Origin of the sequence: Rhodopseudomonas sp. BR0M22 (assembly GCF_010907035.1) — a bacterium.
In the GTDB taxonomy this organism is placed as follows: Bacteria; Pseudomonadota; Alphaproteobacteria; order Rhizobiales; family Xanthobacteraceae; genus Rhodopseudomonas.
The window spans coordinates 1-48,681 of the sequence record NZ_QUMK01000043.1 but is presented as its reverse complement, the minus strand read 5'-3'; the positions used below and the strand labels follow the sequence as shown (position 1 = coordinate 48,681).

The 48,681-nt window shown below is 65.9% G+C and carries 41 protein-coding genes and 1 pseudogene; 14 read left to right on the top strand and 28 right to left on the bottom strand.

The window, feature by feature from the left end; all coding sequences use genetic code 11:
* The 4 genes and pseudogenes from DY468_RS25020 to DY468_RS15015 form a co-directional block, all read left to right on the top strand.
* Positions 1–111, top strand: a pseudogene (locus DY468_RS25020) (IS110 family transposase); the annotation flags it as partial.
* A gap of 499 nt (positions 112–610) precedes the next feature.
* Positions 611–1,087 carry a Cys-tRNA(Pro) deacylase gene (ybaK, locus tag DY468_RS15025; RefSeq protein WP_164605608.1) on the top strand — a complete coding sequence of 159 codons (477 nt, stop codon included), beginning with the start codon at positions 611–613 and terminating at the stop codon, positions 1,085–1,087.
* Positions 1,088–1,212: 125 nt separating this feature from the next.
* Positions 1,213–1,704 carry a GNAT family N-acetyltransferase gene (locus tag DY468_RS15020; RefSeq protein ID WP_164605607.1) on the top strand — a complete coding sequence of 164 codons (492 nt, stop codon included), beginning with the start codon at positions 1,213–1,215 and terminating at the stop codon, positions 1,702–1,704.
* A 222-nt stretch (positions 1,705–1,926) separates the two neighbouring features.
* Positions 1,927–3,213 carry an NAD(P)/FAD-dependent oxidoreductase gene (locus DY468_RS15015; protein WP_164605606.1) on the top strand — a complete coding sequence of 429 codons (1,287 nt, stop codon included), beginning with the start codon at positions 1,927–1,929 and terminating at the stop codon, positions 3,211–3,213.
* Positions 3,214–3,290: 77 nt separating this feature from the next.
* On the opposite strand, the gene soxR is transcribed toward DY468_RS15015, so the two are convergent.
* The 3 genes from soxR to DY468_RS15000 form a co-directional block, all read right to left on the bottom strand.
* Entirely contained in the window at positions 3,291–3,746 is a 456-nt protein-coding gene (gene soxR, locus DY468_RS15010; protein ID WP_164605605.1) for a redox-sensitive transcriptional activator SoxR, read from the bottom strand.
* 143 nt (positions 3,747–3,889) lie between these two features.
* Positions 3,890–6,967 (bottom strand): efflux RND transporter permease subunit, encoded by a 3,078-nt coding sequence (locus DY468_RS15005; RefSeq protein ID WP_164605604.1) that lies wholly within the window; start codon positions 6,965–6,967, stop codon positions 3,890–3,892.
* A 17-nt stretch (positions 6,968–6,984) separates the two neighbouring features.
* Positions 6,985–8,091, bottom strand: coding sequence for an efflux RND transporter periplasmic adaptor subunit (locus DY468_RS15000; RefSeq protein ID WP_164605603.1), 1,107 nt, complete (start codon positions 8,089–8,091; stop codon positions 6,985–6,987).
* Between the two features lie 416 nt (positions 8,092–8,507).
* Between DY468_RS15000 and DY468_RS14995 the strand changes: the two genes are divergently transcribed.
* The 3 genes from DY468_RS14995 (at position 8,508) to DY468_RS14985 (ending at position 10,283) form a co-directional block, all read left to right on the top strand.
* A complete protein-coding gene (locus DY468_RS14995) occupies positions 8,508–9,440 on the top strand; it encodes a DMT family transporter (RefSeq protein WP_164605602.1) in 933 nt (310 codons plus the stop codon).
* Between the two features lie 107 nt (positions 9,441–9,547).
* Complete coding sequence (locus tag DY468_RS14990; RefSeq protein WP_164605601.1) at positions 9,548–9,793, top strand: hypothetical protein; 246 nt, start codon at positions 9,548–9,550, stop codon at positions 9,791–9,793.
* Positions 9,783–10,283, top strand: a complete 501-nt coding sequence (locus DY468_RS14985) for a hypothetical protein (RefSeq protein WP_164605600.1) — start codon at positions 9,783–9,785, stop codon at positions 10,281–10,283. The genes DY468_RS14990 and DY468_RS14985 overlap by 11 nt, the downstream gene beginning before the upstream one ends.
* Positions 10,284–10,649: 366 nt before the next feature.
* On the opposite strand, the gene DY468_RS14980 is transcribed toward DY468_RS14985, so the two are convergent.
* Positions 10,650–11,063, bottom strand: coding sequence for a DUF1330 domain-containing protein (locus tag DY468_RS14980; protein WP_164605599.1), 414 nt, complete (start codon positions 11,061–11,063; stop codon positions 10,650–10,652).
* A 229-nt stretch (positions 11,064–11,292) separates the two neighbouring features.
* Between DY468_RS14980 and DY468_RS14975 the strand changes: the two genes are divergently transcribed.
* The gene (locus DY468_RS14975; protein WP_164605598.1) at positions 11,293–12,198 is read left to right on the top strand and encodes a DMT family transporter; all 906 of its coding nucleotides are present in this window, start codon (positions 11,293–11,295) and stop codon (positions 12,196–12,198) included.
* 15 nt (positions 12,199–12,213) lie between these two features.
* Here the strand turns inward: DY468_RS14975 and DY468_RS14970 are convergent, their stop codons facing one another.
* The 16 genes from DY468_RS14970 to DY468_RS24630 form a co-directional block, all read right to left on the bottom strand.
* Positions 12,214–14,310: a methyl-accepting chemotaxis protein gene (locus DY468_RS14970; RefSeq protein WP_164605597.1), complete on the bottom strand. Its 2,097-nt coding sequence runs from the start codon at positions 14,308–14,310 to the stop codon at positions 12,214–12,216.
* A gap of 309 nt (positions 14,311–14,619) precedes the next feature.
* On the bottom strand, positions 14,620–16,812 hold the full coding sequence (locus DY468_RS14965) for a methyl-accepting chemotaxis protein (RefSeq protein WP_164605596.1): 2,193 nt from the start codon (positions 16,810–16,812) through the stop codon (positions 14,620–14,622).
* Between the two features lie 130 nt (positions 16,813–16,942).
* Positions 16,943–17,914 (bottom strand): iron exporter MbfA, encoded by a 972-nt coding sequence (mbfA, locus tag DY468_RS14960; RefSeq protein WP_164605595.1) that lies wholly within the window; start codon positions 17,912–17,914, stop codon positions 16,943–16,945.
* Positions 17,915–18,344: 430 nt separating this feature from the next.
* On the bottom strand, positions 18,345–18,680 hold the full coding sequence (locus tag DY468_RS14955; RefSeq protein ID WP_164605594.1) for a hypothetical protein: 336 nt from the start codon (positions 18,678–18,680) through the stop codon (positions 18,345–18,347).
* 78 nt (positions 18,681–18,758) lie between these two features.
* Positions 18,759–20,444, bottom strand: a complete 1,686-nt coding sequence (locus tag DY468_RS14950) for a methyl-accepting chemotaxis protein (protein WP_164605593.1) — start codon at positions 20,442–20,444, stop codon at positions 18,759–18,761.
* 200 nt (positions 20,445–20,644) lie between these two features.
* Positions 20,645–22,330, bottom strand: coding sequence for a methyl-accepting chemotaxis protein (locus DY468_RS14945; protein WP_164605592.1), 1,686 nt, complete (start codon positions 22,328–22,330; stop codon positions 20,645–20,647).
* A gap of 233 nt (positions 22,331–22,563) precedes the next feature.
* The gene (serA, locus tag DY468_RS14940) at positions 22,564–24,153 is read right to left on the bottom strand and encodes a phosphoglycerate dehydrogenase (RefSeq protein WP_164605591.1); all 1,590 of its coding nucleotides are present in this window, start codon (positions 24,151–24,153) and stop codon (positions 22,564–22,566) included.
* A 126-nt stretch (positions 24,154–24,279) separates the two neighbouring features.
* The gene (locus DY468_RS14935; protein WP_164605590.1) at positions 24,280–25,452 is read right to left on the bottom strand and encodes a phosphoserine transaminase; all 1,173 of its coding nucleotides are present in this window, start codon (positions 25,450–25,452) and stop codon (positions 24,280–24,282) included.
* 248 nt (positions 25,453–25,700) lie between these two features.
* Entirely contained in the window at positions 25,701–27,005 is a 1,305-nt protein-coding gene (locus DY468_RS14930) for a methyl-accepting chemotaxis protein (RefSeq protein ID WP_164605589.1), read from the bottom strand.
* Complete coding sequence (locus DY468_RS14925; RefSeq protein ID WP_164605588.1) at positions 26,980–27,504, bottom strand: PAS domain-containing protein; 525 nt, start codon at positions 27,502–27,504, stop codon at positions 26,980–26,982. The genes DY468_RS14930 and DY468_RS14925 overlap by 26 nt, the downstream gene beginning before the upstream one ends.
* A gap of 333 nt (positions 27,505–27,837) precedes the next feature.
* A complete protein-coding gene (locus DY468_RS14920; protein WP_164605587.1) occupies positions 27,838–28,449 on the bottom strand; it encodes a glutathione S-transferase family protein in 612 nt (203 codons plus the stop codon).
* Between the two features lie 89 nt (positions 28,450–28,538).
* Positions 28,539–29,327 (bottom strand): outer membrane protein, encoded by a 789-nt coding sequence (locus DY468_RS14915; protein WP_164605586.1) that lies wholly within the window; start codon positions 29,325–29,327, stop codon positions 28,539–28,541.
* A gap of 144 nt (positions 29,328–29,471) precedes the next feature.
* Positions 29,472–30,317: an outer membrane protein gene (locus DY468_RS14910; protein WP_205512369.1), complete on the bottom strand. Its 846-nt coding sequence runs from the start codon at positions 30,315–30,317 to the stop codon at positions 29,472–29,474.
* A 312-nt stretch (positions 30,318–30,629) separates the two neighbouring features.
* Positions 30,630–31,895 (bottom strand): MFS transporter, encoded by a 1,266-nt coding sequence (locus DY468_RS14905; RefSeq protein ID WP_164605585.1) that lies wholly within the window; start codon positions 31,893–31,895, stop codon positions 30,630–30,632.
* Between the two features lie 170 nt (positions 31,896–32,065).
* Positions 32,066–33,418, bottom strand: coding sequence for a phosphoglucosamine mutase (gene glmM, locus DY468_RS14900; protein WP_164605584.1), 1,353 nt, complete (start codon positions 33,416–33,418; stop codon positions 32,066–32,068).
* A 200-nt stretch (positions 33,419–33,618) separates the two neighbouring features.
* Positions 33,619–33,780 (bottom strand): hypothetical protein, encoded by a 162-nt coding sequence (locus DY468_RS24630; RefSeq protein WP_205512367.1) that lies wholly within the window; start codon positions 33,778–33,780, stop codon positions 33,619–33,621.
* 161 nt (positions 33,781–33,941) lie between these two features.
* Between DY468_RS24630 and DY468_RS14895 the strand changes: the two genes are divergently transcribed.
* The 3 genes from DY468_RS14895 (at position 33,942) to DY468_RS14885 (ending at position 36,695) form a co-directional block, all read left to right on the top strand.
* Positions 33,942–35,081, top strand: coding sequence for an alpha-hydroxy acid oxidase (locus DY468_RS14895; protein WP_164605583.1), 1,140 nt, complete (start codon positions 33,942–33,944; stop codon positions 35,079–35,081).
* A 141-nt stretch (positions 35,082–35,222) separates the two neighbouring features.
* Positions 35,223–36,038 (top strand): enoyl-CoA hydratase/isomerase family protein, encoded by an 816-nt coding sequence (locus tag DY468_RS14890; protein WP_164605582.1) that lies wholly within the window; start codon positions 35,223–35,225, stop codon positions 36,036–36,038.
* A 27-nt stretch (positions 36,039–36,065) separates the two neighbouring features.
* Positions 36,066–36,695 (top strand): trimeric intracellular cation channel family protein, encoded by a 630-nt coding sequence (locus tag DY468_RS14885; RefSeq protein WP_164605581.1) that lies wholly within the window; start codon positions 36,066–36,068, stop codon positions 36,693–36,695.
* Between the two features lie 37 nt (positions 36,696–36,732).
* On the opposite strand, the gene DY468_RS14880 is transcribed toward DY468_RS14885, so the two are convergent.
* The 7 genes from DY468_RS14880 to DY468_RS14850 form a co-directional block, all read right to left on the bottom strand.
* Complete coding sequence (locus DY468_RS14880; RefSeq protein WP_164605580.1) at positions 36,733–37,572, bottom strand: shikimate dehydrogenase; 840 nt, start codon at positions 37,570–37,572, stop codon at positions 36,733–36,735.
* Positions 37,573–37,682: 110 nt separating this feature from the next.
* Positions 37,683–39,434, bottom strand: coding sequence for a SulP family inorganic anion transporter (locus DY468_RS14875; protein ID WP_164605579.1), 1,752 nt, complete (start codon positions 39,432–39,434; stop codon positions 37,683–37,685).
* 40 nt (positions 39,435–39,474) lie between these two features.
* Positions 39,475–39,744: a helix-turn-helix domain-containing protein gene (locus DY468_RS14870; protein WP_164605578.1), complete on the bottom strand. Its 270-nt coding sequence runs from the start codon at positions 39,742–39,744 to the stop codon at positions 39,475–39,477.
* A gap of 168 nt (positions 39,745–39,912) precedes the next feature.
* The gene (locus tag DY468_RS14865; RefSeq protein ID WP_164605577.1) at positions 39,913–41,964 is read right to left on the bottom strand and encodes an elongation factor G; all 2,052 of its coding nucleotides are present in this window, start codon (positions 41,962–41,964) and stop codon (positions 39,913–39,915) included.
* 210 nt (positions 41,965–42,174) lie between these two features.
* Positions 42,175–42,648: a DUF992 domain-containing protein gene (locus tag DY468_RS14860; RefSeq protein WP_164605576.1), complete on the bottom strand. Its 474-nt coding sequence runs from the start codon at positions 42,646–42,648 to the stop codon at positions 42,175–42,177.
* A 250-nt stretch (positions 42,649–42,898) separates the two neighbouring features.
* On the bottom strand, positions 42,899–43,420 hold the full coding sequence (locus tag DY468_RS14855) for a DUF992 domain-containing protein (RefSeq protein WP_164605575.1): 522 nt from the start codon (positions 43,418–43,420) through the stop codon (positions 42,899–42,901).
* A gap of 126 nt (positions 43,421–43,546) precedes the next feature.
* Complete coding sequence (locus DY468_RS14850; protein ID WP_164605609.1) at positions 43,547–44,749, bottom strand: pyridoxal phosphate-dependent aminotransferase; 1,203 nt, start codon at positions 44,747–44,749, stop codon at positions 43,547–43,549.
* 398 nt (positions 44,750–45,147) lie between these two features.
* Here DY468_RS14850 and DY468_RS14845 point away from each other — a divergent pair, with 398 nt between their 5' ends.
* The 3 genes from DY468_RS14845 to DY468_RS14835 all read left to right on the top strand — a co-directional run bounded on the left by DY468_RS14845 (position 45,148) and on the right by DY468_RS14835 (position 47,365).
* Positions 45,148–45,801 (top strand): glutathione S-transferase family protein, encoded by a 654-nt coding sequence (locus DY468_RS14845; RefSeq protein WP_164605574.1) that lies wholly within the window; start codon positions 45,148–45,150, stop codon positions 45,799–45,801.
* Between the two features lie 137 nt (positions 45,802–45,938).
* The gene (locus tag DY468_RS14840; protein ID WP_230764053.1) at positions 45,939–46,091 is read left to right on the top strand and encodes a hypothetical protein; all 153 of its coding nucleotides are present in this window, start codon (positions 45,939–45,941) and stop codon (positions 46,089–46,091) included.
* 110 nt (positions 46,092–46,201) lie between these two features.
* Positions 46,202–47,365: a PQQ-dependent sugar dehydrogenase gene (locus DY468_RS14835; RefSeq protein WP_164605573.1), complete on the top strand. Its 1,164-nt coding sequence runs from the start codon at positions 46,202–46,204 to the stop codon at positions 47,363–47,365.
* Positions 47,366–47,457: 92 nt separating this feature from the next.
* Here the strand turns inward: DY468_RS14835 and DY468_RS14830 are convergent.
* Positions 47,458–48,681, bottom strand: a 1,224-nt coding sequence (locus DY468_RS14830) for an FAD-dependent oxidoreductase (protein ID WP_164605572.1), incomplete at its 5' end; no start/stop codon positions are given.

Here is a 48,681-nt window from a genome sequence, read left to right as displayed (position 1 = left end):
GGAAAACCCGGAAAGGTCGCGCTCATCGCAATCGCCCGAAAACTGCTCGTCACAGCCAACGCACTCGTCAAAGCCGACACGCCATATCAAGGTAAGACCCTTGACACATGAGACAGTCGCCGGGTTCACGCGCTGGCGCGCGTGCCCCGGAATGACGGCAGGGCCGGCACGAAGTAACCGCAGCCGCGCGCGTCTTCACCACCCATCCGTCATTCCGGGGCGCGCGTCAGCGCGAACCCGGAATCCGGAGGTGCAGGCCGACCCGTGGTGCTCCACAACCGCGAGATTCCGGGCTCACGCGCTGGCGCGCGTGCCCCGGAATGACGGCGAGTTGGCGGCACGAAGTAACGGCCGCCGCGCGCGTCTTCACCACACCCTCGTCATTCCGGGGCGCGCGCGAGCGCGAACCCGGAAACCGGAGGTGCAGGCCGCCCTGCCGTGCCCCATGGCCGCGCGATTCCGGGTTCGCTCGCTGGCGCGAGCGCCCCGGAATGACGGTGTGTGGGGGCATGATCGCGTTGCATTGCGTCGGCTTGCGTGCAGTGACAATGTGCACCGCGGCGCGCGAGGCCTCTCCGCGCTGTCCTGCTAACTCCCCCGAGTCCCCGCCATGTCCAAATCCACCCGCGCCACCCAGATGCTCGACAAGCTCGGCGTCGCGTTCAAGCTGCACAGCTACGACTACGATCCGAATGCCGAAGCGATCGGGTTGGCGGCCGCGGCGGCGGTCGGGGTCGAGCCGAAGCGGATGCTGAAGACGCTGATGGCCGAGCTCGACGGCAAGCCGGTGTGTGCGGTGATCGCCTCCGACAAGGAGGTCAGCATGAAGAAGCTCGCCGCCGCGCTCGGCGGCAAGAGCGCCAAGATGATGAAGCCGGCCGATGCCGAACGGCTGACGGGCTATCATGTCGGCGGCATCTCGCCGTTCGGCCAGAAGAAGCGCGTGCCGGTGGCGATCGACGAGGCCGCGCTCGCCGAGACCACGGTGTATCTCAACGGCGGCCAGCGCGGCCTGCAGATCGAGCTCGACCCCGAGGCCGCCGTTACCGCACTCGGCGCCGTGGCCCGGCCAATCGCGGCGGACTGACGCAGCCGACGCACGCGCGCATTTGGTAGTTTGATACTTCAACTGCCGACCGGATTTGCGCGGTTCGGTTTGTGTCGCGACGGCGGAGGACTATGCTGCGGCACGACTCGCCGGAGGGCCGTCCGATGACCGCAACGAGTGAACGACGTGGAGAGGTCAGGCCGCTCGGCCCGGCCGACGCCGATCGTTACTGCAATCACTTGATGCGGCTCGATGCCGACGCGCGCCGGATGCGGTTCTTCGAGGACGTCTCCGAATTCCACGTCCTGTTCCACGCCGGCGCGGCGCTGTCGGACGGCCGCCCGGTGCTGAGCTATCTCGAAGACGGCGAGATCCGCGGCGCCTGCGAATTGCTCGAGATCGACCGCGTCAATCACCTCGCCGAAGCCGCCTTCAGCGTCGAAGCCGAGTGGCGCTGCCAGGGCATCGGCGGACTGCTGATGGCGGCGATGATCGCCGAGGCGCGCCGGCTCGGGGTGCGGCGGATCGAGATGTCGTGCCTGCGCTCCAATCTGCCGATGCAGGCGCTCGCGGCCCGCTTCACCTCGGACCTGCGCCAGATCGGCGAGACCGCACTGGCGGTGCTCGACAACAGCCCGGAACCCAGCGCCGCCTGAGCCGCGCCTCGCGGCCAGCACCGACTCGTCCGCCACCCTGACCAATTGGGGGTTGCAGGCGCGACGATATCTGCCATAATTCGAATATTCGAATGTACGAAAGTATTGGCCGACAGGCCCGCGCAGACAACAACAAGCAACGGCGAACTGCCGCCGGCCCAACGAGGAAACCGTAACCGCCGCGGCACGCCGTGCGCCGGCGGCAACAAGGAGTTGGCGACGATGGCACACATCCTGATCATGGGCGCCGGTCTCGGCGGCGTCGTGATGGCCTACGAGATGAAGGACCTGCTCGGGCGTGACGACGAGATCACCGTCGTCACCAAGGACCCGATCTATCACTTCGTTCCGTCGAACCCGTGGGTCGCGGTGAAATGGCGGACCCGCGAGGCGGTCGAGGTCAATCTGGCGCCGACCTTCGCCAAGCGCGGCATCACCTACAAGCCGGTGCCGGTGACCAAGCTGGAGCCCGACGAGAACCGCGTCACCCTCGCCGACGGCAGCGTGATCGGCTACGATTTCCTGGTCATCGCCACCGGGCCGGAGCTCGCCTTCGACGAAATTCCGGGGCTCGGCCCCGAGGGCTACACCACCTCGATCTGCCACGTCGATCACGCCACCGCGGCGGCCGAGGCGTTCGAGCAGTTCTGCAGGAATCCGGGCCCGATCGTCACCGGCGCGGTGCAGGGCGCGTCCTGCTTCGGGCCGGCCTACGAGTTCACCTTCATCCTCGAGACCGAGCTGCGCCGCCGCAAGATCCGCGATCAGGTGCCGATGACCTTCGTCACCGCCGAGCCCTATATCGGCCATCTCGGCCTCGACGGCGTCGGCGACACCAAGGGGCTGCTCGAAGCCGAGATGCGGCAGCACCACATCAAGTTCATGACCAGCACGAGGATCGCCAAGGTCGAGCCGGGCAAGATCACGGCGGAAGAAATCGCCGACGACGGCTCGGTGAAGAAGACGGTCGAGCTGCCGTTCGGGTTCTCGATGATGCTGCCGTCGTTCCGCGGCATCGCGCCGCTGCGCGGCATCGAGGGGCTGGTCAATCCGCGCGGCTTCGTGCTGATCGACAAGCACCAGCGCAATCCGAAATATCGCAACGTGTTCTCGGTCGGCGTCTGCGTCGCGATCCCGCCGATGGGGCCGACGCCGGTGCCGTGCGGCGTGCCGAAGACCGGCTTCATGATCGAGTCGATGGTGACCGCGACCGCGCACAACATCCGGCAACTGCTCGACGGCCAGGAGCCGACCCATCAGGCGACCTGGAACGCGGTGTGCCTGGCCGATTTCGGCGATTCCGGCGTCGCCTTCGTGGCGCAGCCGCAGCTTCCGCCGCGCAACGTCAACTGGTCGTCGTCCGGCGTGTGGGTGCACAACGCCAAGATCGCGTTCGAAAAGTACTTCATGCGCAAGATGAGCCGCGGCGAGAGCGAGCCGTTCTACGAAAAGGCGATGCTCGACATTCTCGGCATCGGCAAGCTGAAAAAGACGACCGAGTCGGCGTGAGAGCCGCGCCCGCGCGCCGCGACCGGTGCGGCGCGCACGGCCGACAACGACAGCTCCAGCCCGACGCTTCCGACGTCTCAGGGTTTCGCGCCGAGCCGCCTGGGTCCGGGTCCGTTGCGCCCGAGTTCGTCGCCGGGGTTTCGCAGCGGGCATTCCTCCAGCGACAGGCAACCGCAGCCGATGCAGCTCGTGATCTGGTCGCGCAATTGCGTCAGGCCGACGATGCGGGCTTCCAGCATCTCCTGCCACGCCTTGGCGAAACGCGCCCAGTCGGATTTGGAGGGGACGCGATCGTGCGGCAGATCGATCAGCGCGTCGTGGATAGTCGTCAGCGGAATACCGGCCAGCAGAGCGACGCGGATGATGGCAATCCGGCGAAGCACCGAGCGATGATAGCGCCGCTGGTTGCCCTCGGTGCGCCAGCTCTGGATCAGCCCCTTGGCCTCATAGAAATGCAGGGTCGAAACCGCCACGCCGCTCCGCTTGGCGGCTTCGCCGACGGTCAGTGCGATCTTGGTGGTGGCGTCGGTCATCTCAGAGACTCTGCGGGGGCGACTGAATCCAGCGACTCTCTACAACCTGCTTGGTCCAACGCATACCGAATGCGTGCCGGCGGCACGACCCGGCGCGGTGACGCACGGCTTCGAACGCAGCCGTGCTGCGAGCGCACACCGGATTACACGGAGACGGCATCGGACTCGGCCGACGTCCGGCGTTGCCCGCCAGCCGCGCCGGCGTGCCGGTCGGCGGCGATCAGCGTGTAGAAGGTCGGCAGCACGAACAGCGTGAACAGCGTCCCGACCAGCATGCCCATCACCACCACGATGCCGATGGCGAAGCGGCTCGCAGCCCCCGCCCCCTCGGCGAACAGCAGCGGCACCAGGCCGGCGACCATCGCGGCCGTGGTCATCAGCACCGGCCGCATCCGCACTTTCGCCGACTGCAGGATGGCGTCGCGGCGGCCGAGCCCCTGCTCGCGCTGAATCTGGTTGGCGAACGCCACCATCAGAATGCCGTGCTTGGAGATCAGCCCGATCAGCGTGACCAGCCCGATCTGGGTGTAGATGTTGAGGGTGGTGTAGCCGAGATACAGCGGCAGCAGCGCGCCGCAGATCGCCAGCGGCACCGTCACCAAGATCACCAGCGGATCGCGGAAGCTCTCGTACTGCGCGGCCAGCACCAGGAAGATCACGATCAGCGCGAACCCGAAGGTGACGGTCAGGCGATTGCCCTCCTGAACGTATTGCCGGCTGTCGCCGAGCCAGTCGATGGTGACGCCGGGCGAGCGCGGCTGCACCTCCATGAACGCCACCGCCTGCCCCATCGTCACGCCGGGCCGCAGCACCGCCGACAGCGTCGCCGCGTTCATCTGGTTGAACTGCGGCAGCCGGTTGGCGCTCGGCGTCACCGACACCGAGGCGACGGTCGAGAGCGGGATCATCTCGCCGGAGCGGGTGCGGACCTGATAGCGTCCGATCGTCTCAGGCGTCAGCCGGTCGCTGCGGCGAACCTGCGGGATGACGTCGTAGGAACGGCCGTAGTAATTGAAGCGGTTGACGTAGTTCTCGCCGACCAGCACCGCGAGGGTGTCGGCGATCGCCTGCATGGTGACGCCGACTTCGCCGGCCTTGGCGCTGTCGATGCGGATCCGCGCGGTCGGGCTGTCGAAGGCGAGATCGCTGTCGACGAAGACGAACAGGCCGCTGCGCCACGCCGCCGTCTTCAGCGCCTCCATCTCGCGGTAGATGGTGTCGAATCCGGCGGGCGAACGCAGCACCATCTGGAACGGCAGACCGCCGGTCGAGGCCGGCAGCGCCGCCGGTTGGAACGGCGTGACGGACGCACCGTGGACGCTGCCGACGGCGCGGTACAGCGCCGCCTGGATGTCGGTGGCCGAACGCTGGCGTTCGCTCCAGTCCTTGAGGATGATGCCGCCGAACGCGTTGTTGAGGCCATCGGTGCCGACGACGAAGAAGTTGGCGGCGTATTCCGGCATCGACCGGAAGATCTGCTGGACCTGCCCGGCCGCCGCCGCCGTGTAGTCGAGATTGGCGTATTGCGGCGCCCGCACCGCGGTGAAGACGTAGCCCTGGTCTTCCTGCGGCGCGAGTTCGCGCTTGGCACCGAAGAACAGCGCCACGATCGCCAGCAGCATGGTGCCGGCAACCAGCAGCACCGCAGGCCGGATCGCCAGCGTCGCGGCCAGCAGCCGGCCGTAGCCGTTCGCGAGCGCCGCGAAACGATGCTCGATCATATTGGCGAACCGACTCTGGACCTGCTTGCCGCCGAGCAGCCGCGAACTCATCATCGGCGACAACGTCAGCGCGATCAGGCCGGAGACCACCACCGAGCCCGCCAGCGTGAAGGCGAACTCGCGGAACATGCTTCCGGTCAGGCCGCCCATCAGGCCGATCGGCGCGTAGACGGCGGCGAGCGTGATCGTCATCGCGATCACCGGGCCGACGATCTCGCGGGCGCCGACCAGCGCCGCATCGATCGGCGACAGCCCCTCCTCGATGTGGCGATGGATGTTCTCGACCACCACGATGGCGTCGTCGACGACGAGGCCGATCGCCAGCACCATCGCCAGCAGCGTCAGCAGATTGAGCGAGAAGCCGAACGCCAGCATCAGCGCCGCGGTCCCGACCAGCGACAGCGGGATGGTCATCACCGGAATGATCACCGCGCGCAGCGAGCCGAGAAACAGGAAGATCACCACCACGACGATCAGGCCGGCCTCGATCAGCGTGTGTTGCACCTCGTCGATCGCGGCGTGGACGAAATGGGCGACGTCGAACTGGTTCTCGACCGTAAGGCCCGGCGGCGCCACGCTTTGCATCGCCGGGATCAGCGCCTTGGTGGCGGCGACGATCTCCAGCGGATTGCCGTCAGGGGTCGGGGCGATCTTGAGATAGACCGCGCGGCGGGCACTCGCCCAACCGAGGGTGTTGCGGTTCTGGCTGCCGATCTCGACGTCGGCGACATCGCGCAGCCGCACCAGGCCGTCGGCCCCGGTCTTGATCACCATGTCGCGGAAGTCGTCGGCCGTGGTGACGTCGGTCGCGGCGGTGATGTTGGTGACGGTGCGGCCGCTCTCGAGCCGGCCGGGCGCGGCCTGCACGTTGTTGGCGCGCAGCGCCGCGGAAACGTCGCCCGCCGTCAGGTTGCGGGCCGCGAGCTTGACCGGATCGAGCCACACCCGCATCGACAACGCCTGCGCGGCGGCGAGATCGGCGGAAGCCACGCCCTTGACCGACGTGATCAGCGGCTGTCCGACCCGCGTGACGAAATCGGTGATCTGCGGAATCGTCAGCGTGTCGCTGACAAAGGCGACGTACTGCACCGCCGAAGCACCGTCGGTGATCTTCGTCACCACCGGATCGTAAGCGCCGGCCGGCAGCCGGTACTTGACCTGCTGAACCTTGGCCAGCACGTCGGTCATCGCCCGATCGGAATTGGCGTTGAGCACCAGCTTGGCCTTGACCTGGCTCTGTCCCATGGTCGAGGTCGAGGTGAGATATTCGATGCCGTCGGCGGAGGCGATCGCCTGCGCGATCGGGGTGGTGACGAAGCCCTGCATCACCTCCTGGGTCGCGCCGGGAAACATCGTATCGACCGTGATGGTCGCGCTTTCGAGGTTGGGATATTGCCGCACCGGCAGCGACAAGAACGCGCTCGCCCCCGCCATCAGGATCAGCAGGCTGACCACCACGGACAGGATCGGCCGGCGGATGAAAAGATCGGTGAACCGCATGACGCCGCCCTCCACGGTCACGGGCGCGACGCGGCCGCCGAAGCGGCTACGCTGACCGGCGCTCCCGGCTGGACGCGGAGCTGGCCGCTGGTGATCACCACGTCGCCGCCGCCGAGGCCGGTTTCGACCACGATGCGGTCACCGACCCGTTGGCCGGTGGTGACCGGCACGGGCGCGGCCTTGCCGTCTCGAACGACGAGGACGCTGTCGCCCGACGCACTGGTCTGGATCGCGGTCGCCGGCACCAGGATCGCCGATGGCCGCAGCGGCTGCGCGATGCGGACGGTGACGTAAAGGCCGGGCCGCAGCTTGCGATCCGGATTGCCGAGCGTCGCCTGAACCCGCACGTTGCGGGTGTCCTGCTGCACCAACGGCTCGATCGCGTTGATCCGCGCCGCAAAGTCCTGGCCGGGATAGGCGTCGGTGCGCACCGTGACCTCGCCGCCGAGATCGAGCTTCGACAGCTCCTGCTGCGGCAAGGTGAAATTGGCGTAGAGCCGGTCGAGCGCGGTCAGCGTCGCCAGGACATCGCCGGGATTGACGTATTGACCGAGATTGACCCGGCGGATGCCGAGCACCCCGGCGAACGGCGCGCGGATCGTCTTCTGCGCGATCAGCGCCTCGATCCGCTGAACCGCGGCGTCGGCCTGCTCCAGTTCGGTCACACGCTGGTCGAGGAGCTGCTGCGTCGCGCTGTTGGTCGCGACCAGCCGGCGCGCGCGGTCGAGCTGCAGTCGCGCGAATTGCGCGCGCGAGATCGCATCGGCCCGCTGCGCACGCTCCGGCGCATCGTAGAGTTCGACCAGCGGCGTGCCGGCCTCGACCGTCATACCCGCCTCGAACCGGATCGCGACGACACGGCCGGCGACCTCGGGCGCGAGCATCAGCTCGTTCACCGCCTGCAGCGAGCCGGTCGCTTCGAGCGATTGCGGCAGCGGCTCCGGCTCGATCGTCAAGGCGGAGACCTCGACCGGCGGGCGGACATGCTCGGCAGAGGCGGGCGCGAGCCGCGCCACACGCCACAGATAGATCCCGATGAAAATCGACGCCAGGATCGGAATCACGATCAGGACCGGCGCGAGGTGGCGCCGGGTATCGGGCAGGGGTCGCAAGGTGTCGGTCATCGCCGGCTCCAAACCGCATCCAAACGCGCGTTCGGCACCGGCAACTGCCACAGTGGAGCGGCGTGCAGTGTGGCGGGCCAGGACGAACGAGCCAGCCACCTCGATACAACCTCAACAATAGTTGAGGTCCACTGCACAAAAAGTCGCGGGCTTGGTGCGCGTCCAACTCCGCTCAGGACCAACCGGTCGCCGCCCGCGGGGCGCGGATGCTCCTCTGCATCGGCAAGCTGAAGAAGACTGCGGAATCGGCGTGAAATATTCAGCCCGAATCCAGCCGTCCGCATGCGCGCAATGCGTGCAGCCGACTTGTGGTCGGTGCGAAAAGCCGTATTGCTGGGGCAAACTCAAAGGGAGGCGACGTTCGGCTCGTGCGGCCAAGGCGTAGCGTGCGCCGCCTTCCGACTTGCGGGCCGCCCATGACCACGACGACACCATCTGCCGAAACCTCGCATCGCTTCGGCTGGATCACCGATCAGCCTTACCTGCTGCTCAGCCTCACCTCGCTGTTCTGGGCCGGCAACGCCATCGTCGGCCGCGCCGTAGCCGGTCACTTCCCGCCGGTGACGCTGTCGTTCCTGCGCTGGGCATGCGCGTTCCTGATCGTCGCGCCGTTCGCCTTCCGCCATCTGATCGCCGACTGGAAGGTGATCCGCCGCCATCTCGTCCTGATGGTGACGGTGTCGGTGATCGGCATCTCCACCTTCAACACGCTGCAATACACCGCGCTGCAGTACACCACCGCGCTGAACGTGCTGCTGCTGCAATCGACCGGACCGCTGTTCGTGGCGCTGTGGGCGCTGATCGTGCTGCGGGTGCGGCTCACCTTGATGCAGACACTCGGCATCGCCACCTCGATGGTCGGCGTCGTGGTGATCATCCTGCACGGCAATATCGCCGAACTCGCCGCGATCGAACTCAACATCGGCGACCTGATGTTCGTCGGGGCGCTGGCGATGTTCGGGCTCTACACCGCGCTGACGCAGAAGCGGCCGCAGATGCACGCGCTGTCGTTCCTCGCCTTTACCTTCGGCTGCGGCGCGCTGTTTCTGATCCCGCTGGAGATCTGGGAGCTCACCACCAAGCCGCTGCCGGCGTTCGACTGGGCCAATGTCGGCGCACTGTTCTACGTCGCGGTGTTCCCGTCGATCATGGCGTATCTGTGCTACAACCGCGGCGTCCGGCTGGTCGGCGCCAATCGCTCGGCGCCGTTCTTCCATCTGATCCCGGTGTTCGGCTCGGCGATGGCGATCGTGTTTCTCGGCGAGCAGCCGCATCTGTATCACGCGGTCGGCTACGCCCTGGTGCTGACCGGCGTCATCGTCGCCGCGCGCAAGCCGAAGGCGGGTTGAACGGCGTTTCGACGGACCGCAATAGAGCCCGGGAGAGACGATCCTACCTACGGTGGAACTTTGTTCCGTGCTATAGGCCGAGCCTTTGAGGAGAAGGGCGAGGATCGATGGCGACGAACAGCCCTACCGAGGGTCTCAAGCTTCTCGCGACTTTCTTCAACAACATCGCGGTGGCCTGGGTCGCGACGGGAGTCATCGGCCCAATCGTCGGCTTGATCTACGATTACGATAAGTTTGCCAAGAGCATGACAATGCTCTGGAGCCTCCCGGTCATTTGCGTTTGCATGGCCGTGATCCTACATTTAGCGGGGCAGTACGTTCTCCTCGAGCTGGAGAAATTCGATGAGTCCTGAAGCCGTCGTTCTTAGCTCCGCTGTCGCGGTGCCTTTGACAATTGTCGCCCTCGGAATTATCGGCGCCAAATTGCTCGTCAGGCGCGGTCTGGCAAGGAAGGCCGTTGCTGGGGCAGGAAATGAAGCTGATTTCAACGCCACGCTCCGCCGGGTGCCGTCACGCGTGCGAGCTGACTTCGGAGTTGAAACGACCGGGCTCGCCAGCCCCAGTCCCGCTTCAGCGGTCTCACCACTCACGGCCGACGCTCTCGCGAGCATTTCCAAGGCGTTGTCTGAAACGACAGACAGCGATGTCCTAAAGGCGGAGGTAGCCTTGCAAGCGGCTCTTCTGTCGGCTCAAGCCGCTGACGAACTGCAGCTGCGAGACTTGGAACGTCGTCTGAGCAAGTACGAGAGCATCATTGCGGCGAGCGAGGCTTCGGCAGCCCGGGCAGAGTCCGAAGACCAGTCGGCGGAGGAAGGCGCGTCAAGAACGCAGGCACGGCCATGACACCACTGCCTTGCTGGAGTGATTCTGTTTTTGATGGAATTAAAACCGCACTGTCTAACGGGTCGCAACTGACAGAACCTCATGGTGAGGAGGCGCGAAGCGCCGTCTCGAACCATGCGCCGCAAGCCCTGCAGCTCCTCATCCTTCGAGACGTCCGGCTTTGCCGGGCTCCTCAGGATGAGGACTTGAGTGCGCTTGGAAAGGCTAAGTCCGCTTTGATCAATCGATGAAGCACTCTGGGCTGGCCGGACGAAAACTGGTGCCAGGATCTCTGCCGCTTTCGCCATCGCAGCAAGCCCGTCGACGTAACGCTTTCGATATGCGCGTCGTGGAGATTGAACCGAGCAGGGATCGTTGGCGCCGCGGTCACTTGGTGGGGATGTGGAACTTGCTGAAGGCTTCGCGGGTGCAGAGGATCAGGTGCTCGGCGCAGGCGTTGCGCCGGTGCGGCTCGCACTGCGAGAGATATTCCGGCGACTGCATCATTCCCAGGAATGCTTCGACCGACGGGTAGTAGACCAGCGAGACGTAGTCCCAGCGTCCGTGATCGGCGTTGCCGAACGCCACCGCCTTGGCATTGCCGCTCCACAACAGGAGCCCGCCGCAGCTCTTCACCAGCGCCACCTTCTGCGAACTGTAGCGCAAGTAAGCGTCCCAACCGGTGCCGTCGCCGTCGCCGGCCTGTTCGCTGAACCTGATCAGATTCACCATCACCACCGGCCCCGGATCGTCGCGCTCCAGTTCGGTCAGGCCTTTGATGTTCAACTCGTCGATGCTCATGTGCGCCCCATTCGACGTTCCGGCACAAGATGCGCGGATCGCCCGCGCCGTGGTAGCCGATTCTTTTGCGGCCGTGGACCGCGCCGCACCGTCTCGGCGCGGCGCCGCATGATGGAACCCGCGCGGCGGCCGAGCCGGCCGCGCATGCCAGCAATCCGCCGCGCGCCTCTTTTGCGGCGGGATGAATTCGGGCACCAAGATCGTCTTGCTCTCTTGCTTCGGCCCCCGTTTGATCGCCCGGTTCCGCTCCATGTTCGGCTGGCTCGCCAACCAGCCCTATCTGCTGCTCAGCCTGACCTCGCTGTTCTGGGCCGGCAACATCGTGCTCGGCCGCGCCGTCGCCGGCCATGTGCCGCCGGTGACGCTGTCCTGCGCGCGCTGGATCGGCGCGATGCTGTTACTGCTGCCGTTCGCCTGGCCGCATCTGCGGCACGACTGGCGCAAGCTGTTCGTACACTGGAAACTGATGATCGCGCTGTCGGCCACCGGCTTCGCGATCAACAATGCGCTGTCGTACTGGGGGCTGCAATATACCCAGGCGCTCAACGCGCTGCTGATGCAATCGTCCGGGCCGCTGTTCGTCGCGCTGTGGTCGCTGCTGCTGTTCGGTGTCCGGCTGTCCTGGATGCAGACGATCGGCATCGCGCTGTCGCTGCTCGGCGTCTTGACCATCATCCTGCGCGGCGATTTCGCCGCATTGGCGGCAATCGAGCTCAACCGCGGTGACCTGATGCTGGCCAGCGCGCTGTGCGCGTTCGGGCTGTATTCGGCGCTGATGCCGAAGCGGCCGGCGACGCATCCGCTGTCGCTGATCGTGGTCACCACCGGCGGCGGAGCGCTGTTGCTGCTGCCGTTCGCGATTATGGAGTACGCCGGCGGCGTGCGGCCGACCGCCGACTGGATCACCGCCGGCACGCTCGTTTACGTGGTGATCTTCCCGTCGATGCTGGCGTATCTGTGCTTCAACCGCGGCGTCGCGCTGATCGGGCCGAACCGCTCGGCGCCGTTCCTGCACCTGATGCCGGTGTTCGGCTCTGTGATGGCGATCGTGTTGCTCGGCGAGAAGCCCGAGCTGTTCCACCTCGCCGGCTACGCCATGGTGGTGGCCGGCGTGTTCATCGCGGCGCGGCGCTGAGGCGGCGCGCGGCTGTTACGCCGCGCGTACCGTGTGCAGGAACTTGCCGACCTCCGCCTTGAGCCGGTTGCTCTCTCCGGCGAGCGATTGCGCGGCTTGCAGCACCTCGCCGGCGGCGGAGCCGGTGCCGCTGGCGCCGTGCTCGACCTCGACGATGTTGGACGACACGTCGCGCGTACCTTCGGCCGCCTGCTGGATGTTGCGCGAGATCTCGCGCGTCGCCGCGCCCTGCTCTTCCACCGCCGAGGCGATGGTCGAGGCGATCTCCGACATCTTCTCGATGGTGCCGCTGATCGCCTTGATGGCATCGACCGACTCACGGGTCGCCGCCTGGATGCTGGAGATCTGCTGACCGATCTCGCCGGTCGCCTTCGAGGTCTGTTCGGCGAGCTGCTTGACCTCGGCGGCCACCACGGCGAAGCCGCGACCGGCTTCGCCGGCGCGCGCCGCCTCGATGGTGGCATTGAGGGCGAGCAGATTGGTCTGGCCGGCGATGGCGTTGATCAACTCGATCACGTCGCCGATCTTGGTCGCCGCCTGAGACAACTCCTCGACCCGATGATTGGTCTGCGCCGCCTGTTCGACCGCCTCGTGGGCGATTTGCGCGGAGCTCTGCACCTGCCGGCTGATCTCCTCGACCGACGCGGTCATCTCCTCGGCCGCGGACGCCACCGACTGCACGTTGGTGGAGGCTTCTTCCGAGGCGCTGGCGACCCTGACGGTGAGGTTCTGCGACATCGAGGCATGGCGGCTCAACGTGCTGGCCGAGGCTTCGAGTTCGGTCGATGCCGACGACACCGTCTCGATGATCTCGCCGACCGCACCTTCGAAATCGTCGGCGAGCTTGTGCATGTCGGCACGGCGCTGCTCGGCGAGAATCTCGTCCTGGCGCCTCCGTGCCTCGGCCTCCTCCCGCGCCTTGTCGGCGGCGTGGACCTTGAGGGCGCCGATCGCCTGAGCCATCTCGCCGATCTCGTCCTTACGATCGAGCCCCGGCAACGCCACGTCGAGCTGCCCCTGCGCGAGCTTGCGCAGCGCTCCGCCGAGTTGAGCCAGCGGCCGCAACACGCGCAGGAAGGTGACCAGCAGACTCACCACCACCAGGACTCCGGCGACGCAGAGTGCGGCCAGGCACACGATCAGATGCGAGGTGCTGCTGGCGACGTCGGCGGCTGCTTCGGCGTCGGCCGTTTGCCCGATCACGCGGGCGAGCTTGAGAATGCTCTCGACGCCGTCGGTGGCGCGGGCGAAGTAATCGGGGCCGGTGATCGGATAGGCGCCGCTGTCGCCGGCGGCGAGAACATCGTTACGAATCTTGCCGTAGGTGCCGAAGTAACCGGACTCGACACCGTCGATCGCGGCGTTGACCGCGGCCACCGTGTCGGGACGCAGCTTCATCGCCGTGACGACCGGCCAGGCCAGATCGATCTGGCCGCGAAAACCGGCGAGGTCACGAATGTTGTCGGGTGACAGTTTGGCCTTGGCGCCGACCAGCCCGCCGAGATAGCCGCGTTCGCGGCCGGCGTTTTCCGCCATCACCGCCACCAGATGGCGGATCGGAACCATCTTCCCCAGCGTCATCGATGGCGCGTTGGTCAGTGTTTCCAAGGTCTCGCGCAGCGAGGTCGCGGCGACATCGATCGTACCGGTGAGCGTGGCGAACGAGGTGCGGACCAGTTCCGGATCGCGACCGGCCGCGGGCTTGGCGATCTCCTCGTCGATCCGGGCACGCAGCGCCTTGTAGGCCGTCACCGCGCGCTGCGCAGCGTCGATCGCCCCGCCGCCGGCGCTCATCTCCGGCACGCCACGCATCAGCGTCAACGCTTCGTCGAACGCCGCGTCGCCGGCGGCACGCGCCTTCACGATCGCCTCGCGCCGCTTGTCATCCACTGGCCCCGGCGCGTGCAGCGCCCCATTGGCAAGCCCGCGCTCGACCGCCCAACGACCGGCACTCGTCAGCAACAATTCGGAGATCTGGTTGACGGCGAGAAACGCTTCCGACTGCTGGCGACGGACAAATGCGTCGCGCGCCTCGATGCCGGCAAACGTCACGGCCGTCGCCGCCAGGATCGAAACCACGACCGGCAGCACGACACGGATCTTCAAATTCATTTCAAGCCCCCCGGAGCTTCACGATATCAGCGGCGAAATTCACGTTCGGACTGCGCGCAACGCAACCGGACAAGTTCCCTTCGAAAAGGCTCGTGCCTCTCGGGTTCCGATCCCGCGCAACAGTCGCAGCGACTCAACACTACCTACGCGGGTATCAACTTCCTTTAATCGCGGACTACGTAAGAGTCCTCAGTGACAAGGGACGAGGACGCCAGGCGCGGGGGTACTTGCTCGCCTTGAAGTACCAAGGCGCCGCCGTCGTGCGAAACGGCGGCGCCCTGATCGTCACCGTTACGGACGACAGCGACGTCAGGCAGCACGGATCGTATCGAGGAATCGGGCGACTTCGCGTCGAAGCAGATTGCTGTCGCCGGCGAGAGACTGCGCCGCCGCCAGAACTTGCGACGAGGCTGTGCCGGTCTCGCCAGCGCCGCGCTTGACGTCGGCGATGTTGGTCGTGACTTGGCTCGTGCCGCGCGACGCCTGCTGCACATTGCGCGAAATCTCGCGGGTGGCAGCGCCCTGCTGCTCGACCGCGGAGGCGATCGAGGCGGCGATCTCGGAGATATGGCCGATGGTGTCGGTGATCTCCTTGATGGCCGACACCGAGTCTCCGGTGGCCGACTGGATGCCGCTGATCTGCGCACTGATCTCGCCGGTGGCTTTCGCGGTCTGTTCGGCGAGCTGCTTGACCTCGGCGGCCACCACGGCGAAGCCGCGGCCGGCTTGGCCGGCGCGCGCGGCTTCGATCGTCGCGTTGAGCGCCAGCAGGTTGGTCTGGCCGGCGATGGTGTTGATCAGTTCGACCACGTCGCCGATCCGCGTCGCGGCCTTGGCGAGTTCTCCGACCCGGTCGTTGGTTCGCTGCGCCTGCCCCACCGCCTCGTTGGCGATCCGCGAGGAATCCTGCACCTGACGACTGATCTCATTGACCGAGGCCGACATCTCTTCGGTCGCGGTGGCGACCGACTGGACGTTGGACGAGGCCTCTTCCGACGCCGTGGCGACCATCGAGGTCAGTTGCTGCGACCGCTCCGCCGTCGTCGTCAACCTGGTGGCCGAGAGCTCCAGCTCGCTGGAGGCGGACGACACCGTCTCGACGATCTTGCCGACGGCCAATTCGAACTTGTCCGCCATGTCGTTCATGTCGCGGCGCCGTGCCTGATCGGCACTGGCCTGATCCTCGGCACGCTGCGCGATGCTGCGCTTGAGTTCGCCCTGCATCGTGCGCAGCGAGTTGGCGAGCACGCCGACCTCGTCGACCTGTTCGATCGCCAGCTTCTGATCGAGGTCGCCCTTGGCGATGCCGTCGGCGAAACTCGCGCAATCGCCGATCGGCCGGGCGATGCTGCGGGCCGCGAAGGCGATCACCGCGATGGCGATCACCACCACCAGGATTCCGGTGCCGAGCTGCCAGAACATCGCCGAATTGGCGCGATCGTTCAGCGCGGAGTCGAGCTCGTGGGCGGACGCCAGCACGACGTTGCGCGGCACCGAGATCAGCACCGACCACGGCGTGCCGGTGCGACCGACCGAGATCGGCGCGTAGATCTCGACGTTGTCCCATTTGGGATCGTCGAGCACCTTGCCTTTGCCTTCGTTGACGATCGCCTGACTTTCGGCCCAGCGCGGATCGGCGCTGACCGCGCTCTTTCCGATCGATTCCGGATTGGCGCTGTTGGCGACGATCAGGCCGGTGTCGTTGAGGATCACGACTTTGCCCTTGCCGCCGAACAGCGAGCCGTTGCTCTGCTGCGCCAGCTTCTGAACGAAGTCGAGATTGTAGTCGGCGCCGGCGACACCGACGAACTTGCCGTCGATCTTGATCGGCACCGACATCGTCGCCAGGAACACCGCCTTGCCCTGCACGATGTAGGGCAGCGGGCCGAGGATGTTCTCCTTGCCGGTCGCCTTCGGGTTGATGAACCAGGCGCCTTTCACCAGACCGTTCGGGTGCCGCTCCTGGCTGTCGTATTCGACCAGCGGCTGCAGCGCGATCGAGCCGCTGGCGCTGCGGGTCCAGTAGGGAAGGAAGCGGCCGGTGCTGTCCGAGCCCATCGTCTGCCGGCCCTTGAAGGCGACGTCGTTGCCGTCGAGCGCATTCGGCTCCCAGGCCGAGTAGGTGCCGTTGAAGGCCGGGTTCTTTTCCAGCGTATTGCGCAGCACGGCGTTGAGTTGAAGGCGGCGGTTGCCGTCGGTGGTGCCGGCGTTGTTCGGATCGGCCAGCACTTCGAAGGCGTGCGCCATGTTGCGCGCGGAATCGAGCCCAAGGTCGAGCTCGGCCTTGATCACGGAGGCTTCGGAGGTGGCGCGGTTGAGCAGGCTTTCCTTGGTCTGCTGATCGACCAGCTTCATCACCTCGGCGGCGACGTAGTGATGCGTGCTTTGCGCGGACAGGACGCTGTAGCCGATCAGGATCAGGCTGGCGCCGGTCAGGCAGAGGCCGGCGACCAGCGCGATCTTGACCTGAATTTTGCGGATGGATTTGAACGAGAAGGACATAGGCACTCCTGGGAGAGCCCCATGCTGATCGTCGGCTGTTTGGAATTGCTTAAGCAAACGCCTCGTGCGACTACGAGGAAAGCTGGTTTCAGACTAAGACTTAGGTCGAAGACCGCAGGTAGCAACTCGACTACGCGCCGCCGATCAGAATGCCCACGGCCAGCACGATGACGCCGCCGAGCACGATCTGGAACACGGCATGCAGGAACGGCGTGTCCATGTATTTGGCGCGGACATAGGCGATCGCCCACAATTCGACGAACACCACCAGGGCGGCGATGCCGGTCGCGATCCAGAACGCGTTGGCCCAGCTGTCGGGGACGAGATACGGCAAAGTGTGACCGAGACCACCGAGCGTGGTCATCAGTCCGCAGATGCCGCCGCGCAGCCACGGCGAGCCGCGGCCGGTCATCGAGCCGTCGTCGGACAGCGCTTCGGCAAAGCCCATCGAAATGCCGGCGCCGATCGAGGCGGCGAGCCCCACCAGGAAGGTCGGCCAGTTCTGATGGGTGGCGAAAGCGGCGGCAAACAGCGGTGCCAGCGTCGACACCGAGCCGTCCATCAGGCCGGCCAAACCCGGCTGGACGTATTGCAACACGAACATCCGCCGCGCCGCATGATCTTCGACGCTGCGGGCGTCGGGGGTGAGGATCTTGTCGGTGAGCTGCACCGCGCGCTGCTCGTGGCGCTTTTCGAACTCGGCGAGGTCGGTGAGCAGCTTGCGGATATGGACGTCGGTGGCGCGTTCGGCGGCGCGCTCGTAGAAACGCTGCGCCTCGAACTCCATCGTCTCCGCCTCTTTGCGGATACGGTCGAGCGGCAGATTGCGGGTCAGCCAGATCGGGCGGCGGCGGATGAAGCCTTTGACGTCCTCGCGGCGGATCGGCGGCAGGTTGGGGCCGAACCGGTCCTCGTACATCCGCAGCAGCATGTGGCGGTGGCCCTTCTCCTGCTGCGCCATTTCGGTGAAGACGCGCGCGGAGTCCGGATAGCGCTCGGCGAGGTCTTCGGCGAAGGCGAGATAGATCCGGCTGTCCTCTTCCTCGCTGGCGATCGCCAGCGCCAGAATTTCGCGCTCGGTCAGGTCGGAAAACGCCTTCATCGCACCGCTCATCAATTTAGAACGCTTCTAAATAGAGTTGCCGCCCGCCGCTGTCAAAGCCGACTCGGCTCGCGACGTTGCGCGGCCACAACACCGGCTTGCCTTCACAGGGATGCGGTTCCAGGGGAAAATTACTGCTCGGGTCGGCCGCGGTCTTTGCGCTGGCGACGAACCCACGCTGGCGCAATCCGAAGGTGAGTTCCCGCCCCGCCCCCGGTCATGCGGTGCCGCGCGCGGCAGCCGCGATCCGACCAAGGCCGACGACAAGGAGTTTATGCCGTTCGAAGGCGCCGAAATCCTGAGAGCGAAGTCAGCGCGAAAGGCGAAGAAAGGCACCGTGTCGTTTCGGGGTCGCGCCTCTCGGCGTGCCCCCGAATGACGTTGCGACAGGCGGCTCCGCGTTCGGCGCTCCGAGCCCCGCCCGCCGTGTTCACGCCGGCGGCGACATCCAGCGGGTCAGGCGTGCGAACACGCCTTTGGCCGGCAGCGGCGCCGCGATGTCCGTCTGCTCGATGTGATGCAGGAATTTCTCGAGGAACCGGTCGTCGCCGGTTTCGATTACCAGGAACGCATCGTCTGCGGTCGAGACGTTGTAGGCGTAGCACAGACCGGTGGAACGCGGAGCTGGCGCTACACCGGCCGTCGTCTTGGCGATCGTCACACCGTCAGGGTCGATATCTCGCGCGATCAAAGCGCGGGTCAACCACGCAAGATTGCCGACGAATTCCGGCTCGAATGCGATGTTGCCTTGCAGCATCACGGGCATGCGCTACCTCCCGACATTCACGCATCCCCCCAGCTATCTATTGTCATCACCATCGCCGAAAAAGTTCAAGCATTACGATCAGGCCGCGCGGATCTTGCGCAGGAAGTCGTCGACCGACGATTGCAGCGCAACAGACTGGCCGCCGAGCGCTTCGGCATGCGACAGCACGTCGGCGGCGGCATCGCCGGTCGCTGCCGCCGCCGAACTCACACCGCCGATGTGATCGCTGATCTCGTTGGCGCCGGCCGCCACCGACTGGATGTTGAGAGCAATCTCGCGCGTAGCAGCGCCCTGCTGCTCCACCGCGGTCGAGATCGCCATGGTGATCTTGTTGATTTCACCGATGGTCGCCGTGATGCTGCCGATCGACTGCACGGCGCTCGATGTCGACGCCTGCATGGCCGCGACCTGGGCCGAAATATCCTCAGTGGCCTTGGCGGTCTGGCTGGCCAGCGCTTTCACTTCACTGGCGACGACCGCAAAGCCACGGCCGGATTCGCCGGCGCGCGCCGCCTCGATGGTGGCGTTGAGCGCCAACAAATTGGTCTGCGACGCGATCGAATGGATGAGTTGCACCACCTCACCGATCTTCTCGGCTCCGACCGATAGCTGCATTACGGTTTCGTTGGTCAGCTCAGCGTCGCTGACAGCGCGTCCGGCGATCGCGCGCGACTGCTCGACCTGACGCGAGATCTCCTGCACCGAAGCCGACAGTTCCTCCGACGCCGACGCCACGGTGCCGACCATGCTGGACGAGGAGTCCGAGGCGGAGCCGACCGCCGCGGCGCGGCTCGAGGCATCCGCCGCGGTCGACGTCATCGACTGCGCGGTGGATTGCATCTGCCGGGTGGCATCGGCGACGCTCGTGACCACGCCGTTGACACTGGACTCGAACTCGTCGGCGATGCCGCGCATCAAGGCGGCGCGCTCGGCGGCGGTGCGGCGCTGCGCCTCCTGCTCCTGCTGCTCGAGGCCGCGGATACGCAGCGCGTTGTCCTTGAACACCTGCACGGTCGCGGCCATCTCGCCGACCTCGTCGCGACGCTCCACGCCGGGGATCGCCGCATCGAGCTGCCCTTCGGCGAGGGCCTTCATCCGGGCGCCGAGAGCGCCGAGCGGCTTGGTGATGCTGCGGCTGATCGCCCAGGCGACCACCGAACAGACCGCACCGATCCCGAGGATCGCGAGCCCGAGCCACAGCATCATCGGCCGCATCTTGGCGTCGATGTCCTGCAAATAGACGCCGGTGCCGACGAGCATGTCCCAGCCGGGGATCGCGACCGCGTAGGAGACCTTGCGCAGCAATTCGGTGCTGCCCGGCTTCATGAATTCGTAGATCAGCGTCACGTCGCCTTTGGCGGCGACGCCGTCGCGCAACTCGCGGACGATCTTGCGCCCGGCGGTCTCGACGTCGAGCCGGTTGGTGCCGATCATCTTCGGGTCGGCCATCAGCACGGTGGTGCCGTCCATCCTGTAGGCGAAGAAGTAACCGTTGGAGCCGTCGTAGGTCATGGTCCCGGCGCGCTGCTGAAACTCGGCGATCGCCTGGTCCTTGGTCAGCTTGCCAGCCGCGACCTGCTTCTGCAGCCCGATCGCCATGTTGAGCACGCTGTCGACCAGCGCCTTGGTCTGCTCCAGACGGCCGTCGCGCATCTCCCGTTGCAGCATCGACGCGGCGAACAGGCCGGACGCCAGGAGGCCGAGCATCGCGACGGCGACCAGGATCCCGAGCTTCGGCGTGATCCGCAGATTGGTGATTTTCACAGTAGGGAGCTCCCGCGCACCTGAAACCGGTTGGTCAAGCAGCGTTACGGCGGCAGCATCTCTAATCGGTTTAAAGGACTCCCCGTAGGAACCCGAGGGTTGGTTTCCCGATCTGTTAGCTCATCGAACGACGAAGCCCCGGGCAGACCGTCAGATCTGCCCGGGGCGAAGTGATGTGGGGAAGCCGAAGCGACCGATGATCAGGCGGCGCGGACCTTGCCGAGGAAGTCGTCGACCGCCCGGCGCAATTCGCCGGACTGGGCGTCGAGTTCACGGGCGTTGGCGAGCACCTGATCGGCCGCCGAGCCGGTCGCGGTCGCCGCCTCGGTGACGCCGCCGATATGCATGCTGATCTCGTTCGATCCGGCCGCGACCGACTGGATGTTGCGGGCGATTTCGCGGGTCGCGGCGCCCTGCTGCTCCACCGCGGTCGAGATCGCCATGGTGATCTCGCTCATCTGCGCGATGGTCGCGGTGATGCCGCCGATCGACTGCACGGCGTTGCTGGTCGACGACTGCATCGCCGCCACCTGGGCGGAGATTTCCTCGGTGGCCTTGGCGGTCTGGCTGGCGAGCGCCTTCACTTCGCTGGCGACCACTGCGAAGCCGCGGCCGGACTCGCCGGCCCGCGCCGCCTCGATGGTGGCGTTGAGCGCCAGCAGGTTGGTTTGCGAGGCGATCGAGTGGATCAGCTGCACCACCTCGCCGATCTTCTCGGCACCGGTCGAGAGCAGTTTGACGGTCTCGTTGGTCTGCGCCGCGTCGTCGACCGCCTTGCTGGCGATCTCGCGCGACTGCTCGACCTGCCGCGAGATTTCGGTGACCGACGCCGACAGTTCTTCGGCGGCGGACGCGACCGTACCGACATTGTTGGAGGCGCTCGCCGAGGCCGACGACACGGTCGCGGCGCGGGCGCTGGCGTCGGTCGCGGTCGCGGTCATCGATTGCGCGGTCTGCTGCATGCCGGAGGTCGCGGACGTCACCGACTGCACCACGCCGTTGACGCTGTGCTCGAATTCGTCGGCGAGGCGCTCCATCGCGTTGCGCCGCTCGGCTGCGGCGCGCTCCTTGGCGGCCTCCTCGGCGCGTTCGAGATCGCGGATGCGCAGCGCGTTGTCCTTGAACACCTGCACGGTCTTGGCCATCCCGCCGACTTCATCGCCGCGCTCGATGCCGGGGATCGGCTGCTCCAACTCGCCATGCGCAAGCGAATCCATCCGGGCGCCGAGTTTTGCGAGCGGACGGGTGATGCCGCGGGCGATCAGAACCGCAAACAGACCGGCGATCAGCGCGATGACCAAGATCGCACCGCCCAGCGTCCAGAAGATCGGCTTCAGCTTGGCGTCGAGATCGTCGAGATAGGCGCCGGTGCCGACGAACATGTTCCAGCCGGGAAACGCCAAGCCGTAGGACATCTTGCGGATGTTCTCGTCGGTGCCGGGGCGCCGGAAATCGTAGAACAGGGTAACATCGCCCTTGGCGGCGACGCCGTCACGCAGCTCGCGCACCAGATAGCGGTCGCCGGTCGGCACGTTCATCCGGTTGGTGCCGACCGCCTTCTTGTCCGGGGTCGCAATGGTGACGCCGTCCATGGTGTAGGCGAACAGATAGCCCTGGCCGTTATCGTAAGTCAGTAGCGCCACATCGCTGGCGAACTGGGCGATCGCCTGCTCCTTGGTGAGTTCGCCGGCCTCGACCTTCTTCTGCAGGCCGACCGCCAGATTGCGGCCCATCTCGGTGATGGCTTTGGCCTGATCGAAGCGCGCGTGCAGCATCTCCCGCTGCATCATCACGCCGGCAAAAATCCCGGCCAAGCACAAGCCGATCATAGTACCTGCAACGAGCAGGCCCAGCTTGGGGGCGATACGAAGATTACTGAACTTCACGAAACTCTCCCCGAGGTACGACACCACATGCGAGTACATTGCACTCGTACAACTACGGAGAAAATGTTCCCGGACGGTTACTGCAGTGCACGCAATTCCACAAATTGCGTATCTGAGGTTGAGTCCGAAAAAAATCCCTCCCCCAGAGGGGGAGGGATCGATCAGGCGTCAATTGCGGCGGCGGCCCGCCATCGACTTGCGAAAGTCGGCGACGGCCGTGCGATGCCAGGTGATCAGAAGGTCAGCGGCTTGACCTGCTTGACCTGCGGCAGCGCCTGGACCTTCTCCAGCACGTCGGCCGGGGCCGGACCATCGATCGTCACCAGCGCGATGGCGTCGCCGCCTTCGCTGTGACGGCCGAGGTTGAAGGTCGCGATGTTGACCTTGGCGTCGCCGAGCAGGCTGGCGAACTTGCCGATGAAGCCCGGCTTGTCCTCGTTGGTGACGTAGATCATCGAGGCGCCGAACTCGGCATCGACGCGGATGCCCTTGATGTCGACCAGACGCGGCTTGCCGTCGGCATAGACCGTGCCGGACACCGAGCGCTCCTGCTTTTCGGTCGCCACCGTCAGGGTGATCAGGCTCTCGTAATCGCTCTCGGCGGCGCGGACGACTTCGTCCACCACCATGCCGCGCTCCTTGGCGATCACCGGCGCCGACACGACGTTGATGTCGCCCAGCATCGGGCGCAGCAGGCCCGACAGCACCGCCGAGGTCAGCGCCTTGATCTTCATCTCGGCCACTTCACCCTCGTAGGTGATGGTGACCTTGGTGATGCCGGTCTCGGTGAGCTGGCCGGCGAACGAGCCGAGCTTCTCGGCGAGTTCGATGAACGGCTTCAGCTTCGGGGCTTCTTCGGCGGTGATCGACGGGAAATTGATCGCGTTGGTGATCGCGCCGGTCAGCAGGTAGTCGCTCATCTGCTCGGCGACCTGCAGCGCGACGTTCTCCTGCGCTTCCGTCGTCGAGGCGCCGAGATGCGGGGTGCAGATCACGTTCGGCAGGCCGAACAGCACGTTCTTGGTGGCCGGCTCTTCAGAGAACACGTCGAACGCCGCACCGGCGACCTGGCCGGACTTCAGGGCTTCAGCGAGGGCGTTCTCGTCGACCAGACCGCCGCGGGCGCAATTGATGATGCGGACGCCCTTCTTCATCTTGGCGATCGCAGCCGCGTCGATGATGTTGCGGGTCTTGTCGGTGAGCGGAGTGTGCAGGGTGATGAAGTCGGCGCGCTTGAAGACGTCTTCGAGCTCGACCTTCTCGACGCCCAGATCCTTGGCGCGCTCCGGCGACAGGAACGGATCGAACGCGATCACCTTCATCTTCAGGCCGAGTGCGCGGTCGGCGACGATCGAGCCGATGTTGCCGCAGCCGATCACGCCGAGGGTCTTGGCGGTAATCTCGACGCCCATGAAGCGGTTCTTCTCCCACTTGCCGGCCTGGGTCGAGGCGTCGGCGGCAGGGATCTCGCGGGCCAGCGACAGCATCATGGTGATGGCGTGCTCGGCGGTGGTGATCGAATTACCGAACGGGGTGTTCATCACGATGATGCCCTTGGCGGTCGCCGCGGGAATCTCGACGTTGTCGACGCCGATGCCGGCGCGGCCGATCACCTTGAGCCGGTTGGCCTTCTCCAGGATCTTCGCTGTCGCCTTGGTGGCGGAGCGGATCGCGAGGCCGTCATAATTGCCGATGATCTCGGCGAGCTTTTCCTTGTCCTTGCCGAGGTTCGGCTGGAAATCGACATCGATGCCGCGATCCTTGAAGATCTGGACAGCGGCTTCCGACAGCGCGTCGGAAATGAGGACTTTGGGAGCGGTCATGGGATGTGATCCGTTGCTGAATGATGCATTTGCCGACGTCACCCGCGGGCTCGACCCGCGGGTCCATCTTCAAGGATGGATGGCCGGGTCAAGCCCGGCCATGACGATGAGACGAAAGGGCGACGCTTACGCCGCCTGAGTCAGCGAGGCCTTGGTGGTCTCGAACGCGTAGTCCAGCCACTGCGTCAGAGCCGCGACGTCGGCGGCTTCCACCGTCGCGCCGCACCAGATCCGCAGGCCGGGAGGGGCGTCGCGATAGGCGCCGAGATCGAAGCCCGCGCCTTCCTTTTCGACCACCGCGACCAGCTTTTTCGCAAAGTCCGCCTGGGCTTCGGGAGCCAGCGCGGTGATCGCCGGATCGACCACCTTGAGGCAGACCGAGGTGTTGGAGCGGATCGCCGGATCGGCGGCGAGGAAGTCGACCCACGGGGTCTTCGCCTGCCAGTCGGTCAGCACCTTGGTGTTGGCGTCGGCACGGGCGATCAGCCCCTTGAGGCCGCCGACCGACTTCGCCCAGTTGAGCGCGTCGATGTAGTCCTCGACGCACAGCATCGACGGGGTGTTGATGGTCTCGCCCTGGAAGATACCCTCGATCAGCTTGCCGCCCTTGGTGAGGCGGAAGATCTTCGGCATCGGCCAGGTCGGGGTGTAGCTCTCGAGACGGGCGACGGCGCGCGGCGACAGGATCAGCATGCCGTGCGCGGCTTCGCCGCCGAGCGCCTTCTGCCAGGAGAAGGTGACGACATCGAGCTTGGCCCAATCCAGCGGCTGCGCGAACGCGGCCGAGGTGGCGTCGCAGATGGTCAGGCCTTCACGGTCGGCCTTGATCCAGTCGGCGTTCGGAACCCGGACGCCCGAGGTGGTGCCGTTCCAGGTGAAGACGACGTCGGTGTTGCAATCGACCTTGGAGAGGTCGGGAATTTCGCCGTAACCAGCCTTGAGCTTGGTGACGTTGGGGAGCTTCAGCTCCTTGGTGATATCGCCGACCCAGCCGTCGCCGAACGATTCCCAGGCCAGCGTCGTGACCGGGCGCGGCCCGAGCAGCGACCACAGCGCCATCTCGACGGCGCCGGTATCGGAGGCCGGAACAATGCCGATCTTGTAGTCGGCGGGAACCTCGAGCAATTCGCGGGTCAGGTCGATCGCGAGCTTGAGCTTGGCCTTGCCGACCTTCGCGCGATGCGAGCGGCCGAGCGGCGCGTCCTTGAGATTTTCGGGGGACCAGCCTGGGCGCTTGGCGCACGGGCCGGAGGAGAATTGCGGCGCATTGGGCCGCGAAGCGGGCTTCGCTACAGTCATAGTCTATCCTTCCAGATAGCTGCCTCTCGGTGGGGAGAGGTTTCCCGTCGCTGGGGATAGTCCTTTGGCCTCGAATGTCAAGGAAGTTCGCCATCCGGGAGATCACGGACAACTTTCGACCTTCGGCGCCGGCGCGTACCTGGTCAGGCGATTGCAACACGGCGATGACGGCGACCGAACAACATTGCGCCGCCGACGTTGCCGCCGGCGGCGCTGAGAGAACGTGGTTCGCGGCGCGGCCCCCCGGCTCAGGCGACCTTGGCGACGAAACTCTTCACCTGAGCACGTAGCTTCTCGACCTGGCCGGCGATCTCGCCGGAGACCCCACTGACCCGCGTGGCGATCTTGCCGGTGTCGTCGGCCGCGTGGCTGATACCAACGACGTTCGACGTCACCAGCGCAGTGCCGGACGACGCCTGCTGCACGTTGCTGGCGATCTCGCGCGTCGCCGCACCCTGCTCCTCGACCGCGGAGGCGATGGTGGTGGATACTTCGTTGATCTCGGTGATCCGTCTGCTGATCGCTTCGACCGCGCCGACCGACTGGTCGGTGATCGACTGCATCTCGCCGATCCGCGCGGTGATTTCCTCGGTAGCCTTGGCAGTCTGGCTGGCGAGCGCCTTCACTTCCGCCGCCACCACCGCGAAGCCGCGTCCGGACTCGCCGGCGCGCGCCGCTTCGATCGTGGCGTTGAGCGCCAGAAGGTTGGTCTGCGCCGCGACCGCGTTGATGAGTTTGACGACGTCGCCGATCCGCTGCGCGGCATCGGCGAGGTGTCTGATCTTCTCGGTGGTCTGCGCCGCCTCTTCCACCGCCTGATGGGTGCTGTTGGTGGAATGCTGGATCTGCCGCGAAATCTCGGCGATCGAGGCTGTGAGTTGCTCGGCCGCGCTGGCGACGGTCTGCACGTTGGCGGAGGCCTGCTCGGCGCCGGAGGCCACGCTGACCGACTGACGGCTGGTTTCCTCCGCCGCCTCGGCCATCGCACCGGCGTCGGATTTGAGCCCAGTGGACGCCGTCGTCAGCAATCCGGCGACGTCGTCCATGCCGGCCGCGAAGCACTGCGCTTCCTTCGCCACTTCGCGCACCCGGCGGTCCATGGCGTCCGAAGCGCTGTTGATCACCACCGAGGCGTTCTTGAACGAGCCGGGCAGACCGCGGGTCAGCACCTTGCGGAAGGTTTTGCCCTGGCTGACATATTCCATCGACGCGGACGCCTCGCGAACGAACGCGTCGACGATGTCGAGCATGTTGTTGACCTCGGCCTGCGCCCGGCCGATCTCGCCGCCGTCACGGCGGCCCTGGACGCGCGCTTCCAGATTGCCGTGGGCGGCTTCGACGCACACCTTGGCGATTTCGGCGACCGCCGCCGAGGTGCGGCGCAGCAGCCAGACCGCATAGCCGAGCAGCGCGACGCCGATTCCCATCGCGGCGAGTTCGACGACGTAGCCGAGCGAGCCGACGATCATCCCGACGGCGCTCAACCCCACCATGACGATCGCCGAGACGACGAGAGCGATCGTCGCCCTAGATAGAGAAGATGAATTCGTCATACTCGACACCCCGATCTTTAAGCATGTTCGTCATCATCGCGTAGCCGGCCATCATGCCGTCCTTGGCGTTGCGATGACGGCTTTCCTCGTCCCGCAATTGGCGATAGAGCGCCTCGATCTTGGTGATCTGTCCGCGATCCGGCTTGCGTCGATTGGAATGGAAGCCGGTGACGTTGCGCTGGGAGTCGAGCGTCGGGGTGACGTGCGCGAACACCCAATAATGATCGCCGTCGCGCGCCATGTTCACCACATACGCGAAGATCTCTTTCTTCGACTGGATCGAATCCCACAGCATCTTGAAGATCGTGCGCGGCATGTCGGGATGGCGGACCAGGGAATGCGGCGCGCCGATCACCTCGTTCCGCGGATACTTTGCGAGCCGCACAAAGACGTCGTTGGCGTAAGTGATGTGGCCCTTCAGATCGGTCTTCGACACGATTAGTTCGTCTTCGTCGAACGGGCATTCGACGCCGGTCGGCTTCACCTGTGGTCGAGCCATCTGGATTGTCCCCTAACCTGCCATGCCGGGTCGCCCGACGCCGTGGCGTGCTTGCGTGCAATGGCTCTCGTTACCGGCCCAAATTGATTGGCGACCATTACTTCGCGGTTAAGAGTGGAACTCAGTATTACTACTCGGATGATGTAGTTTTATGGAATTCAACCAGTAAAATTCGCCAGTCAACCTCGAGGCGAAGCGTCGAGGGCTGAGCCGCGCGGCGAACAGCTCCCCGCGATTCGGTTTTCGCGCGTGAACAGTGAGACCGGCGCGGATGTTCCGCCACCATCATCCGACCCAGGATAGCCGCCACGTCGGACGCAGTCAGGGCGTGAGTCAGGAGGCAGGCCTCGGGACGCGATCAAGCGAAGAGAGGCCGAGCCCGGACTCCGCGCGGGCTATCCAGCGCTGCACCGCAGGATAGCGGTCGAGCGCAAAGCCGCCCTGCTCCGCCATCCGGGTGTAGGCGAGCAGCGCCACGTCGGCGAGCGACACGGTATCGCCGACCAGAAAGGCCGACTGCGCCAGATGCTGCTCCATCCGGGCGAGCGCGGCGTGGCCGCGGCGAACCTTGTCAGGATCGAGCTCGCCGGCCGGCTTGCCGAGATAGACCATCTGGAAACGACACACCGCGATATAAGGCTCGTGGCTGTACTGCTCCCAGAACAGCCACTCGTCCATCTTGGCCGCGAGCCACGGATCGGTCGGGATCAGATCGCTGCCGCGGGCGAGATAGCGGATGATGGCGTTGGATTGCGCCAGTGCGCGGTTGTCGTCGAAGGCGACCACCGGCACCTGCCCGGCCGGATTGAGCGCCAGAAACAACGGCGTGCGGCTTTCGCCCTTCATCGTGTCGACGGCGATCCACTCATACGGCAGACCCAGTAGGTCGCAGGTCCACTTCACCTTCAGGCAGTTGCCGGAATTGAGATCGCCGTAGATCCGCATCGTCGTTCCCCTCGCTTGCGCGAGCAAGTCGATCAGCAGCCGGCCGCGGCGTCAATCCATCGCCAGATTTGCGCGAAAGAGTTGGCCGATCAGAACTTGTAGCCGATGCCGCCGCGCACGGTGGACACCGCCGTGTTGATCGGCGCGGCGAATTTTTGGTACTCCCACTCCGCGCGAACGAACAGCCCGCGGTACAGCATCATGTCGACGCCGAGACCGCCCGAGTAGCCGTAAATGAAATGGCTGTTCTGGACCTGGCTTCCGCTGAGCACCCATGTGCCGCCGGAATCCGTGCCGACGATCGTCGCCGCTTGGACGATATCCGCCTGCCCGAGCGCCACGCCGCCGAACGCATAAGGCAGGAAGCTGCCGAAGGCCCAACCGGCGCGCAGCCGCGCCGACCCGACGTCGTGGACGTTGATCGCAGCGTTGGCGCCGTAGATCGCGCCGTAGTTGACACCACCGGAGGTGATCTGCCGGGCCATCGAGCCGGACGTCGAGCCGCCGAAATTGCCGTGCATGTAGTTGGCTTCGATGCCGAGCACGACGTCGTCCCACTGCGCGTTGTAGCCGATGAAGCCGCCCCAGCCCTGGCCATGCGACGAGGACTTGCCGAGCACCGGCCACGACGACACCCCGAGCGTCCCCTCGACGGCGGTGTTCACCAGCAGGTTGGACGCGACGCCTTGCGTCGAATTGGTGAAATCCATGTCGGAGGTGCCGTAGCCACCCTGGCCGCCGACATAGAAGCCCTCCCAATTGGCCACGCGGGGAGTTTCCACCAGCGCACCGCGGAGCGGACCGTAGTCCGGCATGTCGGCCGCATACGCCGTCTGTGCCATCACGCCGACCGCAGCCGCCACCACAACTCTACGCATCGCCACACTCCCCGACGAAACTATCAACGCTGCTGATGATGCGGCGTTAACCTTAATTCTTCGTTGTCGGGAACGGCCACGGACGAACAAAAACGGCGCGGGAAGCTCCCGCGCCGTTAAGACTCGTAAACGAGTGGAGAGCGATCAGCCCTTGCGCATCAGCACCGGCGGCTCCGAATAGACCGGGCCGGCATCGAGATTCCAGCGCACGCCGAACTTCACGTCGTGCGACGTGATATCCTTGAACTTGAAGCTGTTGTTGGTGGTGAGCCCGGTGAAGGTCGACAGCGAACCGGTGTAGCCGTCGCCGAGATTGAGGTAGCTGTAGGCCAGTTCGAGCGTCAGGTTCGGATTGACCTTGTAGGCGAGACCGGTGTGGACCGCCCAGGCCAGATTCCATTTCGACGCGGTCGGCGCGCTGGCAAAGCTGGTGGTCGAGAACGGGATGTTGTTGGTCCCGGTATCGGTGAAGTTCGCCATCGTGACCCGCGCGGCGCCGACGCCGGCGCCGACGAACGGGGTGATGCACCACCAGGTGCCGAGATCGACATAGGCGTTGGCCATCACCAGCCATTCGGACTTGGAGGCGCCGTAATTGTCGATGCCGCTGTAGGGCGCGCCGCCGGAAGTGCCGGTGAAGCGGTCGGTGCCCTTGAAGTTCGAATTGCCGCGGTACTGACCGATCAGGTCGGCGCGCAGCCACGGATTGAACTGATAGCCGACGCCGAGGCCGTAGATGCCGGCCGAATCGAACGAAGTCTGCTGATCGAACGAGGTGAGCTGCGAGTAGGCCGATTCGCGCCCGTAGCGAAGATCCTTGACCTGCTGGTTGCTGAACCCGATGTCGCCGCGCAGATACCAACCGCCGAAATCTTCGGCCGGGGGCGGCGCGTAGGCGGGCGGCGGAGCAATCGGCATATCGGCCGCCACCGCGACCGAGGCAATCAGCGAAGCCGCTCCGGCGGCCATCAAAATCTTCACGCTACGCATTGGCTTCGTCCTTTGGTCCAATGATCAATTACGAAGGCCCCACACCCGGAAACCTATGAGACCGAACGATGCCATCAATTCCTTAAGCGCGACTTAACCCTAATTTTTAAGGTTGACATTTAGTGACGAACAGCACGCGCTTGGTAACAGTCACCAGCCCGAGACCGGCCCGGCGGTCATGACTAACAAATAATGAACGAGCCGAGCCGTGAGCACTCCCCAAACAAAATCGGCTCCGGTTCCAGCGGGAACCGAAGCCGAAATGTGAAGGTCGTCGGACCAGGGCGAGACCGACGTCTGTGCCCCGCCGTATCAATGGGCGTGGCGCGGCATCTTCGGCAGCAGCACCGCCAGCAGGCCGAGCGCCGGCAGGAACGAGCAGACCTGATAGACGAAGTCGATACCGCGGATGTCGGCGACCTCGCCGAGCGCCGCGGCGCCGAGGCCGCCGATGCCGAAGGCGAAGCCGAAGAAAATCCCCGAGATCATGCCGAAGCGGTGCGGCATCAGCTCCTGGGCGAACACGATGATCGCCGGCGTCGCCGACGCCAGGATGAAGCCGATGAACACGGTGAGCACCGCGCTGGCGGTGAGCCCCGCATAGGGCAGCGCCAGAGTGAACGGCAGGATGCCGAGGATCGAGAACCAGATCACGTAGCGGCGGCCGAACCGGTCGCCGAGCGGGCCGCCGAAGAACACCCCCGCCGCGGTTGCGGCCAGGAAGATGAACAGGAAGATCTGCGCGGTCTGGGTCGAGACGTGGAACTTCTCGATCAGATAGAACGTGTAGTAGCTCGACAGGCTGGACAGATAGAGCTGCTTGGAGAACAGCAGCGCCACCAGCACCACCAGCGCGACCATCACCCGGCGCCGGCTCGGCGCGTGCGGATGCGGCTGCACCACCATCCTCTTCTTGCCGGCGACCTGCGGCTTGTACCACACGCCGATCCGCCACAGCACGATGATGGCGAGGAACGCGATCGACGAGAACCAGGCGATCGACGGCTGGCCGAACGGCACCACGATCAGCGCAGCCAGCACCGGACCGAGCGCGGTGCCGGCGTTGCCGCCGACCTGAAACACCGATTGCGCCATGCCGTGCCGGCCGCCCGAGGCGAGCCGCGCAATCCGCGCCGACTCGGGGTGGAACACCGCCGAGCCGAGCCCGATCATCGCCGCGGCGATCAGGATCACCGCGTAGGAATGCGCGACGCTGAGCAGCAGCAGCCCCAGGAAGGTCGAGCCCATGCCGATCGCCAGCGAGAACGGCTGCGCCTTCTTGTCGGTGATGTGGCCGACGACCGGCTGCAGCAGCGAGGCGGTGAACTGGAACGCCAGCGTGATCAGACCGATCTGGCCGAAATCGAGCGCGTAGTTCGCCTTCAGGATCGGATACACCGACGGAATCAGCGACTGCATCGTATCGTTGAGGAAGTGCGAGAAGCTGATGCCGCCGAGCACGATGTAGGTGGGCCCGGCCGCGGCGGGCGCCGCCGGCTTGGTGATCTCGGGCAGCTGCATCTCGGCTGGAGTGACCGGAGCAGCGATATCCGCATCGACGGTGACAGGCTTGTTCACGGCGTTTCCTGAAGTGGGCTTGGGGCGCCGACGCAAACTGCGCGGCGCAATAACGACGAACGGCCGGCACGTTGGCCGACCGCTCATAAAGTAGTTCCATGCGCCGCTGGTGTGTAGCGCGGATTTGCGATGGCAGCGTTGCACCCCGCCAGATGCGGGGGAAGCAGGCTTCAGGCGGCAGCAGCCGCCGCGTTGCCGAGCGCGTCGACGATGCTGTCGACCACTTCCTCGACCACGTCGCGATCGTCACCTTCGGCCATCACCCGGATCACCGGCTCGGTGCCCGAGGGGCGGATCAGCAGCCGGCCGTGACCGTTCAGCCGCTTCTCGCCGTCCGCAATCGCCGAGATCACGCCGCTGTTATCGAGCGGCCTGCCGTTGCGGTAGCGCACGTTCTTCAGGATCTGCGGCAGCGGATCGAACCGGTGGCAGACTTCCGACACCGGACGGCCGAGCTTCTGCACCATCGCCAGCACCTGCAGCGCCGCGACGAACCCGTCGCCGGTGGTGTTGAAGTCGGACAGGATGATGTGGCCGGAGGACTCGCCGCCGACGTTGTAGCCCTCTTTCAGCATCTGCTCGAGCACGTAGCGGTCGCCGACCGGGGTGCGCAGCAGCGCGATGCCCTCGCTCGCCAGGAAACGCTCGAGCCCGAGATTGGACATCACGGTCGCGACCACGCCCGGCTTGGCGAGGCGGCCGTCTTCCTTCCAGCTCTGGCCGATCACTGCCAAGAGCTGATCGCCGTCGACCACATGGCCGCGCTCGTCGACCAGGATCACGCGGTCGGCGTCGCCATCGAGCGCGATGCCGATGTCGGCGCGCATCTCGCGGACCTTGGCGCACAACGCCTGCGGCGCGGTCGAGCCGCATTCCTTGTTGATGTTGAAGCCGTCCGGATCGACCCCGATCGCGATCACGTCCGCGCCGAGCTCCCACAGCGCTTCCGGCACCACCTTGTAGGCGGCACCGTTGGCGCAATCGATCACCACGCGCAGCCCTTCGAGGCTGAGTTCGCGCGGCAGGGTGCGCTTGGCGAATTCGATGTAGCGGTCATGGACGCCGTCGATGCGGCGAGCGCGGCCGAGGCTGGCGCTCTGTGCCAGCTTCTTGTCGAGCGAGTCGTCGAGCAACAGCTCGATCTGCTTTTCGACATCGTCGCTGAGCTTGTAGCCGAGCGGGCCGAACAGCTTGATGCCGTTGTCCTCGAACAGATTGTGCGACGCCGAAATCATCACGCCGAGATCGGCGCGCATCGACTTGGTCAGCATCGCCACCGCCGGCGTCGGCATCGGGCCGACCAGCAGCACGTCCATGCCCACCGAGGTGAAGCCCGCCACCATCGCGTTCTCGATCATGTAGCCCGACAGGCGCGTGTCCTTGCCGATCACGACCCGGTGGCGATGGTCGCCGCGTTGAAATGCAAGACCGGCAGCCTGGCCGACCTTCAGGGCCAGCTCCGGCGTGATCAGACCGTTGGCGCGGCCCCTAATTCCGTCCGTCCCGAAATATCTGCGGCTCATCAATAGTCCCCCGCCCTTGCCGCTCACGGCCAAAAAACCACGATTCATCCGTGGCTTGCCGTGCGGCGAAACGGCCTTATAGGCCGAAAATGGTTGCAGGGACTTCAAAAAATGTAATCAAAGATTACGCCACCGGCCGTGGCCGACGGCGCAACCCTTTGAAAAATATCACTTATACGCTCTTGCGCAGGGTCTGGTGATTAACCCTTCCGGCTCTTATCCCCATCCGGTTTCGACGGGGCCGGCTGGGTCACGCTGACCGGATCGGAGCCCGGAAATGAATCCTCCAAGCCTTCGTTGAGCTGATCTTCGAGCTTCTGCTCGTCCTTGGTCGGCTTTTCGGCGGTCTTGGCGTCGGTCATGGTGATCCTCCTCGAACCTCTCGGAACTCGATGAGCAACGCGCCGCCGCGCGCCCTGTTCCGAAGCACCGCCGGCACCCGACGCGACGATTTTGCACAGGGCGCCCGCGTGCTACAGGACGAGCGGCTCGCAACCAAAGGCAAGAGGCGGACGGCAATTCCATGAAAGAGATCACCTGCATCGAAGACCTCCGCCAGATCCACAAGCGCCGGGTGCCGAAGATGTTCTTCGACTACGTCGACCACGGCTCCTACGCCGAGGAGACGCTGCGGGCGAATGTGGAAGATCTGAAGCGGATCAAATTCCGGCAACGCATTCTGGTCGACATCTCCAAGCGCGATCTGGCGACCACCATCCTGGGCGACAAATACGCGATGCCGCTGATCCTGGCGCCGGTCGGCTCGACCGGGATGCAGCACGCCGACGGCGAGATTCATGCCTGCCGCGCCGCGCAGGCCGCCGGCATTCCCTACACGCTGTCGACGATGTCGATCTGCTCGATCGAGGACGTCGCGGCGAATGTCGACAAGCCGTTCTGGTTTCAGCTCTACGTGATGCGCGACCGCGGCTTCGCCAAAGCGCTGATCGAGCGCGCGATCGCCGCCAAGTGCAGCGCGCTGGTGCTCACCGTCGACCTGCAGGTGATCGGCCAGCGCCATCAGGACATCAAGAACGGCATGACGGTGCCGCCGCAGCTGTTCAAGTTCAAGAACGTCGTCGACATCGCCACCAAGCCGCGCTGGGTGAAGGGCATTCTCGGCACGTCGCGGCGCAATTTCGGCAACATCGCCGGCCATCTGCCCGGCTCCAAGGATCTGGAATCGGTGTCGGCCTGGGTGGCGTCGCAGTTCGACGCCTCGCTGAACTGGCGCGACATCGACTGGATCCGTTCGATCTGGCCAGGCAAGCTGATCATCAAGGGCATTCTCGACGTCGAGGACGCCCGTGAGGCGGTGAAGGTCGGCGCCGAGGCGCTGGTGGTGTCGAACCACGGCGGCCGCCAGCTCGACGGCGCGCCGTCGTCGATCGAGGTGCTGCCGGAGATCGTCCACACCGTCGGCTCGCACATCGAGGTGATGTTCGACGGCGGCATCCGCTCCGGCCAGGACGTGATGCGCGCACTCGCGCTCGGCGCCAAGAGCTGCATGATCGGCCGCGCCTACATCTACGGCCTCGGCGCTTATGGCGGACCCGGCGTCTCCAAGGCGATCGACATCATCGGCAAGGAGCTGTCGACCACGATGGGCCTGTGCGGCGTCAACGCGATCCACGAGATCGACGAGAAGGTGCTGGCGGAGTAACTCCGCCCTGCCCTCTCCACGTCATTGCGAACCGAAGGCGAAGCAATCCAGCCGACTGCACGGCGCTGGATTGCTTCGTCGCTTCGCTCCTCGCAATGACGGGGCGATAACAAACAACAAAACAAAAACCGGAGGAAATCCATGACTGATACACAGCGCGCGACCCAGACAGCTTCCAGCGAAGTGCTCTATGCGGTCGAGGACCATATCGCCACCATCACGCTGAACGCGCCGGAGCGGCTGAACACCATCTCCGGTCCGATGCTGAATACGCTGGCGGCGCTGCTCACCAAGGCCAATGAAGACCCGGACGTCCGCTGCGTCATCCTCACCGGCAACGGCCGCGCGTTCTGCGCCGGGCTCGATCTCAACAAGGAGCGAGGCGACGAAGGCCTCAGCGCGGCGTCGTCACCGACCACGCTCGACCTGCGCAACACGCCGCCGACCGTGCTGCAGGCGATGGACAAGCCGGTGATCTGCGCCGTCAACGGCGGCGCGGCCGGCTACGGCATGGATACCGCGCTCGGCTGCGACATCCGCATCATGGCGGAATCCGCCAAGCTGGCTGCCGCGTTCGTCAAACGCGGCGTGGTGCCGGAGAGCGGCGGCACCTGGTTTCTGCCGCGGATGATCGGCTGGGCCAAAGCATCCGAGCTGATTTTCACCGGCCGCACCCTGAGCGCGCGCGAGAGCCTGGAATGGGGCCTCGCCAACGAAGTGGTGCCGGACGCCGAGTTGATGGGCCGCGCCCGCGCGGTCGCCAAGGAGATCGCCGGCAACGCGCCGCTGGCGGTGCAGGCGGCCAAGCGGATGATGCGGATGGGGCTGAACGAGACCTTCCCCGATCACGTCCATCATGTTTACTTGCAGCTTCTGCCGCTGTTCAAGACGCAGGACATGAAGGAAGGCATCGCGGCCTTCATGGAGAAGCGCGAGGCGAAGTTCGTCGGCCGCTGAGGACCGGCGACCGGCCGGAGACGTATGATGTTCGAGACCATCACGACGATGCTGGACTGGCTCGGCGTGGTGGTGTTCGCCGTCACCGGCGCGCTGGTGGCGTCGCGCAAGGAAATGGACATCGTCGGCTTCGCGCTGCTCGGCACCGCGACCGGCATCGGCGGCGGCACGCTGCGGGACGTGCTGCTCGACCAGCCGGTGTTCTGGATCCGCGAACCGGCCTATCTGGTGGCCTGCGTGCTGGTGTCGGGAATCGTGTTCTTCACCGCGCACATTCCACAATCGCGCTACAAAGTGCTGTTGTGGCTCGACGCCATCGGCATGGCGCTGTTCGCGGTCAGCGGCGCCGAGCGCGCCGCCCTGACCGGCGCCAACGGCATCGTCGTGGTCACGATGGGCGTCGTCACCGCGACCTTCGGCGGCATCATCCGCGATCTGCTCGGCGGCGAGATTCCGGTCATCCTCCGGCGCGAGATCTACGTCACCGCCGCGCTGCTCGGTGCCGCGACCTATGAGGCATCGACGGCTTTGGGCGCCAGCCGCGAATTCGGCACCGTTGCCGGCTTTGCGCTGGCGCTCTTGATCCGCGCGGCGGCGCTGCAGCGCGGTTGGTCGCTGCCGCGCTACCGGCCACGGCCCGGCGCCCGGAACGAATGACGGAACATTTGCCGGCCGCGGCAGACGCCGATTCTATCTATTTGTGTCCAAGCAGATCGGCCTCGACCAGCGCCCGCAGCTCCGCGGTGACGTGGGGCCGCGCGCCGAACCACAGATCGAAGCCGCGCACCGCCTGATGCAGCAGCATGCCGAGGCCGTCCGCGGTGCGCAGGCCGCGCGCCTTGGCGGCGGCGAGCAGATCGGTCTCGAGCGGCACATAGACCAGATCGGCCACCACCGCATCGGCCGGCAGCGCCGACAGGTCGATCGGAAGCGGCGGCTGGCCGTTCATGCCGAGCGAAGTGGTGTTGACCAGAAGTCCGGCGCCCGGCAGCGCCGCCGGGATATCGCTCCAGGCGATCGGCACCACGCGGTCGCCGAACAGATCGCGCAGCGCCTGCGCCCGCTCGATCGAGCGATTGGCGAGCGCGATCCGGCCGATGCCCCGCTCGAGCAGGCCGAACACCACCGCGCGCGACGAACCGCCGGCGCCGAGCACCAGCGCATGCGCGGTGCGGTCCCAGCCCGGCGCGGAGGCGTCGAGATTGCCGATGAAGCCTTCGACGTCGGTGTTGGTCGAGCGCAACAGATCGCCGTCGTAGTACAGCGTATTGGCGGCGCCGACGGCGCGGGCGCGCGCGTCCGGCTCGGTGAGCTGCAGCGCGCGCTCCTTGTGCGGGATGGTGACGTTGGCGCCGACATAGCCGTGCGTCTTCAGGTTCAGCACGAATTCGGCGAAGCCTTCCGGCGGTACCGCTTCGATCGAATAGCCGCCTTCGATGCCGAGCTGACGCAGCCAGTAATGATGGATCAGCGGCGAGCGCGAATGCGCCGCCGGCCAGCCGATCAGACACGCCGCGCGCTTGATCGCAGCCATTCCGCCCTCCTCGCCCCAGCGAGCCTTTTCTTCGAGACGCCTCCGTGAAAATCAGGCCGTCGCGTCAGCGTCAATCGCAAAACGCGCGCGCACGACGGAAGTCGGGCGCGTCAGGCGGAAGCGGGCTGCGGCGACGATGTCTCCTCGGCAGCGGCGGTCTTGCCCTTGACCTCGTCGACCGCGCTGGCGATGTCGGCCCGGTACTGCGCCAGCGGCGGCTTGACGCCGTGGGTGAGCAGCGCGCGGCGGACTGTCGGCGAGGCCCCGGTGATGATCAGCTTGATGCGCTTGCGCTGCGCCGACAGCGCGACGCGGTAGATCGCATTCGCGGCGGTGGAATCCAGCAACGGCACCGCAGCGAAGTCGACCACGAAGACCTTGTGGCGGTCGGCGATGTTGTTGAGCACCGAGGTGACGGTGGCGGCGGCGCCGAAGAAGAACGCACCGGTGATGCGATAGACCACCACGTCGGGATCGGTGACCAGCGCAAGATCGGCGGCGGGGCCGCGGCGCTTGCCGCCCTCGTCGGCGCGGTCCTCCTGCGCCAGCCCGGAATAGGCCTCGACGCCGGTCACCTCGGACATGCGGTGGATGAACAGCACCGCGCCGAGCGCGAAGCCGACCACGATGCCCTCGGTGAGATCGCGGAACACGGTGAGCAGGAAGGTCGCCAGCACCACCACCGCATCACCGCGCGACGAGCGGACCAGCGTGGCGAATTCGTGCTTCTCGGCCATGTTCCAGGCGACGATCGCCAGCACGGCGGCGAGCGTTGCGAGCGGGATGTAGCTCGCCAGCGGCGCCGCCACCAGCATGAACAGCAGCAGGAACATCGAATGCAGCATGCCGGCGATCGGGGTGCGCGCGCCGGTGCGGATGTTGGTGGCGGTGCGCGCGATCGCCCCGGTGACGCAGATGCCGCCGAACAGCGCCGAGCCCATATTGGCGAAGCCCTGCGCCACCAGCTCGCAGTTCGAGCGATGCCGCCGGCCGGTCATGCCGTCCGCCACCACGGCGGACAGCAGCGACTCGATCGAGCCGAGCAGTGCGAACGCAATCGCGTCGGGCAGCATCTCGATCACCTTGGCGGTCGAGAACGCCGGCCAGGACGGCAGCGGGAAACTCTCCGGAATGCCGCCGAACTTCGTGCCGATGGTCGCGACCGGCAGCGAGAAGCCCCACACCAGCGCCGCGGTGACCGCGACCGCGATCAACAGCCCCGGCCAGTTCGGCCGCAGCTTCTTCAGCCCGACGATCAGCACGATCGCAGTCAGCGCGACACCGAGCGCATAGAAGTTCATGGTCGGCAGCGCCTGCGCCAGCGCTTCCAGTTTGGGAATGAACGGCCCCGGCTCCTTCGCCAGCTCGATGCCGAGCAGATCCTTGATCTGGCTGGCGAAGATGATCACTGCGATGCCGGCGGTGAAGCCGACCGTGACCGGATAGGGAATGAATTTGACGTAGGTGCCGATCTGCAGGAAGCCCGCCACCACCAGGATCATCCCGGCCATGAAGGTCGCGAGCAGCACGCCGTCGATGCCGTGGCGCTGCACGCTGAGCATCACCAGCACGATGAAGGCGCCGGCAGGACCGCCGATCTGGAAGCGGGAGCCGCCGAGCGCGGAGACCAGGAAGCCACCGACCACCGCAGCGTACAGGCCGCGGTCCGGCGTGACGCCGGAGGCGATCGCGATCGCGGTCGACAGCGGCAGCGCGACGATCGCCACCGTGAGGCCGGCGATCAGATCGGCGCGGAAATCGGCGAGGCCGTAGCCTTCGCGCAGCGCGGTGATCAGCTTGGGTGTGAACAGTTCGCGGAAGCTCGGCTTGGTCGCAGCCATCAGTCGCCGGGAGGTATCCATACCGTTTCTCCTGGTCCGCCCCGCTGCTGCACCGAAACCGTCAGGCCTCGTTGCGGGGCGGCGTCGGCTCTTTGAACCGGACGCCGCGGCCGCCGCCGTCGCTGCGGGAATTGTCTCCGATCAGAACCACGCCGCCGCGCTCGAGGGCCTCGATCACCTTGGTGAGGGATTCCACCACACCGCGGACGTTGCCTTCGCTCGCCTCCATCCGCTGGATGGTCGGCAGCGAAACGCCGGACAGTTCGGCCAGCGTGCGCTGGTCGATGCCGAGCAGCGCACGGGCGGCGCGCAATTGGGCTGCGGTCATCATGGGTGAGGCATGACTTCTGATGTCTGAAGGCTTCAATATGATGCTTAGAACTGCATCAAGCAAATAAAAAACGGCCAGAGTGATGTCTGAGACATCAGTCTGGCCGCTTTGAAGCGTTCATATCTTAGTGAGCACGGCGCGGAGAACTCCGCCCCGCCTCCTCCGCGATCAGGCGGCGGCCTGACGGTGGGCCGCCACGATCTGGTCGGCGGTCCGTCCGGAGACCTCGGCCATGTGGTCGAAGCTGCGGGTGAAGCTGCCGGCGCCGGCGGTGGCCGAGCGCAGCTCGACGATCAGGTCGCCGATCTCGGCCTCCGGCATGGTGGCGCGCACCGTGTCCCACCCCGGCCAGCCGTCGCGGGTGTCGAAGCCGAGGATCTGACCGCGCCGCCCGGACAGGATGGCGTTGACCTTGGCGGTGGCCTCGGTCGGGCAGACGATCTCGACGGTGTGGATCGGCTCCAGCAGCACCGGCTGGCACTGTGGCAGCGCCTCGGCGATGCCGATCCGCGCCGCGGTGCGGAACGCCATGTCGGACGAATCCACGCTGTGATACGAGCCGTCGGTCAGGGTGACGTGGACGTCGACCACCGGGAAGCCGAGCGGACCGGAGCGCAGCGCGTCGACCACCCCCTCCTCGACCGCGCCCATGTAGTTGCGCGGCACCGCACCGCCGACCACAGTCTCGGCGAAGGCGAAGCCCTCGCCGCGCGGCAGCGGCTTGATGTCGAGCACCACGTCGCCGAACTGGCCGTGACCGCCCGACTGCTTCTTGTGTCGGCCGCGCTGCGTCACCGGCTTGCGGATGGTTTCGCGATAGCCGACTCCGGGCGCGTGCGACTTCACCGTGACGCCGTAGCGGTCGCGCAGCCGTTCCAGCGCGACGCGCAGATGCATCTCGCCCTGGCCCCACAGCACCATCTCGTGGCTCTGCGGATCGTGCACGATGGTGAGCGAGGGATCTTCCTCGTTCAGCCGCTGCAGCGCCTGGCCGAGCTTGACGTCGTCCTTGCGATCGGCGGCGGCGAGCGCCATCGCCAGCACCGGCGGCGCGGCGGGGACTTCGACCAATGCGGCCGGCGCGGCCTTGCCGTTGCCGAAGGTGTCGCCGGTCTTGATCGCGTCGAGCTTGCCGAGCGCGACCACATCGCCGGCCGAAGCCGACGAACGCTTGCTGTCGTGGCCGCCACCGACGGTCTGAATGCCGGAGACGCGCGCGGCTTCACCGGCGGAGGACTGCACATTGTCGCCGTCGGCGAGCGTGCCGGCGAACAGCCGGGCCAGCGACAGCTTGCCGCCGTGCTGCAGATGCTGAGTCTTGAAGACGTAACCGACCGCATCCTTGCCGGCGGTGACGCCGAGGCGCGCTGCCGTCTCGGTGACGTCCGGCGCCTCGTGGCGCAGCGCCTTCAACAGGCGAAGCACGCCGTTCTCGCGCAGCGCCGAACCGAGCAGCACCGGACAGATCACGCCTTCGCGCAGCTCGCGGGCGAGATCGTCGAACACCGAGTCGCGCGGCGGCTGGATGTCGTCGAGCAGTTGCTCCATCAGCGCGTCGTCGTGATCGGCGAGTTTCTCGAGCATCGAGAACCGCGCTTCCCTCTCGCGGTCGAGATCGCCGCCTGCGAGATCGATCACTTCGGAGGGTTTGTGCTCCCGATAGACGAAGGCGCGCTCCAGCGCGAGATCGACGTAACCGGCGATCAGCTCGCCGTTCCAGATCGGAATCTGGCGCAGCACCAGCGGAATGCGGGATGCCGGCTGCAGACTGTCGAGGACTTCGCGAATGCGTTTGCTGGCGCGATCGATCTTGTTCAGGAACAGGAATCGGGGAATGCCGAGATCTTCGAGCTCGCGCAGGATCAGCTGCAACTGCGGCAGCTTGCGCTCGTCGGCTTCGCACACCACCACGGCGGCATCGACGGCGGGAAGCGCGGCGCGCATGTCGTGCGCGAATTCGACGGAGCCGGGACAATCGAGGAAGGTGTAGGTCTCACCCATGAACTGGGTGGTGACGGCGGTGAGGCTGAGCCCCATCTTGTGCTGGCGCGCCTCGGGGCTGGAATCGCCGTGCGAGGTGCCGGCATCGACCGAGCCGGCTCGCGGGATGGCGCCGGTCCGCGCCATGATTGCTTCGAGTAGTGTGGTTTTTCCGCTTTGGAATGGGCCCACCAGTGCGATGCACCGGGGACCACGGGGACTTCTGACGTCTTGTCCCATCGCCGCCTCCTGACTTTGGAGCTCGGCCCGTGATTGGGTCGGCAAGACGTGATGCTTTCGCAACACACGACACTTGGCAAGCGCGAAAAATTACGACGATACGATGTCGACCTTGAGCGGGATCAAGGACACCCAAAAAAGTAAGCGCCGCGACGCGTTCGCATCGCAGCGCAATGTTGCAAAATTGGAATTGAAACAGCGCGCTGTTAGTTAGCGACCGGGGCGCAGCTCCAGCTCCTGCAGGCCGACCGCGACGTTGACGCCGGTCTGGCCCTGCAGGCTGACCGGCTGCAGTGCGATCGAATTCGCCGAGCCGCCGACCAGCACGTTGGCGCCGAGGCCGACGCCGACCGAGGCCGAGCCCTGCGCACCGGCGTAGTTACCAGCAAGGTCGCCGGGGCCGAAGCGATCGACCGGCGCGAACACGACCCAGCTCAGCGCGGTTTCCGGGGTGATACCAAGATCGAGCCCGACCTTGCGGATGGTGGCGACATAGGGCGTGTCGGGGCGGCCATCGCTGCGCAGCACGCAGCCGAGATTGGTCACCGAGCCGACAATGAAGCCCATGCTGGCGCCGCCGCGGCACTCGAGCACGCCGACGCGCACCCGGCTTTGCTGCGCATCGGCGGCGGTGGCGGTCAACGCGGCGGCAGCAAGTGCGACGAAAAGCGAGAGGCGGCGCATGGCAAAAGATCTCCGGCGTAGGAAGGGGATGCGGAAGACGACCCGATTCGTTCGAACCTGCTCGAACAACGGCCGCCATCTAGTCACAGCAATCGCAAATCTTCAATGACAGCCGGGTCCGGCAAGCGCGGCGTTGTGTCCGAACATGCCGCGCTCGATCGCAGAACGCATCCAAAACGCAAGAAGGGCCCGCGGATGCGGGCCCTTCTGCAAACGATATCGAATGCGCCGTAAGCGCCGTCAACGTCGATTAGTGATGACGATGATGACGGCGATGCTTGCGGTAGTGCTTCTTGGCGATCGGCGCCGGCAGGAGCTGCACGTCGACGATACCGGCAGTCGCATTCAGGCCGGTCTGGCCCTGCAGGCTGAGCGGCTGCAGCGCAAAGGCGTTGTTCGAGCCGCCGATCAGCAGGTTGCCGCCGACGCCGAAGCCGAACGACGCATTGGCGCCGACGCCGCCGTAGCTGCCGCCGAGGTCACCGCGGCCGACGCGCTGCGTCGGAGCGTACACCGCCCAGGCGAGGCCGGTGGTCTGGGTGAAGCCGAGGTCGACGCCGATGCGCTGCACATGCGCGATGTACGGCTCGGGACGACGGCCGTCGGTCCGGAACAGACACTCGAGCTGGGTGGTCGACCCGACCACGTAGCCGACGTTCGGACCGCCGGCGCATTCGATCACGCCGACCTGCACGCGCTGTTGCGCGCTCGCGCTCGCGACCGAGGCGATCAACGCGACCGCAGCGATGCCGAACTGTCTCAGGGTAACCATAGAAGCACACTCCACATGTGGATTGAGATTGCGAAGGCGACAAAGAGGAAGCGTCTTGGCCAAAACAAGGCGCTTTGTCAGTTTTGGAACGAATCCTGTGGACCTTACGGATTGTTAATGAAAAATTTACCGTAAGTTTCCGCAAAACCGCTGAATGCGCTTGCAGGCATCCTCGAGATCCGAGGTTTTGGTGGCGTAGGAGATGCGGAACGCCGGGCCAAGGCCGAACGCCGAGCCCTGCACCACCGCGACGCCTTCGGCCTCCAGCAGTTCGGTCACGAAGTCCTGGTCGGTCTCGATCTTTTTGCCCGACGGCGCGGTCTTGCCGATGGTGCCGGCGCAGGACGGATAGACGTAGAACGCGCCCTCGGGACGCGGGCAGTCGATCCCGGCCGCCTGGTTCAGCATCGACACCACCAGATCGCGGCGCTCCTTGAACACCTTGTTGTGGGCGTCGATGAAGTCCTGCGGACCCTTGAGCGCCTCGACGGCAGCCCACTGCGCGATCGAGCACGGATTCGAGGTCGATTGCGACTGGATCGTCGACATCGCCTTGATCAGCTCGGCCGGGCCGCCGGCATAGCCGATCCGCCAGCCGGTCATGCAATACGACTTCGACACGCCGTTCACCGTCAGGGTGCGGTCGAACAGCTTCGGCTCGATCTGCGCCGGGGTAGTGAACTCGAAGTCGTCGTAGACGAGGTGCTCGTACATGTCGTCGGTCATCACCCAGACGTGCGGATGCTTGACCAGAACGTCGGTGAGCGCCTTCAGCTCGGCGCGCGAGTAGGCCGCGCCGGTCGGGTTCGACGGCGAGTTCAGGATGATCCACTTGGTCTTCGGCGTGATCGCCGCTTCCAAGGCCGCCGGCTGCAGCTTGAAGCCGAATTCGGCGGTGCAGACCACCGGCACGCTCTCGCCGCCGGCGAGCGCCACCATCTCCGGATAGCTGACCCAATACGGCGCCGGGATGATCACCTCGTCACCCGGATTGATGGTCGCCATCAGCGCATTGTACAGCACCTGCTTGCCGCCGGTGCCGACGATGATCTGGTTCGGCTTGTAGGTCAGGCCGTTCTCGCGCTGAAACTTGTCGATGATCGCCTGCTTCAGCTCCGGAATGCCGTCGACCGCGGTGTACTTGGTCTTGCCGGCCTCGACCGCGTGAATCGCCGCCAGCTTGATGTTGGCGGGAGTATCGAAGTCCGGCTCGCCGGAGCCCAGTCCGATGACGTTGCGCCCGGCCGCTTTCAGCTCACGCGCTTTGTCCGTGACCGCGATGGTCGCGGACGGCTTCACACGATCGAGCGCGGTGGCGAGGAACGGCATCGTCATCTCCTTGCAGCCGTCATGAGTCGGCATTTGGCGCGACTCTTCCATTTCTGACGGGAATGCTTCCACACTAAGCGTCGACCCGTTGCATCGCAAGAAGCTTGCGGGAATGGTGGCATTGCCGGAACGCCGTACAACCACCGGGATACGGCCGCCACGCGGCGCTGTTGCCAGTCATGCGCGGCAGACCGCCCTCACCGCCGATTTCGCATAGCGAAAAGACCAAACCGGTCGCCGCGGCGGGTTTTTCGGGCCGCAGCGGTCCGCTTCGCACTGCGGCATGGGATTTCGATGCTTTCCAGCGCTTGGGGCTTGCGACGCCTGCCGGGGGGCATCATTGTTTAGCCGCGTTGGGCGCGGCAGATGCCGGCGGGGAGAGCGAAGCGACCTTCAGGATGTACAAACTCTATTCGATGCAGCGATCGGGAAACAGCTACAAGGTTCGCCTTGCGCTGGCGTTTCTCGATGCCCCGTACCGCGCGATCGAGGTCGACATCCTGCGCGGCGAAAGCCGCACGCCCGACTTCCTCGCCAAGAATCCGAGCGGCCAGGTGCCGCTGCTGGAAACCGCGCCGGGCCGCTACCTCGCCGAATCCAACGCGATCCTGTGGTATCTGGCCGTCGGCACCTCGCTGGCGCCGGACACGCGGATGGACCGCGCCGAAGCGCTGCAATGGATGTTCTTCGAGCAGCACGCGCTGGAGCCGAACATCGGCTCGGCGTATTTCTGGCTGTGCCTGGTCAAGGGCGGGCGCGACCTGCAGACCCACGCGCTGGAAGATTGGCTGGAGCGCGGCTACGCGGCGCTGCAGGTGATGGAAAATCATCTGAAGACCAACGATTACTTCGCGGCCGGCCAGCTCACGATCGCCGACATCGCGCTGTACGGCTACACCCATGTCGCCGACCAGTGCGACTTCGACCTGTCGATGTTTCCGGCGGTCAACGCCTGGCTGCGCCGGGTGGAGCAGACGCCGGGCTTCGTCACCATGGATTGGACCCCGGAGACGGCGGTGGCCGACCCCGCATACTTCGCCGCCGAGGCTTGACGCCACCCGGCCCGCTCCAATTCCGCCATGATTTAGTCGCGTTTGGCGCGCCTCGGCGCCGCACAAGCGCCCGTGAATGCAGGACAATCCAAATGCCTGCGTGATTCGCGGGCGTTTTGGTTCGAGGATTTCGAGTCATGCATTCGTCGCCCGGCTTCATCCGGCCCGTCGCGCACGTCACGTCCGCCCGCTTGCTGCGCGCCGTGGCCGCATCGTTGTTGATCGCCGTCGCCTCGCTCGGCGCCATCCTGGCGCTGACGCTGCTGTCGCCGCAGCTCATTGCGGCATGACGACAGCTTTCGCTCGGCAATCATCCCGGTCACGATCTTTTCCCGACACAGCGCGTTGAGACGCGCGCCGACCCGCAGCCGCGACGGCCATCCTGCGACGAGGCATTGCGATGAAGGCACCGATCGTCTGGGTTTCCGGCACGCTGACCGCCGCCACGGCGCTGCTCGGCTCGCTGCTGATCATCACCGCCAGCCGGGGCGCCGGGACGACGTTCGACTCGTCGGCGGGGCCGCTGTCGGTGCAAACGGTGGCGGAGAATCTGGTTCATCCGTGGGGGCTGGCGTTTCTGCCCGATGGCCGGATGCTGGTGACCGAGCGTCCCGGCCGGCTGCGGCTGGTGACTCAGCAAGGCCAGGTCTCGAAGCCGCTGCCGGGCGTTCCGGAAGTGTGGGCCTCTGGCCAGGGCGGATTGCTCGATGTCGCCACCGACAAGGACATCGCGACCAATCATACGATCTATCTGTGCTACGCCGAGCGCGACGGCCGCGGCGGCCGGACCGCGGTGGCACGCGCGCGGCTGAGCGACGGTGATGCGCCGCGGCTCGACGACGTCAAGGTGATCTTCCGTCAGCAGGGGCCGCTGTCGTCCGGCAATCACTACGGCTGCCGGATCGCGCAAGGTGCCGGCGGCGATCTGTTCGTCACCCTCGGCGAGCACTACGCGCATCGCGACCAGGCGCAGAGCTTGGCCAATCACCTCGGCAAGATCGTGCGGATCGCGCCCGACGGCAGCGTGCCGAAGGACAATCCGTTCGCCGATCGCGACGGCGACAAGCCCGAGATCTGGAGCCTCGGTCACCGCAATCCGCAGGGCCTCGCGTTCAATCCCGCCGACGGCAGCCTGTGGGAAGTCGAGCACGGCCCGCGCGGCGGCGACGAGGTCAACCTGATCCACAAGGGCGAGAACTACGGCTGGCCGGTGATCGGCTACGGCATCGACTACAGCGGCGCCAAGATCCACGAGGCGACGGCCAAGCCCGGCATGCAGCAGCCGATCAAGTACTGGGTGCCGTCGATCTCGCCGAGCGGCATGGCATTCTACACCGGCAAGCTGTTTCCGACCTGGAAGGGAAGCCTGTTCGTCGGCGCGCTGTCGGGGCAGATGCTGGTGCGGCTGTCGCTGCAGGGCAACAAGATCACCGGCGAAGAGCGGCTGTTGCAGGCGTTGAGCGAACGGATTCGCGACGTCCGCCAGGGCCCCGACGGTGCGCTGTGGCTGCTGACCGACAGCGACGCGGGCCGGATCCTGCGGGTAACACCAGCAAGCGAGTGACGAGCCCGCGGATCGCGGGACGGATCAGCCGCCGCTCACAGCAGTGATCGTCTCGGCCGACCATGCCAGCAGCGACCGTGCCGGTTCCAGCTTCATGACACCGCTTCCAACGCAGCGAGCATGTCGGCGACCGCCACGAACTTCTCCCGCGGCCGCCCCTTCGCGGCTCCGTTGCGCTTCTCCGCCGCGTCGATCGCCATCCATTCCTGATAGCTTACGAGCCTCGGCACACGGGCACGAAGCTGCGCCAGCAGGGTGTCGGGCGCGCCGCGCGGCATCGTGCCTGCGGCGAGATCGGCGATCACGGCATCGGCCGTCGCCATGCCGCAGGACCGGTTGGTGCCGATCGTGCCGCTCGGCCCCCGCTTGCTCCAGCCGCAGACATAGAGACCGCGGACGACGCCGTTCTGATCCGCCACGCGGCCGTCGATATTGGCGTGCACGCCGCGCGCCGCATCGTAAGGAACGCCGGCAATCGGCGCCGTGCGACGGCCGATACTGCTGAAGATCGTTCCGCACGCGATGCGCTCGGCCGCCACACCGTCTCGCGCCAAGGTGATCCCCTCGACCCTGTGTCGGCCATCGACAGCAACCGGCGACAGTCCAAAGCGGAAGACGCAGCGCCGCGACTTGGACGGCGCCGTCTTGGCGAAGGCGCGAAGCAGCGCGAGCCTCTCGTCACGCTCGGGATCATCGGCCGCCTCGGGCATGTCGGCGAGGTCGCGCGGATCGACCCAGGCGTCGCACTGAGCCAAAGCTAGAAAATCGCGTAGCTCCTTGGCGCCGAACTTCGCCTGCAGCGGACCGCCGCGACCGACCACATGGACTTCGCGAACCCGGCTTTGCGCCAGGACCTCGAGCGCGTGACCGGCGATGTCGGTCTGCCGTAATTCGTCGGCGGTCTTCGACAGAATGCGCGCGACGTCCAGCGCGACGTTGCCGTGGCCGATGATGGTCGCCGTCTCGCCGGTCAGATCGAACTGACGATCGCGATAATCGGGGTGACCGTTGTACCAGGCGACGAATTCACCCGCATGATGGCATCCGCGCAACCTCTCGCCGGGGATATCGAGCGGCCGGCTGAGGTCGGCGCCGGTGGCGAGCACGACCGCGTCATAGGCGGCACGCAGTTCGTCGATCGTGACGTCGTTGCCGACGGTGACGCCGCCGACGAAGCGGAAGCCGGGCATTGCGGCGATCTTGTCGAAGGTGACGCTCACCAGCTTGAGCTTGGGATGATCGGGCGCCACCCCGAACCGCACCAGCCCATGCGGCACCGGCAGCTGCTCGAACATGTCCACCGCGACCGGCACGCC

Bases quoted from the DNA above. Each gene is read 5' to 3' on its own strand.
- DY468_RS14880 (WP_164605580.1), bottom strand. From the start codon at position 37,572: ATGGCTGCGATCAAGCGCGCGGCGTGTCTGATCGGCTGGCCGGCGGCG.
- soxR (WP_164605605.1), bottom strand. From the start codon at position 3,746: ATGACCGACGCCACCACCAAGATCGCACTGACCGTCGGCGAAGCCGCC.
- DY468_RS14915 (WP_164605586.1), bottom strand. From the start codon at position 29,327: ATGCGTAGAGTTGTGGTGGCGGCTGCGGTCGGCGTGATGGCACAGACG.
- DY468_RS14970 (WP_164605597.1), bottom strand. From the start codon at position 14,310: ATGAATTTGAAGATCCGTGTCGTGCTGCCGGTCGTGGTTTCGATCCTG.
- DY468_RS14835 (WP_164605573.1), top strand. From the start codon at position 46,202: ATGAAGGCACCGATCGTCTGGGTTTCCGGCACGCTGACCGCCGCCACG.
- DY468_RS14850 (WP_164605609.1), bottom strand. From the start codon at position 44,749: ATGCCGTTCCTCGCCACCGCGCTCGATCGTGTGAAGCCGTCCGCGACC.
- DY468_RS14870 (WP_164605578.1), bottom strand. From the start codon at position 39,744: ATGATGACCGCAGCCCAATTGCGCGCCGCCCGTGCGCTGCTCGGCATC.
- DY468_RS14865 (WP_164605577.1), bottom strand. From the start codon at position 41,964: ATGGGACAAGACGTCAGAAGTCCCCGTGGTCCCCGGTGCATCGCACTG.
- DY468_RS14930 (WP_164605589.1), bottom strand. From the start codon at position 27,005: ATGACGAATTCATCTTCTCTATCTAGGGCGACGATCGCTCTCGTCGTC.
- DY468_RS14885 (WP_164605581.1), top strand. From the start codon at position 36,066: ATGTTCGAGACCATCACGACGATGCTGGACTGGCTCGGCGTGGTGGTG.
- DY468_RS14985 (WP_164605600.1), top strand. From the start codon at position 9,783: ATGAGTCCTGAAGCCGTCGTTCTTAGCTCCGCTGTCGCGGTGCCTTTG.
- DY468_RS15005 (WP_164605604.1), bottom strand. From the start codon at position 6,967: ATGCGGTTCACCGATCTTTTCATCCGCCGGCCGATCCTGTCCGTGGTG.
- DY468_RS14935 (WP_164605590.1), bottom strand. From the start codon at position 25,452: ATGACTGTAGCGAAGCCCGCTTCGCGGCCCAATGCGCCGCAATTCTCC.
- DY468_RS14920 (WP_164605587.1), bottom strand. From the start codon at position 28,449: ATGCGGATCTACGGCGATCTCAATTCCGGCAACTGCCTGAAGGTGAAG.
- DY468_RS14910 (WP_205512369.1), bottom strand. From the start codon at position 30,317: ATGCGTAGCGTGAAGATTTTGATGGCCGCCGGAGCGGCTTCGCTGATT.
- DY468_RS14995 (WP_164605602.1), top strand. From the start codon at position 8,508: ATGACCACGACGACACCATCTGCCGAAACCTCGCATCGCTTCGGCTGG.
- DY468_RS14990 (WP_164605601.1), top strand. From the start codon at position 9,548: ATGGCGACGAACAGCCCTACCGAGGGTCTCAAGCTTCTCGCGACTTTC.
- ybaK (WP_164605608.1), top strand. From the start codon at position 611: ATGTCCAAATCCACCCGCGCCACCCAGATGCTCGACAAGCTCGGCGTC.
- DY468_RS14840 (WP_230764053.1), top strand. From the start codon at position 45,939: ATGCATTCGTCGCCCGGCTTCATCCGGCCCGTCGCGCACGTCACGTCC.
- DY468_RS24630 (WP_205512367.1), bottom strand. From the start codon at position 33,780: ATGACCGACGCCAAGACCGCCGAAAAGCCGACCAAGGACGAGCAGAAG.
- DY468_RS14890 (WP_164605582.1), top strand. From the start codon at position 35,223: ATGACTGATACACAGCGCGCGACCCAGACAGCTTCCAGCGAAGTGCTC.
- glmM (WP_164605584.1), bottom strand. From the start codon at position 33,418: ATGAGCCGCAGATATTTCGGGACGGACGGAATTAGGGGCCGCGCCAAC.
- DY468_RS14980 (WP_164605599.1), bottom strand. From the start codon at position 11,063: ATGAGCATCGACGAGTTGAACATCAAAGGCCTGACCGAACTGGAGCGC.
- DY468_RS15015 (WP_164605606.1), top strand. From the start codon at position 1,927: ATGGCACACATCCTGATCATGGGCGCCGGTCTCGGCGGCGTCGTGATG.
- serA (WP_164605591.1), bottom strand. From the start codon at position 24,153: ATGACCGCTCCCAAAGTCCTCATTTCCGACGCGCTGTCGGAAGCCGCT.
- DY468_RS14955 (WP_164605594.1), bottom strand. From the start codon at position 18,680: ATGCCCGTGATGCTGCAAGGCAACATCGCATTCGAGCCGGAATTCGTC.
- DY468_RS14965 (WP_164605596.1), bottom strand. From the start codon at position 16,812: ATGTCCTTCTCGTTCAAATCCATCCGCAAAATTCAGGTCAAGATCGCG.
- DY468_RS14925 (WP_164605588.1), bottom strand. From the start codon at position 27,504: ATGGCTCGACCACAGGTGAAGCCGACCGGCGTCGAATGCCCGTTCGAC.
- DY468_RS15000 (WP_164605603.1), bottom strand. From the start codon at position 8,091: ATGACCGACACCTTGCGACCCCTGCCCGATACCCGGCGCCACCTCGCG.
- mbfA (WP_164605595.1), bottom strand. From the start codon at position 17,914: ATGAAGGCGTTTTCCGACCTGACCGAGCGCGAAATTCTGGCGCTGGCG.
- DY468_RS14855 (WP_164605575.1), bottom strand. From the start codon at position 43,420: ATGGTTACCCTGAGACAGTTCGGCATCGCTGCGGTCGCGTTGATCGCC.
- DY468_RS14845 (WP_164605574.1), top strand. From the start codon at position 45,148: ATGTACAAACTCTATTCGATGCAGCGATCGGGAAACAGCTACAAGGTT.
- DY468_RS14875 (WP_164605579.1), bottom strand. From the start codon at position 39,434: ATGGATACCTCCCGGCGACTGATGGCTGCGACCAAGCCGAGCTTCCGC.
- DY468_RS14895 (WP_164605583.1), top strand. From the start codon at position 33,942: ATGAAAGAGATCACCTGCATCGAAGACCTCCGCCAGATCCACAAGCGC.
- DY468_RS15020 (WP_164605607.1), top strand. From the start codon at position 1,213: ATGACCGCAACGAGTGAACGACGTGGAGAGGTCAGGCCGCTCGGCCCG.
- DY468_RS14860 (WP_164605576.1), bottom strand. From the start codon at position 42,648: ATGCGCCGCCTCTCGCTTTTCGTCGCACTTGCTGCCGCCGCGTTGACC.